The organism is Pontibacter liquoris, from assembly GCF_022758235.1.
In the GTDB taxonomy this organism is placed as follows: Bacteria; Bacteroidota; Bacteroidia; order Cytophagales; family Hymenobacteraceae; genus Pontibacter; species Pontibacter liquoris.
Genome location: NZ_JALEBG010000001.1, coordinates 1670411 through 1728081 on the forward strand (window position 1 = coordinate 1670411; position 57671 = coordinate 1728081).

The window sequence follows — 57671 nt, forward strand, 5'->3', positions numbered from 1 at the left end:
GCCTAACCAACAAGAATATTCAGGTGCAGGAGTTAAGTGAGCGCCTAACCAACAAGAATATTCAGGTGCAGGAATTAAATGAGCGCCTGGTATACAAGGATGAGGCTATATCTAATCATGAGAATAGTTGCCAAGCTGCTTCACAATTGATTAAGCAGTTGGAGCAACAGCTATACAATAAAGACAGCCAATATAATGTGGCTGAAAGTGAAAATAAGTTGCTTCGAAGTACTATTGAAACCTTGACAGAGAATATTAATAATTTAAGTTCAGATAAGGATTCCTTAGAAAAATACATTAGTGATCTTAAAGAGAGTATAAATCACTCTTTCTCTACCACTTCTAAGTTAGAACAAGATCTAAGTGATTGTAATAACATTATTCTGGATCAGAAGCAAAGAATACATGTTCTTTACCAACAGAATGATAATTTAAACGGAAGGTTAGATGAGATCTTTACCTCAGAAGGATGGAAACTTCTAAATATTTATTATAATATAAAAGGAAAGTGGTTACCAGAGGATACAAGTAGATACAAGTATCTGAAAAAGGCTGTTAATAAAGTCAGAGGAAAAAAGGAAAACTATTACACATTACAAACCTATAATCTACCTGCTGTTCAAGAAGATGTATCTCATCCTTCAGCTTCGGATTTGGAAACTTTGTTAAATACTGCTGTCGAATATGAAATTATAAAGCTGCCATTTTTCGATCTGCCAATTGCATCTATAGTGATTCCTGCTTACAATGCCTGGGAGATGAATTATAAATGTATCAAATCAATAAATGAAAATACACATGGAGTAAGCTATGAGGTGATTATTGGTGATGATGCTTCTTCAGACGATACTCAAAACATAGGAATGTATGTTGAAAATATTGTTAGTATCCGAAATAGTAGTAATGTAGGGTTTTTGCATAACTGTAATAATGCAGCGAAGCATGCGAAAGGAAAGTATATTCTTTTTCTGAATAATGATACTGAAGTTAAACCAGGTTGGCTAAGTTCATTGGTTGAATTGTTGGAGAAAGACGCTAGCATTGGCATGGCTGGGTCTAAATTAATTTACCCTGATGGAAGATTACAGGAGGCTGGAGGCATAATCTGGAAAGATGCTTCTGGATGGAATTTTGGCCATAGGCAATCTCCAGAAGCCCCTGAGTTTAATTATGTTAAAGAAGTAGATTATATTTCTGGGGCAAGCATATTAATAAGAACAAGCCTCTGGAAAGAAATAGGAGGGTTTGACAGTTTATATACCCCTGCCTATTACGAAGACACTGACTTAGCTTTTGAAGTAAGAAAACGTGGGTATAAAGTTGTATATCAACCCTTATCTGAGGTTATTCATTACGAGGGCTATTCACATGGTACTGAGCAAAGAGAAGGAATCACAGGCAAAGAAATAAAAGCATACCAGCAGGTGAACTTTGGAAAGTTTTATGAAAAATGGAAAGATGTTCTGGATAAGGATCATTTTCCTAACGCTGAAAATGTGTTCTGGGCTAAAGATAGAAGTAAAGGCAAAAAAACGATCTTGTTTGTTGATCATTATGTGCCTTTCTATGATAAAGATGCTGGCTCAAGAAACACGTTCATGTTACTGCAATTACTAGCAGAGACTGGTTACAACGTGAAGTTTATAGGGGATAATTTCTATAAGCATGAGCCATATACAACTACTCTTCAGCAAATGGGAATTGAGGTTTTATATGGAGCTTGGTACAGAGATAATTGGGAAAGCTGGGCGTTAGAAAATAAAAGTAAAATTGACTTTGTTTATTTAAGTAGGCCACATATTTCCATTAAATACATTGATTTTATTTGCAATAACTTAAATGCAAAGGTGATTTATTTTGGACATGATCTCCATTATTTAAGAGAGTTAAAACAGTATCAGGTTGAAGGAAGAAAAGAGCTCTTAGAATCTTCAGCAAAATGGAAAAAGTTAGAGTTAGAATTGTTCAGCAAATCGGATTTAGTCCTTACCGTAAGTGAAGATGAAAAAACGATCATAAATAATGATCTGAATATCCAGCATGTAATTAAGCTACCCTTATTTTATTATGATAATTTCAAACCAGTAATTACTGATTTTGCTGATAGGAAAGATATTTTATTCGTCGGTGGTTTCGGACATTCACCAAATGTAGACGGTATTATTTGGTTCTGTAAACAGGTGTGGCCACAAATTTCAGCAAGCATTCCGGACGTTAATTTTATTATTGCTGGTTCAAATCCTCCACAAGAAATCTATGAATTGTCATCACCTCGCATTCATGTTAAAGGATATGTGACAGATTTCGAACTCCAAGCTTTATATAACTCTGTGAGATTAGTGGTAATACCATTACGTTATGGAGCTGGGGTTAAAGGTAAAACAGTAGAAGCCATGTACAACGGCCTTCCTATTGTTACAACAAGTTTTGGAGTAGAGGGCCTATCAGGTATAGAAAACGTGATTCAGACATGTCAAAGTGAAGAAGAGTTTTCTTCTCAAGTAATTGATTATTATTCTTCAATCCAAAATTTAGAGATTAAAAGTGCAATAGAACTTGATTATGTTCAGGCGCATTTCTCTAGAGACGCAATGCTTACCGTAGTTAATGAGATCTTTAGCTAAGGTTTTCCCATATCATATTCCTGTATTAATTAACTCGTAATCATTGAATGATAAGCACTAATAAGTTGAAAGGGCCGGATCCGACTGTTTCCGTCTTCTTTCATAATTATTATGGGAACGATAGTAAGTGGATTAATTTCTTTTCAAGCAACTTAACGAAACCATTTACTTTATTTTACAATTGTGTAAACAATTCTTATCACAGAGTTGCTGGCACCGGTAATGCGGTTGTAAAGCCATCGATTATTTCCGGCGATATCTCACAGAAGATTTACATCAAAGAGTCTTCTAATAAAGGAAAAGATATAGGAGGGAAATTAGTATTGATGGATGCATACCTAAAATCTAACTTTAAAAGTGATTATATTCTTGTTATGCACGATAAGAACAGTCCTTATCATACAAATAGCATTCAGTGGAATAATGATCTACTCCGAATTGCAGAAAATAAATTGCAGGATACTATAAAAACTTTGTTTTCTAATGATTCTCAAATTGGCATTATTGCCTCTAAAAATGCGATTAGAAATGAGTTACATAATAACCAAAAGAGTTCAAACTATACGAACTCTCCGTTAATAGAAGATTTATTAAACAGGTATAAGATAAATCCTAAGTCTTTAGAATATGTTGCCGGTACAATGTATTGGGTTAGAGCCAGCATATATGAGACTTTTTTTAGAGAGTTCAATCCTTTACAAATTCGTGCAAGTTTAGAAAGTGGTAATATAATGGATGAAGATAAGCCTTCTCATACACATGCCTGGGAAAGACTATTTAGTTGGATGGTAACTTCTGAAGGATACAAAATTGAAGGGATATAATGTTCTGCAAACCATACTATTTACTTCATCATGATCAAGTTTCCGCGATAAAATCTCCTGTCGGAGATAATACTGTAATTGGGATTAAACTCAATACTAATTTAAGTGAAATACTGCACGTATTTCATATTGTGAGTAACATCAACTATACAGATCGATTTTGTCTTTGTGTCAATTTAGCCCTGATAACTGATCAAGCGGCTATAGAAGCTATCTTATCTTTTTTCTTTTTTCAAAATTATGATAAGCCTCTGGGCATACCTCAATTATTGGTACAGTATGAAGAGAATGCTATTTATAATGATTTCATAGAATTGTTCTCAAAGTCTGCAGCACTACAAGGCTTTAACCAAATCAATGTAGTATGTGTCAATCCGGATAAAAGCGTCTGTGCACTTCTTTCAGCTGATAAGCTGCTAGATATCAGAACTGTATATCAAAGGTGTTTAGATCAACTTCCACTTAAAGTAGATATTAACCTATATATATCTGTCTTTGGACTCAAGGACATAATAGAATTAAATATAGCATTAGAAGAAGAAGAAAGTTTATATAAACAACAAAACTTGAATGGTTATAGATTGGCTGAAGAATATAAGAAACTTGTTGATTGCGTTAATCAGTTGGAATTAATAAACAAAGCAGCAAAGCAAGAAATTGATAACCAATATACATTTAATCAGATTTTAAAATCAGGTTCTCACGCTGTTTACCTGCAAAATTACTATGATAACGAATATGAAATTTTGCCATTATGGTATAAACAACTGGGACATATTATAAAAGTGCTAACGGGGAAAAGATCCTTACGATCTTTATTCGATAACAATATTACAAAGTACGAAAATTGAAATATTGGCTCCTTACAACTGAGTACCCTCCCTTTTACGGAGGCGGTATAAGTACTTACTGTTTAAATACAGCAAAGATGATGTCCCGTGAAGGGCATGACGTTTCAATCTTTATCAACGACAGTTCTGTTAGCGATATTGTGACTGAAATAACGGATGACGGCAGAGTCATTCGTTTTAATCCAAACCGGTGCAAATCGGCAGCATTTCTCGGCCATGTTACAAACATCAGCTATGAGTTTGCCTTTGTTCTGAAGCAGTTTGTGGAGGATGAAGGTAAGCCTGATATGATTGAAGCGCAAGAATATCAAGGCATAGCGTATTACATTTTGCAATTCAAACATTTACAATATGACTGGTGTAAGAACATCCCAGTAATCATTACCATGCATTCTCCAGCGTTCCTATACCTGGAATATAATCATGTACCACTTTTCAAATACCCAAACTATTGGATTGGCGAAATGGAACGGTTTTGTATACAGGCCGCAGATGTTGTTGTTTCTCCAAGCCAATTTTTAATCAGTGAAGTAGAGAAAAGATTTAAATACAACCATTCCGATTTTTTTGTTGTTCCAAATCCATTCGAGTTTAAAGACATTAATCAAAAGAAAAGCATAACACCCAAGCAGGAAGATATAGCCTTTTTTGGTAAACTTTCTGCGCAGAAAGGAACTTTTCTGCTTCTTCATTATTTTGCCAGGCTATGGGAAAAAGGCTTTTGTGAGCCTTTGTGTTTGATTGGTGGCCAGGATATAGTCTATCATCCGGAGGGCAGAACCATGGGGGATGTTGTCAGAAGAAAGTATAAAGTATACATTGATAGAGGATTACTTCGACTGGAAAACCAGGTTTCTCCTGCAGAGATAGAGGATCGGCTGAGCAGGGCTAAAGTAGTTATTGTCCCTAGCGCAGTGGATAATCTTCCATATGTAGTGTTAGAGATGATGAGTCTTGGTTTAGTGGTATTAGTTTCGAAACAGGGTGGTCAGGCTGAAATAGTTGCAAATGGTATAAATGGCTTCATTTTTGATCACGATGAAGCGGATAGCTTTGAGGTGCAATTAAAGAAAATTTTAGATTTAACAGCCGAACAAAGGGCTGATATCAGTGCCAATGCTGTATTAAGGATTGCAAGTACTTATAATTTTAAAACAATTTATAATCAGAAGATAAAGGCAATACAGACAGCTATTGAGAGAGCCCATATTTTAAAACCATTCCCGTTCATCAGACAGCAAGAGCCGACGGTAGTTGTTACTCCAATATCTTCGAATGATATCCTTTCTGTAGTGGTGCCATACTTTAACATGGGCAAATACATTGATGATACTATTGACTCCATAAAAAATTCTAGTGTAGTAAGAAAACAAATAATTATAGTAAATGACGGTAGTACTGACGAAGCAAGCCTTGCTAAGCTATTACCTTACAGGAGTGATCCTTCCATTAACGTTATAGATGTACCTAATGGAGGATTAGGAAGCGCAAGAAACATTGGGGCAGAAAGGGCGGAAGGGGAGTACCTTGCCTTCCTGGATGCTGATGATAAAGTAGACCCCAAGTATTTTGAGAAAAGTATCAAGGTGTTACGCCAGCACCGTAACGTACACTTTATAGGTGCCTGGACACAGTACTTTGAAGGCTCCAATAAGATATGGCCTACCTTTTCACCGGAACCCCCTCTAATTCTATACCATAACCTGATAAATTCAAGTGCTTTGGTTTATAGACGAAGCTCTTTTTTAGCTGCTGGAGCCAATGATCAGCTTATGCCTTTTCAGGGACTAGAGGATTATGACAGTGTGATTTCTTTAATAGGTAAGGGGTTCAAAGGAGTTGTTTTACCTGAGATTCTTTTCAATTATCGGGTGCGAAAGGACTCCATGATACGAGGCATATCAAATGAGAAAAAATTAATTTTACTAGAATATACATGCAAAAAACATAAAGAGTTTTACAGTACATTTGCGATCGAACTTTTTAATTTGGTTAATGCAAATGGTTCAGGCACCGTGTTGGATAACCCAACCCGTGATTATCAGCTAAGCGCTAAGTTCCCTTTTAACAGTTACTTATCGAGAGAGGTTATCTCATTTATTAAAAGAAACAAACACCTAAAAAGAATTGCTTATCGTGCGTATAGCGCGCTTAATAAATAGTTTTATGATATTACAAGTACTCAACAACTGGTTTCTGAGATCAAACAAATCTGAAAGGCTTTGGCTTCTTGCCAAGATCGAATTCAAGCTACGCTATTATGAAAATAAACTTGGTCTCTTTTGGGCTCTTCTAAAGCCTATTATGGACATTGGTATTTATTACATCGTGTTTCAGATAATAATGAAACAGGATGTTCCAGCTTTTGCTTCCTATCTTTTCATTGGTCTAATCTTGTACAACTTCTTTATTGAAAGTACAAGTGGAACGATACATATTCTTAATACCAAAAAGTACTTGTATGAGTATAGTAACATGAATAAATTAGAGATTTACATCTCTACCTTGATGAGCAACATGATAGGCTTCATTTTTAATCTTATTATGTTTCTTGTTTTCTATAGCTTTATTGAACCTCAATCTATTGGAGCAAGTTTGTATAATCTCTGGATAATACCAATTTTCTTTAGTTTGTTTATCATGTCTTTGGGGATATCGCTCATTCTATCGAACCTCTATATTGTAGCAAAAGACATAAATCAAATTTGGCAGGTTTTTGCAACACTGTTAATGTTTATTTCTCCAATCTTTTATAAGATGTCAAGCTTTACGGAAGCACTTCCTTCATTTGACTATGCAAATCCATTGGCCGGTATTATCATTAATGCTCGAAGAGTAATGATGCAGGGTTTAGAGCCAGATTTCGAACTGATGATGTTGGGATATGGTTATGCTATCTTATTCCTATTTATCGGACTTATACTTTTAAACAAACTTGGCTCCAAAGCAGCAGAGAAGCTGTAAACAATTATGGTAAACAAAATAGCAATAAAGGCCCGCAACATTAGCAAAACCTTTCAGATTTCTGAGGATAGTCATAATACCGTAAAGTACCGGCTATTTAATTTATTTAATCCTCCAAAAACGAAACATATTCCAGCTTTAAAGAGCATGTCGCTTGAGATCATGAAAGGGGAATGCATTGGCTTATTAGGGCGGAATGGCTGCGGTAAGTCTACACTTGTTAAATTGCTAGCGGGTGTATATCCTTCGGATAGTGGTTACATCGATATTAAAGGCTCCACTATGCTGATGAATCTGGGTGTGGGTATGAGCCATGAATTAACAGCACGCGAAAATATATATGTTTCCGGGTCCGTTCTTGGCCTTAAGATTAAAGAGATCGATGCTATTTTTGATGAAATTGTTTCTTTTGCTGAACTGGAAGGTTTTATAGATACCAAGATCAAATTCTTCTCTTCCGGTATGGTGGCTAGGCTTGGCTTTTCCATTGCCGTAAATGCCGGAGCGGATATTATGTTCCTGGATGAGATTTTTGCTGTTGGTGATGCTAAATTTCAGGAGAAAGCAATTAAAGTGTTTGAAAGCTCCTGGATTAAAGGAAAAACCGTAATTCTGGTGAGCCATTCCATGGAGGTGATCAGGCAATACTGTAGCAGGGCTGCTTTTCTGAAAAATGGGGAATTAAAATATTTTGGAGACACAGAAGAAGCAATTAAGCTGTACCTAAAAGATAACGAAATCAGTACACCGAATGTAGAAAGTGATACAGCGAATTCTCCTACTGAGAGTGCCGAAAAGGTAGCATAAGAACTATCATCAAGATTTTATGAAAAGGGTTACTGCTATAGTAACCCTTTTTTATTATCTGTCAGAAGAAAAGGGATAAAGAACCCTACCAGCATTCCGCCATAAGTTCTATCGAGGTAATTCTCAGAAATCCATGCTACAAAGAATGTACAAAAAATGACTGCAACGAGCAGGTTCTTATCAGATAAGGCGCTATAAAGGGGAAGTATAACCCATGCTATCAGAAATAGCAGGAAGCCCAATAGCCCCAGGCTATATAATATATCGATGTAGTTGCTGTGTACGTTTTTGCCTGTTTCTATTGCAAAATAAAAGTTCTTCTCACGATATTTTCTTTCTAAAGCATCATACTTATCACCTAATCCCACCCCTTGTATTGGGTTGGCTTTAAATAGCTCCAGGCCACAGTTCCAGGCAGCTAATCTGAAGTTGGCACCATTCCACTGGTCAGCTGTTACCTTCATTGCATAATGGCTCTCCGCGCCTTTACTTTCATAATTAAATTGGCGGTGGGTTAGCTCTCTAAATCTATTCAGTGTCTGTGGAAGCATCTTTGTTACTAAAAAACCACACATTACAAGGCTGAGCAGCAATGTGAAGCCCTCCAGGTATTTCTTTTTACTTAGGATGTAATAAAAGCCGAAAGCTGTTGTCGTTGCCAGTAAAATCAGAAGATGCACTCTGCTGGCTAACAAAAAGCTAAAGGCAAAAAGGAATAATAAACCTGCTAACATCAAGGCCTTGTAAGACACTTTTCTGAAGAAAATAAAGTAGGCAAGTATAAATAGGGAGAAGTTAGTGGTAAGCGCAACATAAACAGATTGCTGCCTAACTGCCTGCGTAAGGTAATCATTGAAGAAAACATCTGTCCGATTCAGGTGAAAGTACTGGTATATACTATAGATGAGGCATCCTATGCAAAAAATAACTATTACGGCAGCAAAGCTTAACAAAACTTTCTCTTTAAATGCCTTAGTTAGCTGTAGGAAACCAATACTTAAAGGAAATACCAGCAAAGGCGACCTGAGGATGAGGTAACGCAGCCCCTCTTCCTTATTAGCTGACATAAAATAGCTCGTCAACAGGTAGACAAAAAAGAGTAACATAAATGGGACATACCTGCGTGTCCGTAACATGAGCCACTTTTCTTTGAACGTTGTAAGCGAAAAGCTATAAATAATTAAGGCGCCAGCAACGACTATGTTTGCCGACCGGAACCATGACTGGCACAGCGTTATAAAGAAAAGTAAAAGTAGCGTGTATAGAATTTTCTCAGACTTTGTCATATGTAAGTTGCAATTCAGGCAAAGGTAAACTACTAAAGAATGTAAACCTTATTTACATGTAGCATATTTTAAATTTTATATATTGGTTTTGTCCTTTATCGCGCATGTAAATAGATTATTCAAGCGATACTTAGCGCCTTACATAGTTTTATATATAGAAAAACAAAAGATCCAATTACAAACATATAATTTTTGCAATGTATTTTTGGTAAGTAATCTGTTATAAACTCATATAAGTAAGTATAATACCTACTCACAACTTTTTGATGCCGTTGAAGTATGAGGCTATTAAAATATACTAATAGCTAATTATATGAGAAAGATTATACTTTTGATTAACTGCTTACTTTTTTTCGTGTCGGTACTCCACAAAGTATCAGCCTAACAGATTATGCGGTTAATCGGTATCAGATACAATTTATAAAAACAAAGAAAGCCTCTAAGTTCTGGTCAGAACAACCACCTTGCGTAATAAAAGACAAAGAATTTAATTATTTCTTCAGTACTCATTTCACTTCGGTCTGGGCTTCTTCAATTTCTTTGGCGGAACCAGAAGATGAAATCATCAGGGTTGGTAACAAAGCAGGGAAGGGGCCATTCCGAATTTTATCTTCTGCTCATTGGTGGGGACACTTCTTTGATCCTGTTTTCTTAGAAAGTAAAAGCTATGAATACCATAAGGAATGGCAAAATTATAGTTGGCGTAGAAACTATAACGGAATATTTTCAGCGCAAATTCTATCTGATTCTATAAAATCGTCTAAAATGCTGTTTGCTGTGAGCCATGGTGAAAACAAGAACGAGAAAATTGGCGAGTATTACTACCAAAATACCGTAAGGACCGACTTCAAGATTCATAAAGATGAGCCTGCTACCTATTCTGGGGGTACCCCTTACAAGGACTGTTGGGAAGCTTACTTTGGATTTGTGAATGGAAACTGGTTTCCCTATAAAGCGGGTATGACCTGGCAAGATGTTTACCTAAGTGATTTGGGACCGATTGCCTGGCCTTCTGCAGGTTATCTTAATCAGGATGGCTCTTTAGCTTCTAATGGTGTTCGGCATCCCTCGGCTATTGTAGCCGATCATTTCTTATACATCTATTTTGTCGACTCATCGAAAGAGGGAGCTTCCGGAGTTAAACTTGTGCGCGCCAGTCTTGCGGATGTGCTGAAGCCCCAGGCTTACGAGACTTTAACTGCTAGCGGTTGGAAGCCTGCTTTGCCGGAAGGATTTACGAAGGAGAAGATAACATCCTTTTTTAACGTAAAGGGACCAGCAAGTATACCGGTTTTAAGGCCGGACCAGAATACTGTGCGGTTTTCTGTGGCGCGTTTTATAGATGGAGTGCATGAATTTATCGGTGTAGAAGAATATATTAATCCCACCGACTCCATTAAGGTTGCCTTGCGATTTTCCAGCGACTTAATTCATTGGTCTGACAGAACGGTGCTTTATACAGCTAAAAACTGGGAGGAGAGTAAACTCAGATATCCTATTTTCCTTAGTCAGGACGGCGGATCAAATACAGAAATTGGAAAAGAGGGGTTCTTTATACTTGGTACGGATGGGAAAGGAACAGTTACAAAGTTATATGTCCATTCAAAAGCCATTCAGCCCGCTTCATTTCAAACTTTTTTAAAATATGACCTTCAGGATCCGGCCTTGGCCGTGCCCAATCCAGCGTATGACAATTTTTCGGTTAACCTGCAGTTGAATGCCCGTTCCAGAGTGGTAGCAATACTTTACTCTATGGCTGGTCAAAAAATTGCCAGGCTAATAGATGAAAGTTCAGATGCAGGGAGTTACTCCAGGATGTGCAACATAGGGGACTTGGTGCCGGGTATTTATGTGTTGGAAGTATGGGTGAACAAGCAACGGTATAGGCAAAAGATCAAAAAACTTTAATTATGTGCATGCAAATTTAAAAAGCCGCTTTGTCTCCCCGGAACATATTATAGACAGTATAGAAAATGATCTTCAGATCCAGCAGAAAGGACCAGTTTTCAAGATAGAAGATATCAAGTTTTACGCGTCCCCTGATCTGGTATAGTTGGGTAGTATCGCCGCGGTAACCTCGTACTTGGGATAAACCTGTAATGCCGGGCTTGATAAAGTGGCGCACCATATATTTCTCTGCCACCTGCGCGTATTCCTCGCCCAGCTTTAGCATGTGCGGGCGCGGACCCACAATAGACATATGGCCAAGTAAAACATTGAAAAACTGTGGTAGCTCGTCAAGGCTGGTTTTTCGGATAAAGGCACCCACCGGCGTAATGCGGGAATCTCCTCGACGAGCTAAAAGCCTGTTCGCATCCGTATTCATATACATGCTCCGGAGTTTATAGCACTGGAAGTTCTTGTTGTCTATACCTGATCGGACTTGTTTAAAGAAAACCGGCCCCTTTGAATCTAGTTTAATGATGATGGCAAGTATAGGCAGGAGCCAGGACAGAATAAAAACAATCACTATGAGGGAGAACAGAATGTCAAATGTTCTTTTAAGTGTTTTGTTCAGCACATCATCCAGCGGAATAGATCTTAGAATCAGGACCGGAAGCATGTCATAAAAATCAATCTTTAGCTTTTTATAGTGGTGCTCACCGAGATCAGAAATTAGCTTTATTCGGACCAGGTTGTTATCTACAAAGTTAATAAGCTGTTTTAGCTGGTCGGTTTTGATGGCAGAAGGAGAGCAGTAAATCTCATTTATACCCTGCTCTATAACAAATTGCTCTAATTCAGCTATTCTGCCCCGCACATCCGGATGTGCTGTCTGATTATCATCAAATATGCCTTTAAAATGATAGCCATATTCCGGATGCTGCTGGAAAATATTTTTAAGCAACATTCCTGTTTCACTTACCCCTACAATAATCACCCTGCGGTTATTATAGCCCCGCTTTCTGTAATAGCGTAGTATCTTAACCAGGAAAACGCGCCAGGTAAAAATGCATATTATGAGAAGCACATAATGTATGAGGAGAAACTCTCTGGCATATAGCGCAATCTTGAAAATACTAAGTATCGCCTCAACGAGTAAAACATAAAGCAGCAATACCTTTAATGTATTTGTCAGGACATTGGCAACGCTGGTTACTCTGTTGAATTTATATGCCCCTGAAAGCGTATTACAAATGAACCAGGCTGCTATACCTAAACCTAGAAAACCAGCCTTCTCTGTAAAAGTGGTATTAGCCGACCCCTGATCAGCAACTAAACTTTCGGCGATTATGGTTGATAGGGCTATAAATGCGATATCGCCTAATGAATCGATCAGTCTAAAATATCTGGAGTACAGGCCCGCCATAATATTGAAACAAAGGGGTTAATGCTGGGTATTTAAATCGGGAATTATTTTCTACTTTATTTAAGCAACTTCTTATGCCTGTAGTTCTTTTATACTTTCTAAAAAAGCTATCACGTCGTTTTTGAAATTTTCTTTGCTGAATCTTTCTGCATTCTCCCTGATCTCATCCTTATTAAAAGCTGCTGCCTGCAATTCAAATTTTGCAATGGCATCGGTAAGGGATACTATATCCTGCGTGGGATAGAGGATACCTGTTTTCCCATTGAGCACTGTTTCGCAGGCTCCTCCTTTTCCAAACGCGATCACCGGGGTGCCACAGGCCTGAGCTTCTACGGGCAGAATGCCGAAATCTTCTTCAGCAGCAAATATAAACGCCCTCGCTCGTTGCAGGTAGTCTTTAAGTATTTCGAAAGACTGATAGCCCATAAGGCGAACATTGGATGTTGCCTTTGCCTGTATCTTTTTAAAATCAGGTCCGTCGCCGATCACAATTAGTTGCTTATCGGGTAAGTGGGCAAACGTTTCTACGATCAGATCTATTTTTTTGTAAGGCACAAGCCTGGACGCCGTTAAATAAAATGCTTCCTTTTCAGCTATAGTCGTAAAGCTTTCTACATCCACAGGAGGGTAAATCACTGCAGCTTCGCGGCTATATACTTTCCTGACTCTGCGGCCGATATAGGCCGAGTTGGCAATGAAGTAATCCACGCGGTGAGCTGTTGTATAATCCCACATGCGTATATAATGCAAAATAGATTTCGCAAAGAACCCTCTGACGCCCTTATTTAAGCCAGTCTCTTTTAGATACTGGTGGTACAGGTCCCATGCATAACGAATAGGAGAATGGCAGTAGCATACATGCACCTGGCCGGCATGGGTAAGCACACCTTTGGCTACTGCATGACTGCTCGATATTACCAGGTCAAAGGCTGAAACGTCGAGTTGCTCAATGGCCAGAGGCATTAAGGCCAGGTATTTTCTATAGTGTTTTCTTGCAAAAGGAAGCTTCTGGATGAAAGTTGTCGTAGTTTTTTTGTGAAGCAGATGGTGTCGGAGGTTCTCAGGAAGAAAATCGATGACAGCAAACAAACTGGCATTAGGGAAAATATGTAGCAATTGCTCTACCACGCGTTCTGAGCCGGAATAATCTACAAACCACTCATGTACAATGGCTACTTTTATGTTTTTCATAGTATGTGTAAGGCCGGATTCAGCCGGAAGCTACCTGGAAGAGTAACTAACCCAATGAATTTATAATTATGCGTTGCAAAGCTGGTTTGTAGCTATAAAAGCGTTAGCTACGCCATAAACGTTCGCTATACCAGAAAAGCTGCTTTTGCGCCTTCAAAATTAAGTATAAATAGCTTAAGACAAACTTTTGAATTAAAAACACGAAAGCATAGGCTGTCTTTTGAGTATACTAGCATGAAATACATCTGAATAGCTTTACGTTAGAGCCTTTGGCTGCTTTGATGCAGGTAAGATGACGGAAATGCCTTCGTATCGGGTATAAAAGCAGGCAACCGTCTAAAGACAGCAGGAATAGTCCTCTACTCATATTAGCTTAGTATGGGAATCCGTATAGGCTTCCTGAAGAATTGCTGGCTCCAACGGCAGAATTACTAACTTTGCTTTCTAATAGCGAAGGAAAGTTTGTGGCAAAGCCATACTTAGTGAAGGAAACTTAAAGCGCAATGTAAAAGCGGATGTTTATTGAAATAATATTAACGGGAAACATAAGTTTTGAGAACAGGCTTGATTAATAAGTATTTATCAGGGGAGAAGAAAACGGTTCTTCAAAGCTTTATGTCGTTGGGAGCTATCCAGGCAACTAACTATTTACTCCCGCTTATTACCTTGCCTTATATAATCCGGGTTATCGGAACCGATAAATTTGGTACTGTTGCCTTTGCACAAGCTGTTTTGGGCTATTTTGCAGTGGTGGTAGAGTATGGCTTTGGCCTTTCGGCTACCCGCGATATTTCCATTAACCGGGAAAATACCGATAGGCTAAGTAAAACATTCAGTGAAGTCATCATGGTAAAGCTACTGTTGGCTGTTAGTTGCTTTTTGATACTCCTGCTAACCTTGTTATTTATACCTAAATTCAGCGCGGAAGCCCCGTTGTTTATCATGGGTTTCAGTCTCGTAATGGGTCAGTCTATTGTACCGGTCTGGTTCTTCCAGGGGATGGAGCAAATGAAGTATCTGACCTATCTCAACTTAGGTGCAAAATCTGTTTTTGCCATACTTACATTCGTGGTCATACGGGAGCAAAGTGACTATATATACCTGATCTTGCTCTCTTCGCTGGGTAACATCTTATCAGGTATTGTAGGTATGTGGATCGCATTCACTAAGTTTCGTATCCGGTTCAGAATGCCAGCCTTCAGCCACATCATAGCACAGCTTAAGGAGGGGTGGCCTATCTTTCTGTCAAACTTCTCTATTACCTCCTATAACAACGTCAACATTATTGTGCTTGGCTTCTTTACCAGTGCCACTATTGTGGGCTATTACAGCATCGTCGAGAAAGTAATCTGGGTAATCCGCCAACTGCTGGGAGCCTTTTCAGGAGCTATATTTCCGCATGTCTGTAAACTCACCACCAACTCACATGCCGAGATTAAAGCTTTTTTTAAAACAGTGTTTGTGCCTTTCTTCATCCTTATTTTTGTGGGATCAGGCATCTTGTTTGTTTTCTCAGATCTCATTGTCCTGCTCATCAGCGGGGAATCAATTCCACAGGCATCCTTTTTGCTCAAAATCTTAAGCGTTGTGCCGGTTATTGTGGTGCTCAATAACCCGCCTTATCAAATACTGGTAGCTTACAACATGAAGAAGAGTTATAGTACCATTCTGGTATGTGGCGCATTGTTAAACGGACTTCTTAATTTAACCCTTGTTCCTGCCTTTTCGGCCATTGGTACAACGGCCGCGATCATCTTCACAGAAGTATTTATTACGCTGGGGCTTTACCTGGTTCTGGAGCTAAAGCACAAACAATACTCACTTTTTTATGCCTCTTAAATCATGTTTCACTTCATACTTGGAAGCTACACATAAACATAATTTAAAAGGCAGTTAAACCTGAAAGCGTATATTTCAACATACTATCCGTTTTGAATCAAAGATCAGATACTTATTTCAGCATGAAAATAGATTTATATAAAAACTATACTTCCACCTCGGTGCTGCACGATGTAGATGAAGCAGAATTTACAAAAAACAGCGCGCTATACTTTAGAAAGAATCTGTTGCCGCACTTTAACCCTGACAAAAGCATTGCGATCTTAGAAATAGGCTGCGGCTATGGCAGGTATACCAAAGCTATTCTGGAAGTAGGGTATACAAACATTACAGGCATTGATATAAGTAAGGAGCAGATTGCCTATGCCCGAGAAAACCTTGGCTTACATCAGGTGCAGGAAGCGGATGCGTTGGAATTTCTGCAGGCTGGTAACAAGTATGATCTTATCATTCTGATGGATGTATTGGAACATCTTGAAATAGACTATGCTGTTTCGTTATTGCGGAAAGTTTTCGAAAGCTTACAGGATAATGGCCGGTTCATACTTCATGTGCCCAATAGCCTGGCGCCTTTACGGCCTTCTTATTATGGCGATGTTACCCACATACGCCCCTTTTCGGTTGATAGCATGTCGCAGATTCTGCGTATGGGAGGTTTTCGGAAATTCAGCCATTACGCTTTGCCCCCTATGGTAGTAGGTGTAAAAAGTATGGTTCGCCGGCTGCTCTGGGATTTTGTGCTGAACCCGGGTATAAAGCTATTTCTGAAGATCGCGAATGGAAGCACCAGCGGTGGTATTTTTACCAGCAATTTGCTAACGGTAGCTGTTAAATAAGATCTGAACGGCATGAAAATAGCCATTGATTGCAGAGGCCTGCGCACCACACCTTCCGGTATTCCCAATTTTTTAGTAGCTGCTATCAATGGCCTCTCGCAGCAGTGCCCCGAATGGCAGTTTTACCTGCTGACTAATGCTGAATTCCATCCGGAGTTGGCCAATAAGCTGGTGAAGGCAGCCAACGTTCATGTCGTGGTGCGGCCGTTGCGGCTAATGCCTAACTTGGGCATCTTGTGGTATGTGCTGAAAGTGCGCAATATTATTTCCGAAATTGGGGCGGACCTTTTCTGGGCGCCGGCGTTTCTGCTGCCGCCTTTGCTGCCTAACAGGGTCAAAACCCTTGTTACGGTCCACGACACTGTGTATAAAGAACATAAAAGCACCATGTCGGGTATGAACCGCCTTATCTTCGAACTGTTTCATGACCGTTCTGTGAACAATGCCGATATGCTTTGGGCAAATTCAGGCTATACCCGGGCAGGTATCATGCGCTTTTTCCCTGTACGAAAGTGTAAAGATATTTTTACAGGTTTTTTCATCAATACAGCTATTTTTAAACCCATCCAGCTTACGCCTGAAGAGGAGCAAACATTGCTGCAGGAAGTGGGTATAGCCGACAAAAAGTTTATACTGTTTGTCGGCACGTTAGAACCCCGCAAAAACCTCAGCTTTTTGCTTTCGCTTGCTCCCAAGCTAGTAGCTCAGGGGTATAGCCTGCTGGTAGTGGGCGCCCGCGGATGGGGAGCTACCCGCATTAAAGAAATTATAAACCAGGAGAATTTTCCGAGAGAGAAGGTCCGATTTGCTGGTTTTATTACCACCGAGCAGTTAGTAAAACTCTATAGTATGGCGGCTGTTTATGTGTCCACTTCCCTGAACGAAGGCTTTGGGATGCCCCAACTGGAGGCGATGGCATGTGGCTGCCCGGTAGTGTCGCCTCATAACTCTGCTATGATCGAGGTAGTAGAAGGGGCTGGTGAAACCGTAAAGACGTGGCAGGAGCAAGATTGGCTGAACAGCATCTTAAAGGTTGCGGCAAACCGGGATCACTATATTGCGCAAGGCTTTCAGAAAGTGGAAAGTTACAGCCGCGAGTTTGTTATTCAGAACCTGGTAAACTATATCAAAAGCCATCAGAAATAAGAAAGAGTGGCCAATCAATAGGTTTATCCAGTAAGTTATGCAAGAAAGTAAACAGAAGACGATTATCGTAAATGCGCGATTTTTAACGCAACCTGTTACAGGGGTGCAGCGCTTTGCCATAGAGATCAGCCTCTGTTTAAAAAGGCTATATCCGCATGCTGTGTTTGTTGCGCCTCGTAAGTTGGTTCACAAAGAAATTGCCCAGCAACTGGAGGTGGTTACATTTGGCCATTTAGCAGGCCATGCTTGGGAGCAACTGGAACTACCCTTATACCTGAAAAAGCATAATCAACCTTTGCTGCTAAACCTTTGTAATACGGCGCCATTGTTTTACAGAAAGCAGGTAGTTTGCATTCATGATCTAGCTGTTTTCATTAACCCCGCCTGGTTCTCGGCTTCTTTCGCCGCTGTATATAAGTTCCTGTTGCCGCGCATTGCCCGGCGTTCCGTTAAAGTGCTCACAGTAAGTAACTATTCCAGACAAACTATTCAGTCGTTGCTCGGGATACAGGAAGCAAAGATAGCGGTCATATATAACGCTGTATCTGATTATTTGTGCACGACAGGCAAGGAAGCAACGCCATCTAAGTATGGGGCCTACATACTTGCTGTTGGCTCCCTGGACCCCCGAAAGAACCTGCTTAACCTGGTAAAGGCTTTTAACCAATGCCAGTTGCCGGGCATTAAACTGGTAATAGTGGGGGCCACCTCCAGTATATTTAAGGACCCCGCTCTGCAACAACTACTTCTGGGCAATGATCAGATCATTCTTACAGGCTACCTGCCAGATCAAGCTTTGCCTGGCTTGTACCGGAATGCGCTTTTCTTTGTCTATCCTTCTTTTTTCGAGGGGTTTGGCATTCCTCCATTAGAAGCCATGCAATGCGGATGCGCCACCATCGTTTCCAATACCTCCAGCTTGCCGGAAGTATGTGCAGACGCTAGTTTATACGTTAATCCAACCGATATAGCGGATATAGCCCGTGCCATTGGGCTGCTGGCTTCGGACGCGGAACTGCGAAACAACCTGATCCACAAAGGACTGGAACGGAGCCGGCACTTCAGCTGGGAAAAATCTGCCATAAAACTGATGAAGGTTATAGAGAGGGTATGAGGCTATCACTGAAAAAGATATTGCTCTTTGCTACCATTATTGGGTTATTCGGAACAATGACCAATTTTGTGTACATCAGTCCGCTACCCACTTTAGTGGCTGCCATGCTGTTGCCCTTTGTCCTGATCCGGAAACGGTTTGTTCCTGAAATGGTGTTCTGGTTAGGGCTTTTTACAATCTTCACAATCCTGAGTACCTTATTGTATTACCCGAAATCGTTTCTCCATTTTCAGTTTTACAGGTATGATGGTAACTTCTTTATATCATATCTGCCGCTGCTGGTACTACCATTTCTGAGCTATCAATTTGATATCGAAAAACTTTTTAAACGGTTTCTGCTAATCTCCACAGGTATAAACCTGTTGGTTTACCTTTATTTTCTACGACTGGCGGAGCCTGCATTTACCGGGCTTTTCCTGTCTACCAATGGCGCCGGAGGTTTTTTTAGTATTGTAACTAGCCTTGCTTTTCTGTTTTTCCTGGAGAAAAGAACCGCTGTCAACTTATCGCTCTTGTTGCTGAACTCCTTTTTTCTTTTTTCTACATATTCACGCGGTTCTATTCTGGGGCTTATACTTGGGCTTGGCTGCCTGTTGGTAATTTATGGGCGCCGGAAACATCTTATTACCCTGTTGTTTGTAGTGCTTGCTGCTATACAGGTAATTATACTTTGCTATACTTATCCTGATTATAAGCAATTTATAATGAATGGCCCCCGGGCTGATATTAACCAGAATTATAACACTTTTGCTCAAAGGAAATTTGGCTCTGTTTCAACTAAACTGAACAATGTATACATACGCATCTATGATACCTGGCCCAGAGCTGTGGATTGTTTTTTACACTCGCCTGTAGTTGGTACCGGGTTTGGCTCCATCAACGACGTTCCCTTTCGGTTTAATGAAGTTGTTCCGCACCTGATCGCCACCAATGCACAGCCCAACAAGGTGTTCAATGACTCGCATGCCCATCATTCTTTTCTGCATATTCTCGGGGAGCAGGGCATTGTGGGCTTAGGGCTGTTTGTGTTGTTCTGGGTTTCGGTTTACAACTTTCTTATTCGCAACAAACAACAGCTGCTCATCCGAAATTTTCTGCTCGTATCATACTTTAACCTTACCATTATGAGCTTTACAGAGCACCGCATCACAACTCCATCTAATGCCTTGCCTTTTGTAATTATGCTGGGGCTATATTACCTGTATGTAAATTATTATAAAGGGCACCAGCCGGCAGAAGCAACAGTAAAGCAACACAACATAGCGATCAGTTAAGCTCAATGGTAACAGGTATAAAGCACTTTATCATATCCGCAAGCTATCCCCTTGGGTATAAGCTACAGCTCGCTAGCCTTATACTTGTTGCGGCAACGCTGCCTTTTTCTGTTAACCTAAACAACACAGCCATTGCGCTCTTCATTATTTCCTGGGTCTTTTCAGGCTCTGTTTTAAAGCGCCTGCAAGCGGCTGCTACAAACAAGCTGGTGTGGTTATTTATTTCTGTCTTTGCTATGCAGGTGATCGGCTTGCTCTATACTGAAAACATGAGTTCGGGGCTGGGTAAGATAGAAAGAAAGGCCGCCCTGCTGCTCTTTCCAATACTACTTGCCGGATCGCCTATACTTGCCCGCAAGCACCTTTATGCCATTGTGATCGCTTTTATTGTAGCGTGCCTTCTTTTTTGCTGTTATACACTCTATATTCTCCTCTATAAGTATGGCACCATTTATGGCATACCTAACCTGACAGAGACAATTGATGGTATCCTGCACATGCATCATGCCTATAGCGGTATGTACCTGGTTTTTGCAACAGCCGCATCGCTCTACTTCAGCGTTTTGCCAAAATATTTCAACAGCAGTGTACGGGTTGTTTTTGGCCTGCTTGCGCTGTTCTTATTTGCGTTTCTGATTTTACTGGCAGCCCGCACCGCGGTTTTGACATCGCTTATATTGCTGATACTTGCCTTATTTTATACGCTTGTCATTCATCAAAAAAAGAAGGTGCTTCTTCCGGCTTTTTTAGCCCTGTTCGTTATGGGGTTAATAATTCTGAGCCTTCCGAATACCAGGCATAAAGCCGAAGAATTTTATACCTTACAGGATGATATCCATAGCCCCATAGCGCCCCGCCTTATCCAGTGGACGTGTTGTTTTACAGCATTGGATGAGCAAAAGGCCTGGTTGTTAGGGCTGGGTACGGGCGATGTACAGCTTGCGCTGCAACGATGTTATACTAACGTCAGATTTTGGGGTGATAAGGAAAACTTAAATGCGCACAATGAATTTTTGGAAGAACTGGTGCGGCATGGCCTGATCGGATTACTTCTTTTTGTCGCTTCGCTGCTTTTTCCGTTGCTGCTGAGCCTGCGTAACCGCAAACCGCTATACCTGCTATTTCTGGTAACCTTTATCATGGGCAGCCTAACAGAGACTACCTTAAGCAGGCAAAAAGGCGTTGTTTTTTATTCTCTGTTTAATTCCATTTTTGCTTTCGGACTTCTCCGGCAACTAGAAGAGGAGGAGCAAGCTGTTGCCGCAGAATAAAGTCCTTAACGATGAAAGTTGCCATACATGCCTTTGGCAATTATTTCAAAGAAAGTTAATGCGGTTCTGGTTTCAGGCAAAAGCAGCTTTTGGTAAACTTCCTTATGCGTATACTTGCAGCAGTTACCAGATGATTGCTAAAGATCATATAGATCATCGGTAAAAAATAATGGCTGTTCAGGCAAAGGGTCATTACCAGCTATTTGTAGAACAGCTGAAATTATTCAATGAGGTTGTATCTTGCATCATCGTTTTAAAGAGTAGCATGAATGATTCTGTAGTAAATACATAATAACTAGCTTCCCGCTAATTAAACCTTGCAAATGAACGAAGAGAATAAAGAAGTGCCGGTAACGAATTCGGAGCGACGGGCCACAGCTGATGAAATTGATATAGCGGCGGTATTCAATGCCTTTTTCGGTATTTTCCGGGCAATTGGAAGAGGGTTTGCTAATTTCTTCCGTCTATTATTTCTCAGAAAAGAATTGCTCATAAATTTTATGGTGCTGGGCGTGGCGCTTAGCTTCGGAGCATATTACCTGGCCAAGCCTTATTATTCATCGTCTATGACGCTGGTTTTAGCAGATATCCGAAACCAGTTTGTTGAGGATCAGTTAGACAAACTGGCCGATATGGTGCAGGATGGCAACATAGTAGCCATTTCTGAGCGCTTAAACATACCCGCAGCTTCGGCAAAGCAGATCAAAAGTCTGGAATTTTCGAACCTGGATGAAGTGGCAGAAGACAGCATTCTGGTAGGCTCTCCCTTTAAGATCGAACTGGCATTATATGATAAAAGTATGTTCCCTGTCATGGAACCAGCCTTGACATCCTACCTGGAAAATAATCAATACTTTAAAAGACAGAAGGAGATCAGGCAGCGCAGAATGCAAAGTATGATCAACAAGCTAAAAGAAGAAATTGCGTCTCTGGATAGTATCAAAGAAACGGCAGCTACACCACGTGGGCCGGTTAATGGGTTTGTTTATGGCGAGCCACTGGACCCTTCCAATTTATATAAGGAAACCTTAAGCATGTACCAGCGACAGGTGCAGCTGGAGGCTGACCTGGACCAGATGGATAACATACAGGTTGTGATAGACTTTTCACCTCAAACGCATCCTACTGGCCCAAATTTAATTTTATATCTGGCGATCGGCGCGACGGTAGCTCTTATAGCAGGTATCATCGTAGCCATTTCGTTAGGGGAGAAGAAGACCTCTGCTTAAGTATAACTTACCACCCTATACTTAAAAAGGCCCTTGCTATACTTTAGCAAGGGCCTTTTTAAATTTTAGGAACTCTTTTACTCTTCCTTCCGCATTACCCAGCTCAGGTTGTAGAGGTCTTTGCGGCGGTCTTTCAAGTTACGTACGCTGCCGCCGGTGTTCAGGTCTTTGAGCAAATCCAAGTCCAGGTCTGCAATCAGGGTCATCTCGGTGTTTGGCGTGGCTTCGGCAATGACCGCGTCGTGCGGGAAAGCAAAGTCTGAAGGGGAGAAGACAGCTGATTGAGAGTACTGGATGTCCATGTTCTCCACTTTCGGCAAGTTGCCTACGCTGCCTGTAATGGCCACATAACACTCGTTTTCGATTGCACGCGCCTGCGAGCAAAGGCGTACCCGCAGGTAGGCGTTTTTCGTGTCTGTCCAGAAGGGCACAAAAAGGATCTTCATGTCCATATCCGACAGCATGCGCGCCAGTTCCGGGAATTCTACGTCGTAGCAGATCAGGATGCCGATTCGACCAATGTCTGTGTCGAATATTTTCAGTTTATGGCCGCCCCGCATACCCCAGTAGTGCGACTCATCGGGGGTAACATGAAGCTTGTACTGCGCATCGTATGTGCCGTCGCGGCGGCACAGGTAGCTTACGTTGTAGAGCTTATTGTCGTAATATTCCGGCATGCTGCCCGCAATGATGTTGATGTTGTACGACAGGGCCAGGTGAATCATACGTTCCCGGATCTCCTCGGTATACTCAGCCATACTTCGGATCGCTTCGGAAGGCGATTCTTCGTTGGTAAGAGCCATCAGCGGCGCATTAAAGAATTCGGGGAACACCACAATGTCTGATTTGTAGGAGCTTACCGTATCCACAAAGAATTCGACCTGCTGCATAAAATCGTCGAGGTCTTTTACGGCCCGCATCTGCCACTGCACGATGCCAATACGCACTACGGTCTTACGGCCGCCCAATACCTCTTCCTTCTCTTCGTAATACACGTTGATCCACTCCAGCAGCGTGGCGTACGAGCGCGATTCCTTGTCGTCGGGCAGGTAGTTTTTCAGAATTTTGCGGACGTGGAAATCGTTGCTCAACTGGAATGAGAGCACTGGGTCCGATAATTCCTTGTTGCGCACCATTTCGATGTACTTGGCAGGCGTTAATTTATCCGCGTAGTCTTTATAGCCCGGTATACGTCCGCCGGCAATAATGCCGCGTAGGTTCAGGTTCTCGCAAATCTCTTTGCGGGCATCATAAAGGCGGCGGCCCAGGCGCATGTTGCGGTATTCAGGATGCACGAACACATCGATGCCATAGAGCGTTTCGCCCTCGGGGTCATGCGACTTAAAGGTGCCGTTGTCGATGATCTGCTCATACGTATGCTTATCGCCATACTTGTCGTAGCTGATAATGAGGCTCAGAGCCGCTGCTATTACTTTGCCATTATCTTCGATGCAGATCTGGCCTTCGGGAAATTTCTTTAACAGATTAGAAAGCTCTTTTCGGGTCCAGGCGCCCATACTGGAGTATACAATGTCCATGATCTCTTTCACTTCTTTGTAATCCTTCAGTTCGAGCTGGCGCAGTATTAATCTATGTTCGGTACTGGTATCTGTTTTATCACTCATAAACAATATAAAAAGTAACTACTGCTCTGTATACGGGCAGTAAGGGGTGTTTTGGTATAATAAATATGCAGGTATAACGCCTAGCCGCAGGCTACCTATACAAAAATAACAAAAAAAGCGCAGTGTTGGAGCTGCGCTTTCGAGGCCAATTTGGCAGCATTATCAAACCTGGATCTCCGGAATATCGCCTTCTACCAATAGCTTGCCTGCAGTAGCGGCTTTTATTTCTTCAACGCTTACGCCCGGTGCCCGTTCCAGCAGTTTAAACCCTCCCGCTCCCATTACTTCGAGTACGGCCAAGTCGGTTACAATCTTTTTAACGCAATGCAGGCCGGTAAGCGGGAGCGTGCATTCAGGCAATAATTTGGAGGAGCCATCGCGGGCGGTGTGCTGCATGGCTACAATAATGTTTTTAGCAGATGCGACCAGGTCCATGGCGCCGCCCATACCTTTTACCATTTTGCCCGGTATCTTCCAGTTAGCAATATCGCCGTTCTCCGAAACTTCCATGGCCCCAAGTATGGTCAGGTTCACGTGCTCTCCCCGGATCATTCCGAAGCTTTCGGCCGAGCTGAAAAGGGCGGAGCCGGGTAGGGTGGTCACGGTTTGTTTGCCGGCATTAATCATATCGGCATCCACTTCATTTTCGGTAGGGAAGGGGCCCATGCCAAGCAAACCGTTCTCTGACTGCAACACCACTTCGATGCCTTCCGGAATGTAGTTGGCCACCAGGGTCGGAATGCCAATGCCCAAGTTAACATACATGCCGTTCTTTACTTCTTTTGCGATGCGTTTTGCGATACCGTGTTTATCTAAAGCCATAGAAATGTGCTGATAAGATCTGTTACAAATTAAATCCGGATGCCTAAAACTGGCGTACTGTCCGTTGCTCAATGCGCTTCTCGTACTTTTCGCCCTGGAAAATGCGCTGCACGTAGATGCCGGGGGTATGAATCATGTTCGGATCTAGTTCGCCGGCGGGTACCAGTTCTTCCACTTCGGCTACAGTTATACTTCCGGCAGCCGCCATCATGGGGTTAAAGTTGCGGGCTGTGCCTTTGTAGATCAGGTTACCGGCGGTATCGCCTTTCCAGGCTTTTACCAGAGAAAAATCTGCTTTCAGCCAGGTTTCCATCAAATACAACTTGCCGTTAAACTCCCGACTCTCTTTGCCTTCGCCCACTTCGGTTCCAAAGCCGGCTGGTGTGTAGAAAGCAGGTATGCCGGCGCCCCCCGCCCGGATGCGTTCGGCTAGCGTGCCTTGCGGGTTCAGTTCTACCTCCAACTCGCCGGAAAGCAACTGCCGCTCAAATTCCGCATTTTCGCCTACATAGCTGGAGATCATCTTTTTTACCTGTCGCTTTTGCAGCAACAAGCCTATTCCAAAGTCATCTACGCCGGCATTGTTAGAGATGCACGTCAGGTCCTTTATACCCAAACGAAGCAGTTCCTGGATGGCGTTTTCCGGAATGCCACAAAGCCCAAAGCCACCCAGCATCAGCGTCATGCCATCCCGAATGCCTTGCAGTGCCTCTTGCGCATTGTTTACAGTTTTATTTATCATAGTAGGTGTTTAGTGCGCGATAGATTATGTCCTAATAACGTCTTATACTTTAACTTACGTCTTCCGGTAAACAGCCAAAGAAGATCTGAAGAAAAGGCCGGGTACCTGGAAACGAACACAACTGCAAAAGCGGCCGGCTTTTAAGCACCGGAAAATTAAGAAGCCAATGCTTGTAAGCAAAAACCCACAAGGTATAGCAAGGGGCGCAGGGCGGCCCCAGAAGTATAAACTGCTCTTATTTGAGGACCTTCCGGGTTGCTTCTTTGTCTTTGGCCAGTTGTGCTTTCAGTTCTTCCAGCCCGTCAAACTTCTGCTCTTTGCGCAGTTGTTTAACAAACGCTACGGTAAGTTGCCGGTCGTAAATGTCTCTGTCAAAGTCCAGGATATGAACTTCCAGTGTCAATTGTTTGCCGTTTACGGTAGGGCGCATGCCAATGTTCATCATACCTACAAAGCAGTCGTCGGCCAGCATCACCCAAACAGCATATACGCCCTGTGCAGGTATCAGTTTATGAGCTTCGGGCACCTGCAGGTTGGCTGTTGGATAGCCGATGGTGCGGCCAAGCTGGTTTCCTTTAACCACCGTAGCAGTTAAAGTATAAGGACGGCCCAGGTAACGGGTTGCCGTTTCCATGTCACCGCTTTCGATGGCTTTCCGGATTTTAGTTGAGCTGACAGCCACATCGTCTATGTCCTGGCGGGGAATTTCCTCTACCTCGAACCCATACTGTTGCGACTTGGCTTTCAGGTTCTCAAAACTGCCTTCCCGGTTTTTACCAAAACGATGGTCGTAACCAATGATGAGCACTTTAGTATTGATGGCTTTAACCAGTATGTCGGTGATAAAGCTGCGGGAGCTGGTGCGGGAAAATTCTTTGGTGAAGGGGATGATGAGCAGATAATCGATGCCAAATTCCCGCAATTGCGCGATACGCTCCTCGATGGTGGAGAGTAATTTCAGGTCGTTGTCATCGGGGAAGAGCACCAGGCGCGGGTGCGGCCAGAACGTGATCACCACGCTTTGTCCATTCGTTTGCCGGGCACGCTCTATTACACGGCGCAGTATTTTTCGGTGGCCAATGTGCAGCCCATCAAAAGTGCCGCTGGTCACCACAGCATGCGCCAGGCGCGGGAAGTCGGCTAGATCACGGATTACTTCCATTTACCTCTTCTAACTGCTTTTTACGTATTTCCTGAATGTCTTCAATGGTCAAAGCATCTTCCAAACGGAAATCGCCGATGCGAGTGCGCTCCAGGGAGCCCAGAAAAGCACCACATCCCAATTTCTCTCCTAAATCATTGGCCAGGCTGCGGATGTAAGTGCCCTTGGTGCAGACTACCCGGAAGCTAACCACCTCGCCTGTGATGGCTGTAATATCAAAGGCGCTGATGGTAATGGTGCGGGGCTTCAGCTCAGCTGATTTGCCTTTTCGCGCCAGGTCATAGGCGCGCTTGCCATCTACCATAACGGCAGAATAAAGAGGGGGCACCTGCTCGATAGTGCCAACAAAGTTATTGGCGGCAGCTTCGATGTCGGCAGGCGAGAGATGGGTGATGTCCCTGGTTTCGGTCACCGCCGTTTCACGGTCGTAAGAGGGCGTGATCTGGCCCAGTACAATGGTGCCGGTATATTCCTTTTCCTGTCCCTGTATCTCATCAATGCGCTTGGTATACTTGCCGGTGCAAAGTATAAGCAGGCCCGAGGCCAATGGGTCTAGCGTGCCGGCATGGCCCACTTTCTTTACCCGGATAATGTTGCGCACCTTCTTTACCACGTCGAACGAGGTCCAGTTCAGGGGCTTGTTGATCAGCAGTATTTCGCCTGTTTCGAAATTATAAGCCATTTTATACTTTTAAGTCAATGCCCATTGCCAGCAGGGCCAGTAGGGCTACACCCAGCGCAATCCGGTAATACCCAAACAGCTTAAAGCCATACTTGGTCAGTACGCTGATAAAGAAACGGATGGCCAGCATGGCCACGATAAAGGCGACAAAGTTGCCGATGAGCAGCAGCTTCAAATCGTTTGGATGGATCACTTCAAAGCTGTTCTGAATTTTTACCAGGTCAAACTTTAGCAGGTCCGATACTTCCAGTTTCAGCAGGTCGGTAACCAGCTTGTAGCTCGCCGCAGCCAGCATGGTAGGCACAGCCAGGAAAAAGGAAAATTCAGCCGCCGCTTTCCGGTTAATGCCCAGCGACATTCCTCCAATAATGGAGGCAGCAGACCGGGACACGCCCGGAATCATGGCCACACATTGTGCTAGACCGATGAGGAAGGCAGTTCTATAGCTGATATGGTCTTCGGTCGCGTTGCGGAACCATTTGTCTACATAAAGTAGCACCACGCCGCCAACTACCAGCATCATGGCCACCACCACCACACTTTCGAGCATGGCATCGATCACATCGCTCAGGGCAAAGCCAATAACGGCCGCCGGAATAAAGGCCAGCAGCAGTTTTTTATAAAAGGTGAAGCCCTGCAAAAAGCGGCGCCAGTAAAGCACCACAACCGACAGGATAGCGCCAAACTGGATGTTTACTTCAAATATCTTTGTGATCGGGAGCTCGTTGATGCCCATCAGGCTCGAGAAGATAATCATATGTCCTGTAGAAGATACAGGTAAGAATTCCGTCAACCCCTCTACTATGGCTAAAACAATAGCCTGCCAAACCTCCATCTATTCGTTTGTTTTATCTTTCACTAAAATGGCAAAGAACTCAATGATAAAGCCAGCCAGCACCACAATCGGACCCAGCGTAATGCCCAGGAAACCCAGGCCATACTGCTCTTTATCCAGCGTCATGATAATAAAGCCGATCGCCAGCACAACAATGCCGGCCAGCATCAGGACATAATTCTTTCGGCCAAAGGCTAGTTTCTTTCTTTCTTCCATGGTTAGTATAATTCGTCAAGTGACATACGCAGGTATTTGCGTACGGAACGGTAAGAGCTCAGGAACCCGATAATGCTGCCGATCAGGATCAGTGCCGCCATCAAAATATAGGTCTGCTCGTCGTTGCGCAACATTTGCAGTTCTGTTACCTCGTGGTAAGCATACTGCATCAGGGCAAATAGCATTACAGAGGCAATAATACCGCTCATCACTCCCTGCCAGGCGGCCCGGTTCAGAAAAGGGCGCTGGATAAAATAGGAGGTGGCACCCACCAGCTGCATGCTCCGGATCAGGAAGCGCTGCGAATAAAGGGCTAGTTTTACGGTATTGTTGATGAGGATGATGACCACCAGGACAAGTATAATGGCAAAGCCAAGTAGGATGATGCTTACTTTCTGCAGGTTGCTGTTGATGGACTGGATGAGGCTTTCGACATACTGCACTTCATATACCCCATTTACATCCTGCAAATCCAGCTTAATGCTTTTGAGCTCCGGGGTGCCGGCATGATCTGCATCAATACGCAGTACATAGGCATCCCGCAGCGGGTTATCGCCTAACAGCGTCAGAAAATCCTCATTGGTTTCGCTCAGCAGGGCCTTGGCCGCATCGCCTTTGGAGATAAAGCGGACCTGGGCCGTATCGTTATTATAGGCCACATATTCCTTAGAAGCAAAGGTTTTCTGCAGGCGCACCAGCTGCACCTCCGTCAGGTTGCGGTCCAGGTATACCTGCATTTCGATGCTTTCCTTTACCTTATCAGATAGCTTGTTAGCATGGATCAGCAGCAGCCCGAAAACGCCGATAACAAAAAGCGCTACCGTGATGCTAAACACCACCATCGTATGCGGATAACTGCCGAGCTTTTTCTTCCTGATCGATTTACGTTGGTTTGCCATAATAAATGCTTGCTCACAAAAATAGAAATATTATTTAATAATGTGGCCCCACTGAAGCAGGAAAGAAAAAAGCCCTGCCTTAAAGGGCGGGGCTTTCTAGAGCTCGAGGCGCGGGTCTGAGTCCAATATGATCTGCTCAGGCTGTTCGGTTCTGCGGGGCCTGGTGCGGGTAAAGATCTCCCGGAAACTATCGAAGCGCTTGGTATGCAGCACACTTATACTTTGGCTGGTGGTGGAGCTGGTCGTGCCCAGGCGTTCCGGAAAAGTGTTGTATTCCATCCGCAGGCGCAGCTCACCGCTTTTGGCTAGGTAATATTCCACCGACCAGTCGCCCTGGTAGCCGCTGCGGCGTGTACCGCTATAATCGGTATTGGATCCCAGGCCGGCTTCGCTGGTTACCCGCAGCCTGCCCTGCAGGAAAGTATAGCTGAGCCTGACCTGCAAAGCCGAAAGCGCGTTCTGATCCAGTGCTCCCAGGCCAATGTCTATTTCCAGGTTGTTGTCGATGCTGTTGAGGAAGTTGCCCAGCTGGCTGGAAAGCAAACTACCCAAACTGCCCCCCACAGCACCTGCACCGGCGCCATCGGCAGCAAAGGTGCCCTGTGGCGAGAGCCGTTGCAGCACCAGTAAGCTGAAAACCTGCCGGTTCAGTTCGCTCTCATCATTTTTAATTGAATTGATAAGTCCTGAAAGCGTGGTCTGCACATTTTGTGGCATCTGATCGAAGTTCATGCCCAGCGTAATTTGTGGGGTAAGCAGCTGCCCGTTGAGGTCGATTACAGCCGTGATGGGGTAGCGCCCCTGCAAATCATTCGATTCATCATTTGGCAAAAGCCCGCTCAGCGACGCCATTTGCGTATAAGTGGCGGTAATATCCATCACACCGTTGAGCGGATCTCCGTTCCAGGTGATGGTGCCGCCCGGGCTCACTTTAAATTCCCGTGTTAAAAGCCCTTCCAGCAGGTTCAGGTTGTAAGCGCCTTGTGTAATTTCGAAGGTGCCATACATATTAAAGTCTCCACGTGTATCGATCGTCATGCGGATATCGCCGTTGCCCGACCCGCGGATCACATCCCCGGTTGTGCGGTCGATGATGATCTCAAAGTAGGCGTCGTCGGTCACATCCAGGTTAAAGTTCAGGTTGATCCCAGACAGGTCTACCTTGTCCTGCACCAAGGCCGTAGCGGCGCCGGTGCTGTCGGTTTCATTGTGGCTCACAAATTTGATAAAGTCTTTGCGCGCTACTTCCGTCTGGTTATCCAGGGGCAGCACAATGCGGGTGTTTTCGTTGCTGCGGGCATCCACATCCACACGCAGGTTCTCTACGGGACCAAGCACGCTAGCAGTGCCGGTGGCAAAGGCGGTGCCGTAGAAAAGCTCATTCTGCTCGCTGGTTGTGTTCAGCACCATAAAATTACGGTAGCGGGCTTCCAGATCGATCACCATGTTCTTGAAACCATCGTGGGCAATACCGCCTGACACAGTGGCTTTGTTGCCATACAGATCCTGCAGCTGAGCATTCCGGAAGCTGATGCTGTTAGGCCCAAAGTAGATGCGGTCAGTAAATTTATAGGTGGTGTTCAGGTAATCAAACGTAAAGCGGCCATCAGTCACATTCACCGAGCCCTTCAGCACAGGGTAATCCAGGCGGCCCAATATCCGGATCCGCCCTTCCATACTTCCGTCCAGGTTCGACATGATGGGTTTAAGCACCGGCTCCACCAATTTCAGGTTGGCATTGTCCATCACGGCCAGCAGGTCTAACTGGTCTTCCTGTGCTTTGGGGTTGTAGTTACCCGAAACCGAGAGCACCTTTTTACCATTCCGCACAATACCCACATCCACCACGGCCTGGTTCTGGGTGTTGCTCCAGTTGGTATTGCCATTGATGTCGCCAATGTAAATATCATCCATCCGGAATGAGTCGACGCGCATGGCGCCATCCAGCAGGCCGCGTTTGTAAATATCCTGTGCCACCACTTCAGCTGTCATCCGGCCGGCAACTTTCATCGAGATAAGCGGGTTAAGGTTGCGCAGGTCAAAGTTGCCCACTTTCACCGTCAGTTTGCTGTCCGGCGAATCGGAGATGGTGCCATTGGCGCTGATGGTTTGGTTCTGGTTGGAGAGCAAAAAGTTTTCGAAGACCAGCCTGCGCCCGTAATCACTTATATAAAGTGTGTTGCCGGGGTTAAACACCCACGGGTTTTCCCGCAAGGTGATGTTAGACTTATCGAACACTACCTGTACCTGGTTTGCCAAAAAGTTGAGCGCACCCGTAATGGTCGCGCGGTTGCTCTGGTTCGCTTGCTTCAGGCTGGTGGCAAAGTTGATGGTGCGCTCGCTCCAGATACCTTCCATGTAAAAGTCCTGCGTTTCGCCTGCGGCCGGTATTGTTTGCTTGGTGGAAGTAAAAAGGGCTGAAGCCAGCACATCGGGCTCGTTCTGCAGTTTGGACGTGTTAAGCTCCAGTTTGCTGCCGTATAAGGTATAATCCTGGTACTGGATGGTGTCCAATGTGGCATACGCATCCAAAATAACCGTATTGTCGTGTCGGAAGGAGCCTTCTACCTTCGAGAAATCAGATATGGCCAGGCCTGGCATAAACAGCTGCAGCACCGGATTGACATGTTTGAGGTAAACAGCATACGTTAAGGCATAGTCCTTATGCGCATCCGACTTGCGGGCATAATAGGCTTTGGTAGCCGCATCGTTGCTTTCAAAATTCAGCTGGTATTCTTTCACCAGGTTCTGCAGGTCCTGGATCAGCGTGGAGTAATTAAAGTTGCCGGCCACTTTCATGGCCAGCAAATCGGAGCTAAGTTGCAGGCTGCGCTGTCCGCCGCTGATCTCCGAATCGATCACCACCGAATCAATCGCCAGGGGGGTCTTATCATATAAAACGGAAGCACTGTCGAAGCGGGCGGTGCCTACAAACTTATCCAGCTGTAGCCCTTCAAAGTTCAGATCGGCTTTTGCCTGTATAACCAGGGGCTTGGTGCTGAGGTGCAGCGCCTGCAGGTCAATGCGGTTCATGTCGGCTACCATGTTAAAGGCTTGTTTGCCATTCGCCAGCCTCACCGTGCCATCGGCCGTGAACATCAGGTTAGGGTCCCGGACCGACACCTTGCCTGTAAACTCCTGGTTTTGGAAACGGCCGTTTGCCACGATATTCCTGTAATTATAGTCCAGCAGTTGCACCTGGTTGATGGTTGCATTTACAGTCAGGTTGGCATCAGGCAGGGTAAAGCCGGAGCCGGCCACGCGCCCGCTCATCGTGATGGTCCTGATCTGATCGGTGTTCAGCAGCTTGCCCAGGTTAAAGTTGGTTGTTTTCAGGTAACCGTTGTAGGACGACCGGCGGGTATTATCGTCTATTTTCAGGTTAATGTCCGATTGTAGTTCCCCCAGCGCTGTGGCAAAACTGCCGTTGGCTACAAAGTCGTTGTAGAAACCCAGAAAACGCCCTTCCAGTTTTACGGTGCCCAGCCTTGCCGCCATCTGGTAAGCCTCTTTCGGCAAAAACTGTTTGATGTCGGTTGCATTGATGGTAGAGGATTTGAGCCGCAGGTTGGCAAAGGTCTCTTTAAAGTTTGGCAGACCATCGGCGTTGATGTTGCCCACAATATGGGTGTGCTGCCCGTATTCCACATCCACGTTCCGGGCCGTAAAATCTTTTACCTTGCCCTTGAACTCACCGGAATTTACAAGCAGATTTTCATCATACCCCTTTAATTGGGGAGCAAAAGTGGCGATGTCTTTGGAGTATACTTTGGAGTCGTGCAGGTTTGCCGTCAGGGTCACACTGTCCATAAACGCAGTAAAGTTACCGAACCGGTTATAGTCGAAACGGACAAAATGCTGCAGATTGCTTTTGTTCAGTTGCAGGTCCAGGGCATCCCATTCCCAAAAAGTGGACGCGTACGTCATTCGGGTATCCAGTTTATGCAGGCGCGTGTTAGAGCGGGTCTCCACGGTGCGCAGGTCGGTTACCGTTACTTTGAGCGTATCTTCCAGCACAAACTCATTAAACCGTCCAGAGATATGGTCGAAGTTCATGTGGAAGTAGTCCATGCCATACGCAGCACGGGGCTTATTGAAATCGTCAAAAGCAAAATGCCCGTCCTGCAGGATCACCTGGCCAATCGTGAATTGGAAAGGCTGCGAGGCCTTGGTGGTATCCTTTACCATCAGTTTACTCAGGGCGCGCAGGAAGGTGTTCAGGTTTAGCGAATCGGTGCCGGCATACTTTACTAGGTTGGCGCGGGGCTGTTGCAGCTCCAGCGTGGCTATACTTAGTTTGTTGGGGTGCAGGATGGTAAAGGCGCTGATATCGGCTTCGGCCCGGCCTACGTAGAAGAGTTCCTTGCTGCGGCGGTCCAGCACTTTTACTTTTTCCAACACCACCTTGCTGAAGAATTCAACGTCCACCCGCCCAATGGTTACCTGGTGCTGCAGCTTTTTGGAAAGGTAGGCTGCCGCCTCCTGCGAGACTTTGGTCTGCACCGCGGGGAGCCGAATTGCCACAAAAACGGTGGCAAACAGCAGTAAAAGCAATAGGAAGAGCCCCAAAACTATTTTTAGTAGCGCTTTTCCTATAACTTTGAAATAATTTACTGACTGTTCTTGTTCCAAAAGATGACCGAACCTATAATTTTAGCGATAGAATCTTCCTGCGACGAGACCTCTGCTGCCGTGATCCGCGGCGGAAAGGTATTGTCGAATATCATAGCCACCCAGGCCGTGCATGAACAGTATGGCGGCGTGGTACCAGAGCTGGCCTCCCGGGCGCATCAGCAAAATATCATACCGGTGGTTTCGGAGGCGTTGCGTAAGGCAAATGTAGCAAAAAAAGAGCTAAATGCCGTGGCTTTTACGCGCGGTCCTGGCCTGCTGGGTGCCCTGCTGGTAGGCTGCTCGTTTGCTAAGTCTTTTGCCCTGGGGCTTGACATTCCGCTTATCGAGGTAAACCACATGCAGGCGCATATTCTGGCCCATTTTATCGAGGAACCCAGGCCTGCTTTCCCGTTCCTTTGCTTGACCGTTAGCGGTGGCCATACCCAGATTGTGCTGGTAAAAGACCACCTCGCCATGGAGGTCATTGGCCAGACGACAGACGATGCTGTAGGAGAGGCCTTTGATAAAACAGCTAAAATGCTCGGACTCCCATACCCGGGCGGACCGATGCTGGATAAGATGGCCGCGCAGGGCAACCCCGATGCCTTCGAATTTCCAGTGGGCAATATGCCCGACTACAATTTCTCTTTCAGCGGTATCAAAACAGCCGTTTTATACTTCCTGCAAAGACAAACGAAAGAAAACCCGGCCTTTGTGCAGGAGAACCTCGCCGATATTTGCGCTAGTGTGCAGCAGACGCTTATCAAAACCCTGCTGAAGAAACTGGTGCAGGCCTCCCTGGATCTGAATGTCCGGGATGTGGCCATTGCAGGAGGAGTGTCGGCCAATTCAGGATTGCGAAAGGCGCTGCAGGCATATGCACCCAAGTATAACTGGCAGGTGTATATCCCGGCTTTTGAGTATTGCACTGACAATGCCGCTATGATTGCAATGGCCGCGCACTACCAGTATTTGAAAGGAGACTTTGCCTCGCAATATGTGAGCCCCGAACCGCGAATGAAAATTTGAGGGAGTTGGAAAGTTAGAGAGTTAGAGAGTTAGAAAGTATAGCTTGTAAGTATAAGGGGTTATTTTAACAAGCTTTTCTCTTCCGGATTTATGATCTGGCTTGCAGCGCAACATGCAAGCAAAGAACAACGATAAACGCACAATGCCAATAAAACCCGGCGACACCCGTACGTATGTTAAGCACGTAACTGCTGCAGACTTTGCCCGGTTCGAAGATGGCCTGGTGCATGCTGTTTGTTCTACCTTTTCACTGGCGCAGGCAGCGGAGTATGCCGGTCGTTTGTTCGTGCTGGATATGAAAGCAAAAGATGAAGAAGGGGTAGGTACCAGATTGTCTGTCAGGCATAAGGCGCCGGCCTTTGAAGGCGAAAGTATAACCATTGTAGCCACTCTGCAGAAGTATAACGGGCATGAGGTGCTCTGCAGCTTTACCGCCACTGTAGGCGACCGTCTGGTGGCTGAAGGGGAAACGGGGCAGAAGATTTTGAAAAAAGAAAAACTAGCCAAAGTGTTGGCTCCAAAGCAAGTATAAATGGCGAAAGCGAAAGACCGAATACAGAAGTTTGTAAACATCGTAAACCGCAAGGCTTCCTTCGAATACCAGTTCCTGGACAAGTATACAGCTGGTGTCCTGTTAAAAGGCACGGAAATAAAGTCCATCCGGGAGGGAAAGGTGAACATGCAGGACGGCTATTGTTTGTTTCAGAATGGCGAGCTGTGGCTGCACAACCTGCATATTGCCACTTACACCGAAGGAACGCACTACAACCACGAGCCCCTGCGCACCCGCAAGCTGCTGCTCAACAAGAATGAACTCCGCAAACTGGAGAATAAATCCGAAGAGCAGGGGGTAACCATCATCCCAACCCGCGTTTTTATAAACGACCGGGGTTTTGCCAAAATAGAGATCGCCCTTGCCCGCGGCAAAAAGCTCTACGACAAACGCCAGGACATCAAGGAAAAGGACGTGAAACGCGAGATGGACCGAAGCGGGTATTAAGTATAATATTGAATGAGTGATGGAGTGAATGAGTTAATAATTTTAAAAATTAATCCCTTGTTTACTTACCTTTTTAGCCAACATCAGATATTCACTCATTCAAAAATTAATCATTCAAAATTCTAAATAGTGGAATACGGAATATCGTTACTGAGCCTGGTGCCCATGCGCGCCGAAACTTCAGATCGGGCTGAGATTGTGACCCAGATGCTTTTCGGGGAGTGCTACCAGGTGGTAAGCCGTCAGGATAATTGGGTTTGCATTGAACTGGCCTCTGATGGCTACCGCGGCTGGATAGACTGGAAACAGCACAACCCCGTAAGCGAGGCCTATTACCAGGCGTGGAAAGCGGCCGCGCATCCCCGTGTTGCCGATCTTATGCAATTCGTACATAAGGGTGAAGTACGCATTCCGGTTGCGCTTGGAGCCTACCTGCCGTTCTTCGATGGGACACAAGGCCGGGTAGGTGAGGAGGTGTTTTCCTACCAGGGATTGGCATTTAATCCGGCTTCTGGAATAGTTGCAGAAAAGGTTGTAGAAGTAGCGCATAATTTCCTGAAAGCGCCATACTTATGGGGCGGCAAGTCGGTGTTTGGAATTGACTGTTCGGGCTTAGTGCAGCAGGTATATGGCCTGTTTGGTTACCAGTTGCCACGCGATGCCTGGCAGCAGGTAGAACACGGGCAAGAGGTGCATTTTGTAACCCAGACGCAACCCGGCGATTTGGCTTATTTTGCCAACACGGAAGGCCGTATCACACATGTGGGGCTGATGCTGGAAGGGCAGCAGATCATGCATGCGCATGGTGAGGTGCGCATCGACACACTCGACCACCAGGGCATCTATAACAACGACTTTCAGCGCTACACTCATAACCTTCGCCTAATCAAGCGTATTTTTTAGCGCTACGGCTGTTTTTTCTCCCAACTTACGCAGTAACAGTTTGTTGTATACCGTACAACTAATGCGTAAAATGCGCGAGCAGCCCCATGAAAGATAAAGTTCTCATCCTCAACCAGGACTTCAGTGCCATAGCGGTATGCACCGTGCAGAAGGCCTTTCTGCTGGTATACCTTGACAAAGCAGAGATGGTAACGAAAGCCAACGGCTCCTTTTTACACTCGGTGAGCTGTGTTTTTCCCGTGCCGTCGGTTATCCGCCTGCAACGCTATGTGCGGGTGCCCTACTATGGCATTGCCCTGAGCCGGCATAACGTCATGCGCCGCGACAACTATAGTTGTCAGTACTGCGGCGCAAACCGTAATCTCACCCTCGACCATATGATGCCCCGCTCCCGCGGCGGAGCGACCAACTGGCAGAACCTGGTGACGGCCTGCTCCCGCTGCAATGCCCGCAAAGGCGATCGCACCCCGGAAGAAGCCGGCCTCAAACTTCTCCATAAACCCGGCCGTCCTTCGCTGCAATCCTTCCTCCAACTGCACCTCACATCCCAGAATAACGACTGGCGAATCTACCTCGGATTAGATAAATAGTTGCATTTTGTGGTTGCTAAAAAAGTTAGTTACATACTCGTAAGGTGTTTGTAATCAACTATAAGTAATGATATAGATATACTTAAGGTATAAGTATAAAGATGTTGTTTTGGGCTAAGGGCAATCCGAAGGTTTTACCAGGCATTTATACTTGTATATTTCACTTTTGGTCTGTAGCGACTCCTCTTGTTACGCACCTTAGGATTGTTAGGTCTGAAAAGATAAGCTCGTAAAACACTGTCATTCTATTAAATATCCTGATAGAAAAAGAGGCCCCTCTCCCCAAAGATTAAGCCTTTGCGGCTTGCCCAAAATATCCTTTCAGGATGACAAAAAGTAGAGCTGAACTACCCTGCTGTAGCGCGACGGTCTGGCTATAAACTAGGCAAGTTGAAAGCAGCAACTAGCTACTCAAAAGCAAGTCTAGGGCTGGCGGAAAGTATACGCAGGCAGCACGGGTATAGGGCAGCGCACAGCCAACCCTTCCTGCGGCCGGTTAGCTGCTTTTCCACTATCTGCTGGTGCTTAGGTTAGCAGCAGGCGCTTTGCGGCTAACTATCAGCTACATATGCTTCGCTGCGCGTGGCGAATCCCTCTCTTAAAAGATTGAATTTTATTGGTTTTTTTATCCTGGATTAGTTACTTTTGCCCTTCATTCGAGTGAATGGCCCTGCTTTGCGGCAGGAATTGTAAAACCAAACCAAATCAGCCGATTGCTCTGGGCTGGTGGCTATGCAAGAGCAGTATAATTTTATGAGTAATTCTCCAGAAAATTTCGATTGGGACAGATTTGAGTCTCAAGGTTTTGGCGGCGGCTATAGCAAAGCTGAGAAAGCCGAAATGGAAAAAATGTATGACGACACCCTGACTACCGTACAGGAGCAGGAGGTTGTGAAAGGAACTGTGGTTGGCATCACTGATCGTGACGTGATCCTGAACATCGGTTTCAAATCTGATGGCCTGGTACCTGTTTCAGAATTCAGAGATCTTCCTGAGCTGAAAGTAGGCGACGAGGTAGAAGTGTTTATTGAAGACCAGGAAGACCCGAACGGCCAGCTGATCTTGTCCCGCAAGAAAGCCAAAATCGTTAGCGCCTGGGCTAAAATTTACGACGCACTTGAGAACGACAACGTTCTGGAGGGTGTAGTGAAGAGAAGAACCAAAGGTGGTCTGATCATGGACCTCTACGGTGTTGAAGCGTTCTTGCCAGGTTCGCAGATCGACGTGAAGCCGATCCGTGACTTCGATGTGTTCGTAGGCAAGAAAATGGAAGTGAAAGTTGTGAAAATCAACGCCGCTTTCGACAACGTGGTTGTTTCTCACAAAGTACTGATCGAGAAAGACCTGGAGCAGCAGCGTGCCGCTATCCTGAACAACCTTGAAAAAGGTCAGGTTCTGGAAGGCGTTATCAAGAACATGACAAACTTCGGTGTGTTCATCGACCTTGGTGGCGTAGACGGTCTGCTTCACATCACAGATATTTCATGGGGCCGTATCAACCACCCGGAAGAAGTATTGCAGCTCGACCAGAAGGTGAACGTAGTAGTGCTTGACTTCGATGATGACAAGAAGCGTATTTCTCTTGGCATGAAGCAGCTTACTCCTCATCCATGGGATGCACTGCCTGCTGAGATCGAGGTTGGCTCACGTGTGAAAGGTAAAATTGTAAACGTAGCAGACTATGGTGCGTTCCTGGAACTGATGCCAGGCGTAGAAGGTCTGATCCACGTTTCTGAAATGAGCTGGTCACAGCATCTGCGTAATCCGCAGGACTTCATTAAGCAAGGCGACGAGGTAGAAGCAGTAGTGCTGACACTGGACCGCGAAGAGCGCAAAATGTCTCTGGGCATTAAGCAGCTGACCGAAGATCCGTGGACAAAAGAAGATGTGCTGACCAAGTATGGCGTAGGCACCAAGCACACAGGCATCGTGCGTAACCTCACCAACTTCGGCCTGTTCCTGGAACTGGAAGAAGGTGTAGACGGACTGGTACACGTATCGGACCTGAGCTGGACCAAGAAGATCAAGCACCCATCTGAGTTTGTGAAAGTTGGTGATAACCTGGACGTAGTAGTGCTGGAACTGGATGTTCCGAACCGCAGACTTGCCCTGGGCCACAAGCAACTGGAAGAAAACCCTTGGGATACGTTTGAATCCGTATTCAACATCGGTTCTGTTCACAAAGCTACTGTACTGGAGAAATCTGACAGAGGCGCTGTGTTAGAATTGCCTTACGGCATCGAAGGTTTCGCTTTCCCGAAAAGCTTAGCCAAAGAAGACGGTTCTCAGGTAGAAGTTGGCGAAAGCTTAGACTTCAAAGTAACTGAATTCTCTAAAGAAGACCGTAAGATCATTCTTTCGCACACAGCTACTTATTCTGATGTAGACACTGCCAGAACGGCCCGTGCTACGAAGAAAGCTGCTGCCCCTGCAGCAGGTGGTACTGCCAGCGCAGAGAAGAAAGACGCAAGAGCACCAAAAGTTCAGAAAGAAGCAGACCGCTCCACACTTGGAGACCTGGATGCCCTTTCTGCCCTGAAGGAGCAAATGCTTTCTAACGAGAAAGAGGCTGGTGTGAAGAAGTTGGAGGCTGCTGCGGCTAAAAAGACGCAGGACACGGACAACGAGGACGAATCTGCTGAAGAAGAGAACAACGCTTAGTATAAGCTTGTTACATAGTAAAAAGCCCCGGAGCAATCCGAGGCTTTTTTGTTTTTATACCTTAGCAGTTAACCTATAAAAATAGTATATTAGTTAATAGATATTCTAACTACATCCAACGTGTCTTCAAACGTTAGGGAGATGTTTACCCAATAGAAATTCAACTATGGAAATATACATAGCGCTTTTGCGCGGAATCAATGTGAGTGGGCAGAAGCAGATCAAAATGACTGACCTGAAAATTTGTTTGGAAGAGGCTGGCTTTCAGAAGGTGAAAACCTACATCCAGAGTGGCAATGTAGTATTTGAACACGAGAGCACAAACCCGCAGTTGGTAGCTGGTCTGGTTGAGCAAACTATACTTGAGCGTTTCGGGTTTGATATACACGTCAGGATAACCACTGCCTCAGAGTTGAAAGTTATTTTAGAAACGAACCCTTACCTGAATGGGAGGGAAGAGGATATAAAGCTGCTGTATGTTTCTTTTCTGTCTGAAGAACCCGCGCCGATAAGTATAGAGAACCTGCAGAAAGTGAATTGCCCGGAGGAATTCCGTATTGCTGGCAAGCATTTATACCTGTTCGCAACCAATGGCTATGGCAATGCAAAACTGAACAACAACCTGATTGAAAATAAGCTAAAGCTAAAAGCAACTACCCGTAACTGGAATACTATAACGAAGCTGGCTGAGATGGCGCAAGCCTGATCTGCACATTTTTTTTGCTATCCCTTTAGACAAGGGCAGGAGTATAAAGCTCCTGACACCGTTATAGATAGCTGAATTTTATAGTTGTTTCCGATAAATCCGTAACATACTTTATTTGGTTGATTTGAAAAAACATGGGTTTATAGTTTGACAAACATACTTCTGTATGTATATTTGCACTCCCAATCACGGTAACGTGGCCGAGTGGCTAGGCTCAGCTCTGCAAAAGCTGCTACAGCGGTTCGAATCCGCTCGTTACCTCCACATCCCTGCAAGTATACTTGCAGGGATTTTTTTTGTCCTTCCGGTTCTTGCCGTACGGCTTGATTTCTCACGCGTTTAATTCTCCAAAACCTTTCCGGTATACTTGCCTGGGCAGCCTGGCTATTTGCCGCAGCAGGCAATCTTTTAGGTGCCTTTTCCGTACTGTACCATTAGTCAGGTAGAAGCCGCACCTGGATAAAATGGTGCAATTTTGCAACAGCTATATCCCAATGCACGTACTGCGCTTTGATCTATGGAATATGTATGATCAACTGGCTGCTTTAGCGGAGTATAAACCCAGCGCCGGCTATACGCAACCGAAAGAACCTGAGATAATCAACGAATAGCTTACCCAGCGTAACCAAAAAATGAATATCCTAGATTTGCGCGTCATGCGCGGACCAAACTATTGGTCAGTAAAGCACCCTAAGCTCATCGTGATCAAGCTCGGACTGGAAGAGCTTACTGATACGCTCACCGATCAGGTACCAAATTTTTCCAGCAGACTGCGCCAGCTATTTCCCGGGTTGCAGCACCATCGTTCGGCAGCCGGCGTAGAAGGCGGCTTTTTTAAGACCGTGGAGGAAGGCACTACCTTTGGCCATGTGGTGCAGCATGTGGCCCTGGAACTGCAAACCATGGCAGGTATGGAGTGCGGCTATGGGCGTTGCCATCCGGCCCGGGAGCAGGGCACCATGTTCGTCGTATTCTCTTACCAGGAGGAACGGGCCGGCGATTATGCCGCCTACGCCGCCGTGCGCATCACAAAGGCACTCATTAAAGGAGAGAAGTATAAGCTGAGCGATGATATTTCGCGCCTGCATGAAATCCGCGAGGATGAGTATTTCGGCCCCAGCACGTATGCTATCGTTTCCGAAGCCATTAGCAGAGGCATACCATATATTCGTCTGAACCGCCATTCGCTTATCCAGCTAGGGTATGGCGTGCACCAGAAGCGCATTCAGGCGACCATGACCTGTAAAACAGCCTGTTTTGCTGTAGAGATTGCCGGTGATAAAAAAGCTACGAAAGACATACTGGAAGAAGCCGGCATTCCGGTGCCCAAAGGAACCACCGTCTACTCGCAGGAGGAACTGAAGCAGGCAGTCAGCTGGCTGGGCTTCCCGCTTGTGGTAAAACCGCTGGATGGCAACCATGGCAAGGGTGCTACGATCAACATCACCAACCTAAAAGAGGCGCAGCGTGGTTTTACAGAAGCCCGTAAGTTTTCAGCAGGCGTCATGGTAGAGCAGTTTATAGAAGGCTACGACTTTCGGTTACTGGTTATCCAGGGCAAATTTGTAGCTGCTGCCAAGCGCACACCGGCCATGGTAACAGGCGACGGCTTTTCTACCATCAAACAGCTCATCGACCGTGAAAACAAGGATCCCCGCCGCGGCATCGGCCACGAGAAGGTACTTACAAAAATCACCCTGGATAAGCATACCCAAAACATTCTAAAAAGCCAGAATCTGACTTCAAAATCAGTGCTGCCGGCAGGCCATATACTCTACCTGAAAAGCACCGCCAACATCAGCACGGGTGGTACCGCCACCGACGTAACGGACCTGGTGGACCCCTATAATATCCTGATGGCCGAGCGCATTGCTGGCCTTATCGGGCTCGACATTTGCGGCATTGACGTGATGACAACTGATATTGCCATTCCACTGAACGAAACACGCGGAGCCGTGCTGGAGGTAAATGCTGCGCCTGGCTTCCGGATGCATATTTCGCCCACCTATGGCCTTGCCCGTAACGTGGCCGAGCCTGTCGTGGACATGATGTTCCCGCAGGGCGTACCTGCACGCATTCCCATAATTGCGGTAACAGGCACCAATGGCAAAACCACCACCACGCGCCTGATCGCCCATATGGTAAAGCATAAAGGCTATCAGGTAGGCTACACTACTACCGATGGCATCTACATCCAGGACAAGCTCCTGGTGAAAGGTGATACGACAGGTTCTTATAGTGCCGAGTTTGTGTTAAAAGATCCGACAGTGAACTTTGCGGTGCTGGAATGTGCTCGTGGTGGGCTGTTGCGCTCCGGACTCGGTTTTCAGCACTGCGATATCGGTATCGTGACCAACGTAAGCTCCGACCACCTGGGGCTGCGCGATATTCATACCCTGGAGGAACTGGCGCAGGTGAAAGCGGTGATCCCGAAAAGCGTGAGCGCGGATGGCTATGCTATACTTAACGCCGACGATGACTTGGTCTATGCCATGGCAGACGAGGTGAGCTGCAAAGTGGCCTACTTTAGTATGGACGAAAACAACCCGCGCATATTAAAGCACATTGCCAAAGGAGGGCTGGCTGCCGTGTGCGAGAATGGTTATATCTCCGTCTTCAAGAACAGCTACAAAATCCGCATCGACCGGGTGGGGGATGTGCCGCTAACGTTTGGCGGCAAAGCGAAATTCAATATTGAGAACTGCCTGGCTGCTGTGCTGGCCGGATACATCTCTCATTTTGATATCGAGGATATCAAAACAGCGCTGCGCACTTTCCTGCCATCTCCTAGCAAAACGCCGGGCCGCATGAACCTGTTCAAGTTCCCCGACTTTGATGTGCTGCTGGACTATGCTCATAATGTAGGTGGCCTGCGTGCCATCGGAGATTTCCTCACCGCCCAGGAAGCTACTAAAAAAGTAGGTATTGTGGCAGGGGTAGGAGACCGCAGACGTGAAGATATTATTGAGCTGGGCCAGCTGGCCGGCGAGTTGTTTGATGAAGTGATTGTGCGGGTAGATGCCGATCTGCGCGGCAGGTCAGCCGAAGAGGTGGTGGAACTACTTACCCTAGGCATTCAGGTCAGTGCGCCGGGCAAGCCAGTGCGCCTCATACCCGAGGAGATGCGGGCCATTGCCTATGCCCTAGAGCATGCCATACCTGGTTCTTTTATCGCCATTTTTACCGAAGACATCAGCGAAGCAGTGAAGATGATCGAAAGCTTTAAAGTGATTCAGGACAGAAAAGTACTTGTTGACTAAATTCGGCGCTAGGCCAAAACTATTAAAACTATTACATGTGAACGATGGACTAAAGCCCCTTCCGCAGGATAGGGGCTTTTTTTATGGTTTTCATGCAAGTATAAACTAGAGCCGCTGCTTCTGAATTCCGCGGTAAGCAAGCAGGCAAGGCGTTTTGCTTTGGGCAATTTTGGAGGATAATAAAATAACAATCGGTAAAGCTCCTTTTTGGAGATAGGACTTTGAATCCGCTTATATGTCATCCTGTAAGGATTTTGATGGAAGGGAGGTTAAGCCTTAACTAAGCACGCATTCTGCTGCTTTTCCATCAGCCCAAAGTTCACCTTAGAAGGAAGGGTAGTTAAGCTCTAATAAGATAAGCACATAAAACACTGTCATTCTGTTAAGAATATTGGTAGAAGGTAGATTAAGCTTTTGCGGACTGCTCACAAGATCCTTTCAGGATGACAATGAGGTAGAATGTAACGACCCTATGCTTTCGAAAGGAGTGAAGGAGGTGTTTATACTTGGGCGATGAAACACCTATAGGAAGTATAAGCCTCATCTAAATTTGAAGTCATAAGAAACTACTCCGGCTGCTTCAACGCAGCACCTATAAAACCAAAAAAGCCCCTGCTTGGAGGCAGGGGCTTTAAAGTATAATCGTTCAGCTTAGAGGCTATTTAAGTATAAAGCTGGTTTTTCCGATCAAGAAGCCATCGGCATACAATTCTACTGTGTGCTGCCCTTTCTTGTATTCGGCATTTTTTGCGTACACAAAGCTTAACTGCTGTTGGGTATTGTCATAAACAAAATCACGCTTGGCCGTGTAGTACATGTTTTCGCCATCCATCTGGAAAGAGCCGGAGCCCGTTGAAAGGTTGTAGAGGGCCGCACCGTCAGGCTCGATCAGGCGCATGTAAACGGTTTTGGGTTCTTTGGCAGCCACATCATTTTTGGCCAGTTTAAAAGCCACACGGATCTTTTCAACGCGCTTTGCTTTAAACTCATTGTCGTTGTCGTCCTTTTCCTTACCGCGCTTGTTGATGATATTGACGCTCAGGTTCTGAGCTTCGAGTCGGGAGGCAACTTTCACTTTTTCGGATAATTCCTTATTCGATGTCTTAAACGTGGTCAGGCTGTCGGCCAGTTGAGTTTTAGTGTTTTGCAGGGTAGTGTTTTCCGTAGCGAGCACCTCGTTGTCTTCTTTAAGCTTGGCGATCTGCTCGTCTTTCTGCTTAAGCTGCTGTTCAAACGCTTTGGCCTTGTCGCGGAAGCGGCGCTGGTCTGTCAAGCTGTAGCTTTTGGTTCTGAAACCGCGCAGTTCGCTCAGGTCCGCTGTAATAGCAGAGATCTTGCTTTCAAGCGAGTCGTTTTCCAGGCCCATGGCCTGCAGTTCCTGGCTCTGGCGCTCAAAATCAGCTTTCAGGGCTTCATATACTTTGATCTGGTTTTCCAGTTCGCTGTTCTTTACCCGAATCACTTCGGCCTGCTCCTCGGTTTTCTCCTTTTTCTGGTAATTCATGTAAATCAGGATCCCGTTGATGCTGATCAGGACAACCAATAGGCCTCCGATCAACAGTTTGCGGTTGCTACGATTCTCAGGAGTATTCGCTGGCATAGGGTTTTTGTTTAGGTGATTTTAAGGTGAAAATGGTTAATAAGTATAAATTGCAGTATAAGTAATGAGGTGCAGAATCAAATATAAGACATTTGATTTATAATCATAAACCGATGAACCAAGATTTTAACGCCGCTTATTGGCAGGAACGCTACCTGGCAGAACAGACGGGCTGGGATGCCGGAACTATAACGCCGCCGCTCAAAAATTATTTTGACCAGTTGCCTGATAAGGACCTGCGCATCCTTATTCCGGGGTGTGGCCGTGCGTACGAAGCGGAGTACCTGCATGCAAAGGGTTTTAAAAATGTATTTCTGGCCGATGTTGCGGAAGCGCCGCTACAGCACTTTGCGTCCCGCGTTCCGGACTTCCCCAAAGCGCACCTGCTGCTGCAGGACTTCTTCAGTTTGTCCGGCCCGTATGATCTGATCGTGGAGCAAACCTTCTTCTGCGCCCTCCCGCCTGAACTACGAGCGAATTACGCAAAAAAGTGCGCGGGGTTGCTGGCACCCGCCGGCAAACTCATGGGGCTGCTGTTTGATACTGTTTTTGAGAAGGATGGCCCCCCATTCGGCGGCAACAGAAACGAGTACCGCACCTACTTTGCACCTTACTTCGACTTCCTGCATTTCGAGACTGCTTATAATTCCATAGCACCGCGGCAGGGCAAGGAGCTCTTCATCCTGCTGCAGGTAAAAACGGCTATTGCCGACAAGATCCCGCATGCTTAATCCGAAATTCATAATTCGTAATTCCCATTAGATACCTACCTTTGCAAGGCCGGAAGGCAATACTTAAAGTATAAATAGATATGTTTGAGATACCAAAGCTGGCTTATACCAATTCGGGCAATTTCTTTCTGATGGCCGGGCCCTGTGCTATTGAAGGCGAAGACATGGCCATGGAGATTGCCGGACGTCTGAAAGAAATAACCGACAAGCTTCAGATTCCATGGATATTTAAAGGCTCGTACCGGAAAGCGAACCGCTCGCGCCTAGATTCCTTTACCGGCATCGGCGATGAAAAAGCGCTGCGTATTTTGCAGAAAGTGAGCCGCGAATTTGATGTGCCCACCGTAACCGATATTCACGAAACATCCGAAGCAGCCATGGCCGCCGAATACGTGGATGTGCTCCAGATCCCGGCTTTCCTATGTCGCCAAACCGACCTGCTGATTGCCGCCGCGGAGACAGGCAAAGTGGTGAACATCAAAAAAGGCCAGTTCCTGTCGGGACAGGCTATGCGCTTTGCCGTGGACAAGGTGATGGAGTCCGGCAACAATAAGGTTATTCTGACCGACCGGGGCAACAGCTTCGGATATTCCGACCTGGTGGTGGATTTCCGGAACCTGCCCGAGATGCAGTCGCATAACGTGCCGGTGGTGATGGACGTGACGCACTCGTTGCAGCAACCCAACCAAAGTTCCGGCGTAACCGGGGGCAAACCCGCTCTGATTGAAACCATTGCCAAAGCCGCAATAGCCGTAGGAGCCGATGGCTTGTTCATCGAAACCCACCCGCAACCAAGTATAGCCAAGTCGGATGGGGCCAACATGCTGCCGCTGGACCAACTGGAAGCCTTGCTGCAAAAGCTGATCCGCATCCGTCAGGCTGTCAGCTAAGTATAAATTTATAAAATAAAGTGCACCGCATGCCTTTTGCTGCGGTGCACTTTTTGTTTTCATGCGTAAGCAGTAATATGAGCGCCAACGATTATAGCCCTGCCTGGGAAGTATACTTTTGCCATATAGAAGAGCAGCCCGCCTTTGTGAGTACAGACCTGGGCCTTGCCGAGATGGCGCCCATTGCCTCGAAGCCGAACTTGATGGAAGTAGCCGTAGCCCTGCGCACGGCCGATGAGAGCGGGTTCCCTGAGGCAGCTGAATGGGGCATGCTCGAAAAGATTGAGGATGCCGTGGTGCAGCTGCTGGAGGAGCAGCTCGAAGCACTGTTTGTAGGAAAGACGCTGCACAGCGGCAAGCGTGGCTTATACTTCTACGGCGAGCAGACGCTGGCCCTGGATAACTGCGTAGAGGAGATCAAGAAGAAATTCCCGGATTACCTCATCGTGTCGCAGGCCACCGAAGATGCCGATTGGGAAGTATACTTCAATTACCTCTACCCCGATGAGGAAAGTATGCAGCGCATCCAGAATACACGCGTGCTGCAAGAACTGGAGGAGCAGGGCGATCAAGCGTATGTGCCGCGCCCCATCACGCATTATTTATACTTTCAGACAACCGCTGAACGGCAAACCGCAGGAAAGTCGTTGGAAGAACAGGGGTATACGTTGGATGCCGTGGTAGAGGAGCCGGAAGAGGAGGTTTATACCTACAAACTGGTGGTTACCCGGCCTGATAAAGCCGACGAAGAGACGATCAACGAAGTAACCAGTGCGCTGCTGCGCCTGGCCCGCCACCACAATGGCGAATACGATGGTTGGGAAGCACCTGTGATTACAGACAACGCCTGATCAGAAGGCCAGTGTAAAATGCTCTTTGGGTTGCGTGCTGCGGAAAAAGACCAGCCCGACAGCAAACAGGTCTACGGTCTGGCATACCTGTGGATGGGCTTTTATCTCCTGCCAGGCCCGCTTCATTTCCGCCGACCAGTAAATATCATCTACCACAAAAACGCTGTTTTCGTGGCGCTTGCCCAGGCAGGCGTTAAAATAGCGCATGGTCGGCTCGTAACGGTGGTTGCCATCAAAGAACACAAAATCCAGCTGGCTTAATTGCTGCAGTTGTTGTGGCAGCGTATCGTTCAGGTTGCCTTCTATCAGGCGTATATGCTGCAATCCAAGGTTCCGGAAGTTCTCCGTTGCCACGCCACCAATTGCGGGGCACCCTTCAAACGTATATACCTGTGCCTGCTTTCGGGCTTCGGCCAGGTAGGCAGTCGTAATGCCCAGGGAAGTGCCCAGGTCAAAAATAATGTGCGGCTGGAAATGGTTTACCAGGCGGAACAGCAACTGGCCATACTTGGCGGGCTTGGCAGAGGTGCGGGCGATGTGGCTTACCTTACGTAGGTGCTTTTGCCCCCGCTTCGGACCGGCTCCGAAATCAGTTACCTGTAGGTTGCGGGTGTCGTGCAGCAACTCCTGGCGAAGCTTTTCTACGCGGTCATAAGCCCCGAAATGCCCATCATGGCGAAGTACATGATTATAAAGCCCGAAAATAAAAGGGGAGTGGACGCCATGCAGCTTAAAAGCCCGCAGGCGATAACGCACGTAATCAGCAGCTATGGTCAGGAAATACACTGGCTAGTAGGAGGGATGTATGACAAAAATGATAGATACCGCGAAGTATGGCTGGATCGTTTGTTGCTGTTACCGTAGTTGCTTAGCTTTTCAGACAAAATTCAATCGGCTCAATTGGCCCTTTCTGGCGCAAACGTCCGCTTGTGCCTATACCTACAGTTGAATTCTACCTGAAAACAAATATCGTAAACAGCCTGGGTCAAGCAGACGCTTGCACCATTGAATGCCTTCAAATCCTGTTAATTATACTTATAAACCCCAAGTAGCTTTACTGCTGCATTTAAAGTATAAAACTGCAAATCTTTAGTTGAGCTTGTACGGCACAACCAGGGTAAACTCCGGAATGGTGGCATTGAACTGTTTGCCGTCTACCAGGCGTTCCATCAGGTACGTGCCGCGCATTTTACCCATTCCGGTCTTCAGGTTGCATCCCGAGACGTATTCATGCGACTCCCCGGGCTCCAATGTAGGCTGCTGCCCCACAACGCCTTCGCCTTCCACTTCGCGCACCACGCCGGTCGAATCGTGGATATACCAGTGCCGGCGCAGGAGCTTCACGGTAAATTCGCTGTTATTCTCTATCTTTATCTTATAGGCAAAAACAAAGTGCTGCTGCACCGGACTGGAATAATCCGGCAGGTAGTTGGTGGTAACCGTCACTTTTACACCTTCTGTTGTTTTTGTATCCATGTTTCAGAGTTTTATGTATACTGAGGAAACCGTACGCAGCATAACCTGGCAACGGGAGCTGGGGCTTCCTGTATTTGCAACCCAATTTCCCATACTAACTCATGAATGTAAAGATAGAAGAAAGCTGGCAAAAAGTGCTACAAGATGAATTTGAAAAGCCGTATTTCCATCAGCTTGTGTCCTTTGTTAAAGACGAATACACTTCTCAAAAAGTTTATCCGGCAGGCAATCATGTTTTCAATGCTTTTCTGCTGTGTCCGTTCGATAAGGTGAAGGTTGTGATCCTGGGGCAGGACCCTTACCATGGCCCTAAACAAGCGAACGGCCTTGCTTTTTCCGTGAGTGACGATGTACGCATTCCGCCCTCATTGCTCAATATCTTTAAGGAGATAAAAAATGACTTGGGCAAGGACATGCCGGCAACCGGCAACCTGGAGCGTTGGGCCGAGCAGGGCGTGCTGTTGCTGAACGCTACCCTGACCGTGCGGGCAGGCGATGCAGGCTCGCACCAGAAAAAAGGGTGGGAGGAGTTTACTGACGCCGTTGTGAAAAAGGTAAACGACTTGAAAGAACACGTCGTGTTTATGTTGTGGGGCGCTTATGCCCAGAAAAAAGGGGCTTTTATAGATGAAAGCAGGCACCTGGTACTGCGGGCTGCCCATCCCTCGCCGTTTGCCGCCGACCGGGGTTTTTTCGGAACGCACCACTTCAGCAAAGCCAACAAGTACTTAGAGGCGCACGGCGAAAAACCCATCAACTGGTAAAAGAGTAAGGCTATTAACCAGTGTGGAAGTATAGCCGGTCTTTTATTTTCCTTCCGTAAAAAGCCTAGAAGATAGTTAACTGAGAATTCTAGATAGCAAAAAGAGCACTCCTGTGGTTCAATTAAAACCGCAAGAGTGCTCTTTTTGTAAAACTGTTAAGCCGAGGGTTCCCGTTTGTTCAGGCCATAAATATTAGAAAGCTATGCCTCAACTCACTAACAACCATACGGGCAGGGGATTATTCTTTTAAAGCTTTAAATTGTCTGAAAGCATTGGAGACGGCCTGGTGCATGATGGTAGCATGATCTTCCTGCGGCAAGTAGTCAAATAGCACCCGCACGGTTTTACTCTTTGTAGCCTGAATTTTGTCTGCCAATACGTTTGCATCTACTTCCATCACCCTTGGGATAGCCGTTGTTGTAAGCCCTTCCTTGCCGACACTGATGTAAATATCCGTTAATTGCTTAAAGGATGCATTCAGTATCTCGGGGTTCTTGTTTAATAGCGAGCCATTATCCCACCATAAACTCGGGCTTACGATAATATACTTATTGAAAAGAGTAGGATTTTGAAACAGGATCTCCGTGGCCAACAGCCCGCCCAGCGACTGCCCGATCAGGGTTTTAGAAGATGTCGTTTTAAACTTTTTCTCTATAAAGGGCTGTAGCTCTGTTCCTATAAAGGAAATAAAAGCATCCGAATGCCCGGTGGTCGGATACTGTTTCCGGTCTGCTTCGATCGTAGTTGGATAAGTAAAGTCTCTTCTTCTATCCACTGTGGCAATGCCAACTACAATAGATTTAGGTACGATGTTGATCCATTCAAAACTGTTGTATTGCACCAGCCCGACTATGTGAATAAAATCTTCGTTAGCTGAGCCGTCCAATAAATAGATCACCGGGTATTTTACGCTGTCTGCCGGGTTATACCCTTCTGGCAGGTAGATGTTTAAGATCCGCTTCTCGCCTAATACTTTTGAATGAAGCTCGTGAATTTCGCCAAGTATAAAAGGCTTGCTTTTTTCTGCTTTCTTAGCTTTTTGCCCAAAAGCGGCTATCGTGAAAAAGCTAAGACATAATAAGACCAGTATTTTTTTCATTTGGATTGTGAATGTAGGTGTTTTAAAATGAGGTTTAACGTATTCGTGCTATAATGTGGGTGAGGCGTAGCCGAATCCTAAATTATGCACCTTGTTAGACTATTTCTTTTCTGTTCGTTCAGGGAGACTGTTCAGGAGTTCAGCACACAACTTATTAGCTATAAGTCCAAGTTCAAGGCTCAAAATTGACAACGGTCTTTGGGTTAGTTTTTGCCGATCAAAGTAAGGTTTCTCATTTAAGAATTTATTCCTGACTATATATTCCGTAACTCGCATTAGGTCCTTATCAGAAGAACCTGCCTTTGCCTTAGCTTTATTGAGCAAATCGGTTAATCTGGCTTCTGTTTTCAACTCTTTATAAATTAGTATCCCTTTCTCACCACTTTCTCCTGGGTTCATAAAAGTGCCATTTTCAGCTATCCCTCCGGTTTGTTCTATATACTTCATTGCTAGTGTATCTAGCACCATAGCGATTTCAAGTATATCCTGGTGAAGTTCTGGATTATGGCTCTGTGGAATTCTGGCCTCAATTAAAGGATAGTAATCAAAGCTGTTTGATAGATTCATACCGACAGCATAATATGATAAGTCTTTTAACTCTTCTTGTGTCAGGGAAGCTTGTCTGTCAGTACAACTTATTACAAGAAAAGAAAATGATAATAGAACGATAAAATACGTCTTAAAAGGGTAAAGTTTCAGCATCACTATTGTTTATGGTTAAGATTTAGTCTAACTATAGTATATCCGTCACGATGACGTTTATCAGCTTTATGTGCTGAGTGCAGCAGTTTGATTCTTTCTACAACTATTAAATATATACAGATTTAATTCATTCACCTATAACAACAAAAAAGCCAGGCTTCTCCGCCTGGCTTTTTGTTGTTATACTTGTGTGCTTAGTCGATGATATGGAACAGCCTGTTCCAGCGGATCTTGTGCAGGAAGTCACCTTCCGGGTTCACCGACATCCAGATCATCACGGCTTTACCAACCACATGGTCTTCGGGCACATAGCCCCAGAAGCGCGAGTCCTCGGAGTTGTGGCGATTGTCGCCCATCATAAAGTAGTAGTTCTGCTTAAACGTATACTTATTAGTTTCCTTGCCGTCGATGTACAGCTTGCCATTTTCCACTTTCGCATTGTCGTTGTGCTCGTAGTCTAGTATCACCTTCTGGTAAAAAGGCAGCGAAGCTGGTGTGATAGCAACCGTAACGCCTTCCTTTGGTATATAAATGGGGCCATAGTTGTCGGCATTCCACTCATACTTGCTAGGCATTTGCGGGAAAACCGCCGGATCAGCTTTGCCTGGCAATTGCTTGAGTAAGATCACCTCTTTAATGATGTCGAGCTGGCTCATCTGGCTGGCAAGCTCCGGCGTGGCATCTACCACATAGCCGCCTTCATAAGGTTGAATATCGTTCAGGTTGATGTTGCGGTCCTGGAAGAACTTTTGCCCCAGCTGGGTGGTCGGTATCAGCAGATACTTATACTGCATCTTGGCTGGGTTTTCGATCGCTTTGCCGTTGATGTATACCTGCATGTCCTTAATCTGCAGCGAATCGCCTGGCAGGCCGATGGCGCGTTTGATATAGTTGGTGCGCAGGTCGGCAGGGTGCTGTTCTTCTGGCGGGTAGTTAAATACTACTACATCGAAGCGTTTTACCTCCGAAAAGCCTGGTAAGCGGTGCGGCTTCAGCTGGATGGCATCGGAGTAAGCCGGAATGTTGGTACCCCAGATGGTTTGGTGCGTGAGCGGGATCTGCAGCGGCGTGATAGGGGTGCGGGGGCCATAATGCAGCTTGCTCACAAACAGAAAGTCGCCTACCAGCAGCGATTTTTCCATGGAAGGAGTAGGGATCGTATAGGCCTCGAACGTAGCCCAGCGGATCAGGCTGGCCGCGATAACGGCAAAAAGAATGGCATCGCCCCATTCGCGGGCAAAGCTTTTCTTCTTTTTCGGCGTTTTTGTTTCAGGCTTGTTACCCAGAAATTTAACTTTCATCTGCTTATACTAGGATTATAGATTCAGCATGTCCTTCATGCCGTAAACGCCCTGGCGCCCCTGCAGCCACTCGGCAGCCATCAGCGCGCCCTCGGCAAAGCCGGCTCGGCTGTGGGCTACATGGCTCAGTTCAATGGTATCTACCTCCGAGCTGTAGGTAACCACATGGGTGCCCACTACATCCGGCGCACGCTCCGAAGTGATGTTTAATTTACCTTTTTCTGTTGGATTATCACCTACCCAGCCGCTTAAATTCTTGTAGCTGGCCAATATGCCTTCGGCCGCCGTAATGCCTGTGCCGCTGGGTTTATCTACCTTCTGCAAATGGTGTATCTCTTTTACAGCCACATGATAGGCCGGATACGCCTGCATTTTGCTGGCAATGTATTCGTTGAAATGAAAAAACAGATTAACGCCTACGCTGTAATTGGAGGCATAAAAGAAAGCGCCTTTTTGTTTTTCGCAAAGCGCTACGGCTTCGTCATACTTGTTCAGCCATCCCGTAGAGCCGACTACAACCGGTATTTGGTGGGTAATGCAATAGGAGATATTGGCAAAGGCTGCGTCGGGATGCGTAAATTCTATGGCGACATCCACATTATCCGCCGTATAGCGCTGCAGCTCGTTGGTGGTAGTATGATCTATGGTGCCGGCAATCTGGTGGCCTTTTGCTAGGGCCATTTGCTCGATGGTTTTGCCCATCTTGCCATAACCAATCAGTAAAATTCTCATTTTGTGTTGGTAGTAGTATACAGGGTAAGGGTAACGCCCGGGGTAAAGCTGTTGGTGTGCGGCACCCGCATCAAATCGGGTTGCAAGCGCAGGCTCAGGTTATCGCCAACATCAAACTGCTTCATGTGGGCATGCACGTAGGCTTCGGCGATCTGCAGGCCGTAAGCGCCAATGGATAAAAGGATCGTTAGGTCGCGGTTGCGGCGGTAGAAGTCGCGGCTATAGCGCAGGTTCTGTGTGCCCCTGGTGTTACTTACGCCATAGATGGGACTATCCACATACTTGTCGGTTTTAGTAGCTCGCTGAACAACGGCCTCTCTGAAGTCCTGGTACTTGTTGTTATTATCGATCCAGTAATAACCCAGCACAGCGGCAGTGCCATACACAATGGGCAGCTTCCAGTAGCTTTTGTTGTAGATCTGGCCGCCTCCAGGTATAACCGCAGAGAAAAAGGCAGCTTTGGCCGGCTTATCCCAGCGGCTCAGGAAAAAGCCTTTTTTAGCATTCAGGGTATCCGCTACAGGAACAACTACTGAGTCGGGGCCAGCCGTAATGCGTTGCCCGTGCGCAGCAGGAGCGCTAAGGTATAACGTTATACTTAACAGAAAAGCCGCAGCACCGATGTTGAGCCTCATGTAGCGTTAGTAGTTTAGGATCTCCAGTATCCGGTTCAGCTCCTCCACCGACACAAACGGGATCTTGATCTCGCCTTTGCCGTCGTTGTTGGCTTTCACCAGTATTTTGGTGCCGAATTGCGAAGAAAGCTTTGTTTCCACGCCTTTTAACTCCTCGTCATACTTGTTAAACGAAAGCTTCTGCTGCATGTCCGGCTTTTTATTGGCATTCTGCAGGTTACGCACCAGCTCTTCCACCTTTCTAACCGACAGCTCGCGGGCCACTACTTCCTTAAATACGTCCAGTTGCTTTTCAACCGTGTCGATGTTGATCAGCGCACGCGCATGTCCCATCGTGATGACGTTGTCTCTCAAAGCGATCTGGATATCAGGCGGCAGCTTGAGCAGACGCAAGTAGTTGGTCACCGTTGTCCGTTTTTTGCCGACGCGGTCGCCCAGCTCTTCCTGTTTCAGGCTGCACTCGGTAAGCAGGCGCTGATAGGAGAGGGCTATTTCGATAGCGTTCAGGTTTTCGCGCTGGATGTTCTCGATCAGCGCCATTTCCAGCATCTGCTGGTCGTCAGCTTTCCGGATATAGGCCGGAATAACTGTGAGGCCGGCAATTTTGGATGCCTGGTAGCGGCGCTCCCCGGAGATCAGCTGGTAGCTGTTCTCATCGAGCCTGCGCACCGTAATGGGCTGTATGATGCCCTGGATTTTGATAGACTCCGCCAGTTCTTCCAGCGCGGCCTGATCGAAATGCGTGCGCGGCTGGTAAGGGTTGGTCTGGATCTGCTCAATAGCTATATCAGCGATGGTATTGACAGTGTTTAAGGTTTCAGAATCAATTTTGCCAGTATACTTGTTTCCCTCCAGAAGAGAGTTAAGGCCACGGCCGAGGCCGCCTTTGCGTTTAGCAGCAGAATTTTTGTTATCCGACATGTACTCTTTAAAATTATTTCGCCAGCTCTACGCTGTTTTTCTCTGCAATTTCGCGGGCCAGGTTTAGGTAGCTTAAAGCGCCTTTGCTTTCTGCATCATGCAGCAGGGCAGGGATCCCAAAACTAGGCGATTCGCTCAGCTTCACATTCCGCGGAATGATCGTATCGAACACCATCTGCTGAAAATGCGTTTTCACTTCTTCCACCACCTGGTTACTCAGACGCAGGCGCACATCATACATCGTGAGCAGGATGCCCTCAATGGCCAGCTCCGGGTTTAGGCGCGACTGGATGATCTTGATGGTGTTGAGCAGCTTACCCAGGCCTTCCAGGGCAAAATACTCGCACTGCACCGGGATCACCACCGAATCGGCTGCGGTCAACGAGTTTACCGTGATCAGACCCAGGGAAGGGGAGCAGTCGATGATGATGTAATCATACTGCTGTTTCATGGGCGCAAGTGCCACCCGCATTTTTTCTTCGCGGTTGGGCATGTTGATCATCTCTACTTCGGCACCTACCAAGTCGATGTGTGACGGAATAAGGTCGAGGTATTCGATGGAAGGCGATTTAAGGATGATGTCTGCCGCCTTAACATCCTCTACCATGCACTCGTAAATGCTGCTGGTAATGGTGGCCGGGTCAAAACCCAGGCCGGAGGTGGCATTTGCCTGCGGGTCAGCGTCAACCAGGAGCGTTTTAAACTCTAAAGCCGCCAAACTAGCCGCCAGGTTTATGGCAGTGGTGGTTTTTCCTACGCCGCCTTTTTGGTTGGCTACCGCTATTATTTTTCCCATGTTATTCTAATAGGTTATAAGCCGAAAATATGGCAATCAAATGTTCTTAATCAAACATTTGATTATGAACATAAAGTGCATTAGCAAAATTCTCCCCATTTTTAATGAACTGATTTGAGACATCATACATGGAATGAAAATTGAAATTATAAGTTACCAGGTATTCATTTAACTCAGTAAACTGGGTATTTCTTCTATTCTTAACATTAAAACCAACTTCAGCTAAAATCATCTTAATTTTACCTGACTCTAGAAAGTACTGAGCCCCTTTTAAAACTTGTAATTCGTACCCTTCGGTATCAATTTTTAAAAGGTCTATGCTATCTATTTTATTAAGAGAGCAGTAAGTATCAAGCTTTAAAACCTTAATTGTTTCTTTGCTGGCATCGCTGTTTCTATTCATCGAATTTTGATTAAGCGAATTCAGAACAGAGAGTTCTCCTTCAAATAAACTTATTTCTTCGGTTGAGTCGGAATCACCCAGAGCTATGTTTTCTAAAACAATATTTTTTTTACCGTCTAAATTACAAACTAGCTGTTTATAAGTTGAGCTTACCGGTTCAAAGGAATAAATTTTAACATCCTTAAAAATGTTGTCAAAGTGTATGACGGTCTGGCCTACATTTGCACCTACATCAAAAATTGTTCTAGGTGAAAATTTTAATCTAGTATAAATATCAACAGATAAGTCAGCTCCGATTGGCAAATACCTCTTCTTATAAATCCAATACCCTGTAATTTCTGTTAACAGGTTCTTTAGTTTATGTGAGAGATAAGCCATGGTATACTTACAGGTTTATAGTTTGATCTATCTCCATCAAAATAAGTTCCTTGGCTGCCATCTGCGCCACTTCCTTCACC

At 45.7% G+C, this 57671-nt stretch carries 50 protein-coding genes and 1 tRNA gene (2 of these 51 running past the window's edge); 27 read left to right on the forward strand and 24 right to left on the reverse strand.

What is annotated here, in order from left to right; all coding sequences use genetic code 11:
* The 6 genes from LWL52_RS06860 to LWL52_RS06885 form a co-directional block, all read left to right on the forward strand.
* A protein-coding gene (locus tag LWL52_RS06860; RefSeq protein WP_242918218.1) for a glycosyltransferase crosses the window boundary here: on the forward strand, positions 1-2624 show its 3' portion. Its footprint begins 1207 nt before the window's first position; the window shows 2624 of its 3831 coding nt (coding positions 1208-3831); the start codon falls outside the window, past its left edge; the stop codon is at positions 2622-2624.
* Positions 2625-2671: 47 nt separating this feature from the next.
* A complete protein-coding gene (locus LWL52_RS06865; RefSeq protein ID WP_242918220.1) occupies positions 2672-3448 on the forward strand; it encodes a rhamnan synthesis F family protein in 777 nt (258 codons plus the stop codon).
* A gap of 131 nt (positions 3449-3579) precedes the next feature.
* Positions 3580-4299, forward strand: a complete 720-nt coding sequence (locus tag LWL52_RS06870) for a hypothetical protein (protein WP_242918222.1) — start codon at positions 3580-3582, stop codon at positions 4297-4299.
* Positions 4296-6461 carry a glycosyltransferase gene (locus LWL52_RS06875; RefSeq protein WP_255748634.1) on the forward strand — a complete coding sequence of 722 codons (2166 nt, stop codon included), beginning with the start codon at positions 4296-4298 and terminating at the stop codon, positions 6459-6461. Before LWL52_RS06870 ends, LWL52_RS06875 begins: the two co-directional genes overlap by 4 nt.
* A 4-nt stretch (positions 6462-6465) precedes the next feature.
* Positions 6466-7263 carry an ABC transporter permease gene (locus LWL52_RS06880; protein ID WP_242918226.1) on the forward strand — a complete coding sequence of 266 codons (798 nt, stop codon included), beginning with the start codon at positions 6466-6468 and terminating at the stop codon, positions 7261-7263.
* Positions 7264-7269: 6 nt separating this feature from the next.
* Complete coding sequence (locus LWL52_RS06885) at positions 7270-8070, forward strand: ABC transporter ATP-binding protein (RefSeq protein WP_242918228.1); 801 nt, start codon at positions 7270-7272, stop codon at positions 8068-8070.
* 35 nt (positions 8071-8105) lie between these two features.
* Here LWL52_RS06885 and LWL52_RS06890 read toward each other — a convergent pair whose 3' ends face one another.
* Positions 8106-9137: an O-antigen ligase family protein gene (locus tag LWL52_RS06890; protein ID WP_242918230.1), complete on the reverse strand. Its 1032-nt coding sequence runs from the start codon at positions 9135-9137 to the stop codon at positions 8106-8108.
* 759 nt (positions 9138-9896) lie between these two features.
* Between LWL52_RS06890 and LWL52_RS06895 the strand changes: the two genes are divergently transcribed.
* Positions 9897-11264, forward strand: a complete 1368-nt coding sequence (locus LWL52_RS06895) for a T9SS type A sorting domain-containing protein (RefSeq protein ID WP_242918232.1) — start codon at positions 9897-9899, stop codon at positions 11262-11264.
* 16 nt (positions 11265-11280) lie between these two features.
* Here the strand turns inward: LWL52_RS06895 and LWL52_RS06900 are convergent, their stop codons facing one another.
* Both LWL52_RS06900 and LWL52_RS06905 read right to left on the reverse strand, forming a co-directional pair.
* Positions 11281-12666, reverse strand: a complete 1386-nt coding sequence (locus tag LWL52_RS06900) for an undecaprenyl-phosphate glucose phosphotransferase (protein ID WP_242918234.1) — start codon at positions 12664-12666, stop codon at positions 11281-11283.
* A gap of 72 nt (positions 12667-12738) precedes the next feature.
* The gene (locus LWL52_RS06905; RefSeq protein ID WP_242918236.1) at positions 12739-13857 is read right to left on the reverse strand and encodes a glycosyltransferase family 4 protein; all 1119 of its coding nucleotides are present in this window, start codon (positions 13855-13857) and stop codon (positions 12739-12741) included.
* Between the two features lie 564 nt (positions 13858-14421).
* Between LWL52_RS06905 and LWL52_RS06910 the strand changes: the two genes are divergently transcribed.
* The 7 genes from LWL52_RS06910 (at position 14422) to LWL52_RS06940 (ending at position 22566) form a co-directional block, all read left to right on the forward strand.
* The gene (locus LWL52_RS06910; protein WP_367615708.1) at positions 14422-15696 is read left to right on the forward strand and encodes a flippase; all 1275 of its coding nucleotides are present in this window, start codon (positions 14422-14424) and stop codon (positions 15694-15696) included.
* Positions 15697-15788: 92 nt separating this feature from the next.
* The gene (locus LWL52_RS06915) at positions 15789-16532 is read left to right on the forward strand and encodes a class I SAM-dependent methyltransferase (protein ID WP_255748639.1); all 744 of its coding nucleotides are present in this window, start codon (positions 15789-15791) and stop codon (positions 16530-16532) included.
* Positions 16533-16544: 12 nt separating this feature from the next.
* Positions 16545-17678, forward strand: coding sequence for a glycosyltransferase family 4 protein (locus tag LWL52_RS06920; RefSeq protein WP_242918241.1), 1134 nt, complete (start codon positions 16545-16547; stop codon positions 17676-17678).
* A gap of 37 nt (positions 17679-17715) precedes the next feature.
* The gene (locus LWL52_RS06925) at positions 17716-18792 is read left to right on the forward strand and encodes a glycosyltransferase family 4 protein (protein WP_242918243.1); all 1077 of its coding nucleotides are present in this window, start codon (positions 17716-17718) and stop codon (positions 18790-18792) included.
* 149 nt (positions 18793-18941) lie between these two features.
* Positions 18942-20066, forward strand: coding sequence for an O-antigen ligase family protein (locus tag LWL52_RS06930; RefSeq protein WP_242920668.1), 1125 nt, complete (start codon positions 18942-18944; stop codon positions 20064-20066).
* Between the two features lie 5 nt (positions 20067-20071).
* Complete coding sequence (locus LWL52_RS06935; protein ID WP_242918245.1) at positions 20072-21337, forward strand: O-antigen ligase family protein; 1266 nt, start codon at positions 20072-20074, stop codon at positions 21335-21337.
* Between the two features lie 323 nt (positions 21338-21660).
* Complete coding sequence (locus LWL52_RS06940) at positions 21661-22566, forward strand: chain length determinant protein (protein ID WP_242918247.1); 906 nt, start codon at positions 21661-21663, stop codon at positions 22564-22566.
* A gap of 77 nt (positions 22567-22643) precedes the next feature.
* Here the strand turns inward: LWL52_RS06940 and LWL52_RS06945 are convergent, their stop codons facing one another.
* The 9 genes from LWL52_RS06945 to LWL52_RS20645 all read right to left on the reverse strand — a co-directional run bounded on the left by LWL52_RS06945 (position 22644) and on the right by LWL52_RS20645 (position 34181).
* On the reverse strand, positions 22644-24191 hold the full coding sequence (locus LWL52_RS06945) for a bifunctional GNAT family N-acetyltransferase/carbon-nitrogen hydrolase family protein (protein ID WP_242918248.1): 1548 nt from the start codon (positions 24189-24191) through the stop codon (positions 22644-22646).
* Between the two features lie 162 nt (positions 24192-24353).
* A complete protein-coding gene (locus tag LWL52_RS06950) occupies positions 24354-25013 on the reverse strand; it encodes a 3-oxoacid CoA-transferase subunit B (RefSeq protein ID WP_242918249.1) in 660 nt (219 codons plus the stop codon).
* Between the two features lie 43 nt (positions 25014-25056).
* Entirely contained in the window at positions 25057-25755 is a 699-nt protein-coding gene (locus LWL52_RS06955) for a CoA transferase subunit A (RefSeq protein WP_242918250.1), read from the reverse strand.
* Positions 25756-25990: 235 nt separating this feature from the next.
* Positions 25991-26917: a bifunctional riboflavin kinase/FAD synthetase gene (locus LWL52_RS06960; RefSeq protein WP_242918251.1), complete on the reverse strand. Its 927-nt coding sequence runs from the start codon at positions 26915-26917 to the stop codon at positions 25991-25993.
* A complete protein-coding gene (truB, locus tag LWL52_RS06965) occupies positions 26901-27599 on the reverse strand; it encodes a tRNA pseudouridine(55) synthase TruB (RefSeq protein WP_242918252.1) in 699 nt (232 codons plus the stop codon). Before truB ends, LWL52_RS06960 begins: the two co-directional genes overlap by 17 nt.
* A 1-nt stretch (position 27600) precedes the next feature.
* Entirely contained in the window at positions 27601-28434 is an 834-nt protein-coding gene (locus LWL52_RS06970) for an undecaprenyl-diphosphate phosphatase (RefSeq protein WP_242918254.1), read from the reverse strand.
* Entirely contained in the window at positions 28435-28650 is a 216-nt protein-coding gene (locus LWL52_RS06975; RefSeq protein ID WP_242918256.1) for a DUF3098 domain-containing protein, read from the reverse strand.
* Between the two features lie 2 nt (positions 28651-28652).
* Complete coding sequence (locus LWL52_RS06980) at positions 28653-29549, reverse strand: cell division protein FtsX (RefSeq protein WP_242918258.1); 897 nt, start codon at positions 29547-29549, stop codon at positions 28653-28655.
* A gap of 96 nt (positions 29550-29645) precedes the next feature.
* Positions 29646-34181, reverse strand: coding sequence for a translocation/assembly module TamB domain-containing protein (locus LWL52_RS20645; RefSeq protein ID WP_437179341.1), 4536 nt, complete (start codon positions 34179-34181; stop codon positions 29646-29648).
* A gap of 3 nt (positions 34182-34184) precedes the next feature.
* Here LWL52_RS20645 and tsaD point away from each other — a divergent pair, with 3 nt between their 5' ends.
* From tsaD to cphA, 9 genes are all read left to right on the forward strand, one after another.
* Positions 34185-35192, forward strand: coding sequence for a tRNA (adenosine(37)-N6)-threonylcarbamoyltransferase complex transferase subunit TsaD (gene tsaD / locus LWL52_RS06990; protein ID WP_242918262.1), 1008 nt, complete (start codon positions 34185-34187; stop codon positions 35190-35192).
* Between the two features lie 142 nt (positions 35193-35334).
* Positions 35335-35724 (forward strand): thioesterase family protein, encoded by a 390-nt coding sequence (locus LWL52_RS06995; RefSeq protein WP_242918264.1) that lies wholly within the window; start codon positions 35335-35337, stop codon positions 35722-35724.
* Positions 35725-36192, forward strand: coding sequence for an SsrA-binding protein SmpB (gene smpB, locus LWL52_RS07000; RefSeq protein ID WP_242918266.1), 468 nt, complete (start codon positions 35725-35727; stop codon positions 36190-36192).
* Between the two features lie 129 nt (positions 36193-36321).
* On the forward strand, positions 36322-37095 hold the full coding sequence (locus tag LWL52_RS07005; RefSeq protein ID WP_242918269.1) for a C40 family peptidase: 774 nt from the start codon (positions 36322-36324) through the stop codon (positions 37093-37095).
* 86 nt (positions 37096-37181) lie between these two features.
* Positions 37182-37685 carry an HNH endonuclease gene (locus LWL52_RS07010; protein WP_242918271.1) on the forward strand — a complete coding sequence of 168 codons (504 nt, stop codon included), beginning with the start codon at positions 37182-37184 and terminating at the stop codon, positions 37683-37685.
* Positions 37686-38438: 753 nt separating this feature from the next.
* Positions 38439-40346 carry a 30S ribosomal protein S1 gene (gene rpsA / locus LWL52_RS07015; protein ID WP_242918273.1) on the forward strand — a complete coding sequence of 636 codons (1908 nt, stop codon included), beginning with the start codon at positions 38439-38441 and terminating at the stop codon, positions 40344-40346.
* Positions 40347-40512: 166 nt separating this feature from the next.
* On the forward strand, positions 40513-41052 hold the full coding sequence (locus LWL52_RS07020) for a DUF1697 domain-containing protein (protein WP_242918275.1): 540 nt from the start codon (positions 40513-40515) through the stop codon (positions 41050-41052).
* Between the two features lie 190 nt (positions 41053-41242).
* A tRNA-Cys gene (locus tag LWL52_RS07025) sits at positions 41243-41316 on the forward strand.
* Positions 41317-41684: 368 nt separating this feature from the next.
* The gene (gene cphA, locus LWL52_RS07030) at positions 41685-44312 is read left to right on the forward strand and encodes a cyanophycin synthetase (RefSeq protein WP_242918277.1); all 2628 of its coding nucleotides are present in this window, start codon (positions 41685-41687) and stop codon (positions 44310-44312) included.
* Positions 44313-44970: 658 nt separating this feature from the next.
* Here the strand turns inward: cphA and LWL52_RS07035 are convergent.
* Entirely contained in the window at positions 44971-45912 is a 942-nt protein-coding gene (locus tag LWL52_RS07035) for a DUF8428 domain-containing protein (protein WP_242918279.1), read from the reverse strand.
* A gap of 113 nt (positions 45913-46025) precedes the next feature.
* On the opposite strand from LWL52_RS07035, the gene LWL52_RS07040 reads away from it, so the two are divergent.
* The 3 genes from LWL52_RS07040 to LWL52_RS07050 all read left to right on the forward strand — a co-directional run bounded on the left by LWL52_RS07040 (position 46026) and on the right by LWL52_RS07050 (position 48384).
* Complete coding sequence (locus LWL52_RS07040; protein ID WP_242918281.1) at positions 46026-46643, forward strand: class I SAM-dependent methyltransferase; 618 nt, start codon at positions 46026-46028, stop codon at positions 46641-46643.
* An 80-nt stretch (positions 46644-46723) separates the two neighbouring features.
* Positions 46724-47533, forward strand: a complete 810-nt coding sequence (gene kdsA / locus LWL52_RS07045; protein ID WP_242918283.1) for a 3-deoxy-8-phosphooctulonate synthase — start codon at positions 46724-46726, stop codon at positions 47531-47533.
* Between the two features lie 77 nt (positions 47534-47610).
* Positions 47611-48384: a DUF695 domain-containing protein gene (locus LWL52_RS07050; protein ID WP_242918285.1), complete on the forward strand. Its 774-nt coding sequence runs from the start codon at positions 47611-47613 to the stop codon at positions 48382-48384.
* On the opposite strand, the gene LWL52_RS07055 is transcribed toward LWL52_RS07050, so the two are convergent.
* Together LWL52_RS07055 and apaG are read right to left on the reverse strand one after the other, a co-directional pair.
* Positions 48385-49140 (reverse strand): O-methyltransferase, encoded by a 756-nt coding sequence (locus LWL52_RS07055; RefSeq protein ID WP_242918288.1) that lies wholly within the window; start codon positions 49138-49140, stop codon positions 48385-48387.
* A gap of 333 nt (positions 49141-49473) precedes the next feature.
* Positions 49474-49860, reverse strand: a complete 387-nt coding sequence (apaG, locus tag LWL52_RS07060) for a Co2+/Mg2+ efflux facilitator ApaG/CorD (RefSeq protein ID WP_242918290.1) — start codon at positions 49858-49860, stop codon at positions 49474-49476.
* Between the two features lie 101 nt (positions 49861-49961).
* Between apaG and ung the strand changes: the two genes are divergently transcribed.
* Positions 49962-50624 carry a uracil-DNA glycosylase gene (ung, locus tag LWL52_RS07065; RefSeq protein WP_242918292.1) on the forward strand — a complete coding sequence of 221 codons (663 nt, stop codon included), beginning with the start codon at positions 49962-49964 and terminating at the stop codon, positions 50622-50624.
* Positions 50625-50862: 238 nt separating this feature from the next.
* On the opposite strand, the gene LWL52_RS07070 is transcribed toward ung, so the two are convergent.
* From LWL52_RS07070 to LWL52_RS07110, 9 genes are all read right to left on the reverse strand, one after another.
* Positions 50863-51723 carry an alpha/beta hydrolase gene (locus tag LWL52_RS07070; protein ID WP_242918294.1) on the reverse strand — a complete coding sequence of 287 codons (861 nt, stop codon included), beginning with the start codon at positions 51721-51723 and terminating at the stop codon, positions 50863-50865.
* 99 nt (positions 51724-51822) lie between these two features.
* A complete protein-coding gene (locus tag LWL52_RS07075) occupies positions 51823-52428 on the reverse strand; it encodes a hypothetical protein (protein ID WP_242918297.1) in 606 nt (201 codons plus the stop codon).
* A gap of 191 nt (positions 52429-52619) precedes the next feature.
* Positions 52620-53726 (reverse strand): signal peptidase I, encoded by a 1107-nt coding sequence (gene lepB / locus LWL52_RS07080; protein WP_242918299.1) that lies wholly within the window; start codon positions 53724-53726, stop codon positions 52620-52622.
* Positions 53727-53741: 15 nt separating this feature from the next.
* Positions 53742-54458 (reverse strand): 4-hydroxy-tetrahydrodipicolinate reductase, encoded by a 717-nt coding sequence (dapB, locus tag LWL52_RS07085; RefSeq protein WP_242918301.1) that lies wholly within the window; start codon positions 54456-54458, stop codon positions 53742-53744.
* The gene (locus tag LWL52_RS07090) at positions 54455-54967 is read right to left on the reverse strand and encodes a DUF5683 domain-containing protein (protein WP_437179350.1); all 513 of its coding nucleotides are present in this window, start codon (positions 54965-54967) and stop codon (positions 54455-54457) included. Before LWL52_RS07090 ends, dapB begins: the two co-directional genes overlap by 4 nt.
* Positions 54968-55099: 132 nt before the next feature.
* Positions 55100-56014, reverse strand: coding sequence for a ParB/RepB/Spo0J family partition protein (locus LWL52_RS07095; protein ID WP_242918305.1), 915 nt, complete (start codon positions 56012-56014; stop codon positions 55100-55102).
* 13 nt (positions 56015-56027) lie between these two features.
* Entirely contained in the window at positions 56028-56810 is a 783-nt protein-coding gene (locus LWL52_RS07100; RefSeq protein WP_242918307.1) for a ParA family protein, read from the reverse strand.
* Between the two features lie 46 nt (positions 56811-56856).
* Entirely contained in the window at positions 56857-57591 is a 735-nt protein-coding gene (locus tag LWL52_RS07105; protein WP_242918309.1) for an FkbM family methyltransferase, read from the reverse strand.
* A gap of 7 nt (positions 57592-57598) precedes the next feature.
* A protein-coding gene (locus LWL52_RS07110; protein ID WP_242920670.1) for a metal-dependent hydrolase crosses the window boundary here: on the reverse strand, positions 57599-57671 show its 3' end. It continues 608 nt past the right edge of the window; 73 of the gene's 681 nt are visible here — the last part of the coding sequence; its start codon lies beyond the right edge, outside the window — the gene reads right to left on this strand; it ends in the stop codon at positions 57599-57601.

What these genes read in the sequence shown, in the direction of transcription:
- LWL52_RS06865 (WP_242918220.1), top strand. Translation starts at nt 2,672, where the DNA reads ATGATAAGCACTAATAAGTTGAAAGGGCCGGATCCGACTGTTTCCGTC.
- LWL52_RS06880 (WP_242918226.1), top strand. Translation starts at nt 6,466, where the DNA reads ATGATATTACAAGTACTCAACAACTGGTTTCTGAGATCAAACAAATCT.
- LWL52_RS06885 (WP_242918228.1), top strand. Translation starts at nt 7,270, where the DNA reads ATGGTAAACAAAATAGCAATAAAGGCCCGCAACATTAGCAAAACCTTT.
- LWL52_RS06890 (WP_242918230.1), bottom strand. Translation starts at nt 9,137, where the DNA reads ATGTCAGCTAATAAGGAAGAGGGGCTGCGTTACCTCATCCTCAGGTCG.
- LWL52_RS06900 (WP_242918234.1), bottom strand. Translation starts at nt 12,666, where the DNA reads ATGGCGGGCCTGTACTCCAGATATTTTAGACTGATCGATTCATTAGGC.
- LWL52_RS06905 (WP_242918236.1), bottom strand. Translation starts at nt 13,857, where the DNA reads ATGAAAAACATAAAAGTAGCCATTGTACATGAGTGGTTTGTAGATTAT.
- LWL52_RS06920 (WP_242918241.1), top strand. Translation starts at nt 16,545, where the DNA reads ATGAAAATAGCCATTGATTGCAGAGGCCTGCGCACCACACCTTCCGGT.
- LWL52_RS06925 (WP_242918243.1), top strand. Translation starts at nt 17,716, where the DNA reads ATGCAAGAAAGTAAACAGAAGACGATTATCGTAAATGCGCGATTTTTA.
- LWL52_RS06930 (WP_242920668.1), top strand. Translation starts at nt 18,942, where the DNA reads ATGGTGTTCTGGTTAGGGCTTTTTACAATCTTCACAATCCTGAGTACC.
- LWL52_RS06935 (WP_242918245.1), top strand. Translation starts at nt 20,072, where the DNA reads ATGGTAACAGGTATAAAGCACTTTATCATATCCGCAAGCTATCCCCTT.
- LWL52_RS06940 (WP_242918247.1), top strand. Translation starts at nt 21,661, where the DNA reads ATGAACGAAGAGAATAAAGAAGTGCCGGTAACGAATTCGGAGCGACGG.
- LWL52_RS06945 (WP_242918248.1), bottom strand. Translation starts at nt 24,191, where the DNA reads ATGAGTGATAAAACAGATACCAGTACCGAACATAGATTAATACTGCGC.
- LWL52_RS06950 (WP_242918249.1), bottom strand. Translation starts at nt 25,013, where the DNA reads ATGGCTTTAGATAAACACGGTATCGCAAAACGCATCGCAAAAGAAGTA.
- LWL52_RS06955 (WP_242918250.1), bottom strand. Translation starts at nt 25,755, where the DNA reads ATGATAAATAAAACTGTAAACAATGCGCAAGAGGCACTGCAAGGCATT.
- LWL52_RS06960 (WP_242918251.1), bottom strand. Translation starts at nt 26,917, where the DNA reads ATGGAAGTAATCCGTGATCTAGCCGACTTCCCGCGCCTGGCGCATGCT.
- truB (WP_242918252.1), bottom strand. Translation starts at nt 27,599, where the DNA reads ATGGCTTATAATTTCGAAACAGGCGAAATACTGCTGATCAACAAGCCC.
- LWL52_RS06970 (WP_242918254.1), bottom strand. Translation starts at nt 28,434, where the DNA reads ATGGAGGTTTGGCAGGCTATTGTTTTAGCCATAGTAGAGGGGTTGACG.
- LWL52_RS06975 (WP_242918256.1), bottom strand. Translation starts at nt 28,650, where the DNA reads ATGGAAGAAAGAAAGAAACTAGCCTTTGGCCGAAAGAATTATGTCCTG.
- LWL52_RS06980 (WP_242918258.1), bottom strand. Translation starts at nt 29,549, where the DNA reads ATGGCAAACCAACGTAAATCGATCAGGAAGAAAAAGCTCGGCAGTTAT.
- tsaD (WP_242918262.1), top strand. Translation starts at nt 34,185, where the DNA reads ATGACCGAACCTATAATTTTAGCGATAGAATCTTCCTGCGACGAGACC.
- LWL52_RS06995 (WP_242918264.1), top strand. Translation starts at nt 35,335, where the DNA reads ATGCCAATAAAACCCGGCGACACCCGTACGTATGTTAAGCACGTAACT.
- smpB (WP_242918266.1), top strand. Translation starts at nt 35,725, where the DNA reads ATGGCGAAAGCGAAAGACCGAATACAGAAGTTTGTAAACATCGTAAAC.
- LWL52_RS07010 (WP_242918271.1), top strand. Translation starts at nt 37,182, where the DNA reads ATGAAAGATAAAGTTCTCATCCTCAACCAGGACTTCAGTGCCATAGCG.
- rpsA (WP_242918273.1), top strand. Translation starts at nt 38,439, where the DNA reads ATGAGTAATTCTCCAGAAAATTTCGATTGGGACAGATTTGAGTCTCAA.
- LWL52_RS07020 (WP_242918275.1), top strand. Translation starts at nt 40,513, where the DNA reads ATGGAAATATACATAGCGCTTTTGCGCGGAATCAATGTGAGTGGGCAG.
- cphA (WP_242918277.1), top strand. Translation starts at nt 41,685, where the DNA reads ATGAATATCCTAGATTTGCGCGTCATGCGCGGACCAAACTATTGGTCA.
- LWL52_RS07035 (WP_242918279.1), bottom strand. Translation starts at nt 45,912, where the DNA reads ATGCCAGCGAATACTCCTGAGAATCGTAGCAACCGCAAACTGTTGATC.
- LWL52_RS07040 (WP_242918281.1), top strand. Translation starts at nt 46,026, where the DNA reads ATGAACCAAGATTTTAACGCCGCTTATTGGCAGGAACGCTACCTGGCA.
- kdsA (WP_242918283.1), top strand. Translation starts at nt 46,724, where the DNA reads ATGTTTGAGATACCAAAGCTGGCTTATACCAATTCGGGCAATTTCTTT.
- LWL52_RS07050 (WP_242918285.1), top strand. Translation starts at nt 47,611, where the DNA reads ATGAGCGCCAACGATTATAGCCCTGCCTGGGAAGTATACTTTTGCCAT.
- apaG (WP_242918290.1), bottom strand. Translation starts at nt 49,860, where the DNA reads ATGGATACAAAAACAACAGAAGGTGTAAAAGTGACGGTTACCACCAAC.
- ung (WP_242918292.1), top strand. Translation starts at nt 49,962, where the DNA reads ATGAATGTAAAGATAGAAGAAAGCTGGCAAAAAGTGCTACAAGATGAA.
- LWL52_RS07070 (WP_242918294.1), bottom strand. Translation starts at nt 51,723, where the DNA reads ATGAAAAAAATACTGGTCTTATTATGTCTTAGCTTTTTCACGATAGCC.
- lepB (WP_242918299.1), bottom strand. Translation starts at nt 53,726, where the DNA reads ATGAAAGTTAAATTTCTGGGTAACAAGCCTGAAACAAAAACGCCGAAA.
- dapB (WP_242918301.1), bottom strand. Translation starts at nt 54,458, where the DNA reads ATGAGAATTTTACTGATTGGTTATGGCAAGATGGGCAAAACCATCGAG.
- LWL52_RS07095 (WP_242918305.1), bottom strand. Translation starts at nt 56,014, where the DNA reads ATGTCGGATAACAAAAATTCTGCTGCTAAACGCAAAGGCGGCCTCGGC.
- LWL52_RS07100 (WP_242918307.1), bottom strand. Translation starts at nt 56,810, where the DNA reads ATGGGAAAAATAATAGCGGTAGCCAACCAAAAAGGCGGCGTAGGAAAA.
- LWL52_RS07105 (WP_242918309.1), bottom strand. Translation starts at nt 57,591, where the DNA reads ATGGCTTATCTCTCACATAAACTAAAGAACCTGTTAACAGAAATTACA.